At 64.1% G+C, this 56367-nt stretch carries 52 protein-coding genes (2 of these 52 only partly in view); 32 read left to right on the top strand and 20 right to left on the bottom strand.

What is annotated here, in order from left to right; genetic code table 11:
- Positions 1-10, top strand: the final stretch of a protein-coding gene (gene tilS / locus ACB033_RS06915; protein ID WP_139725385.1) for a tRNA lysidine(34) synthetase TilS. It extends 1331 nt beyond the left edge of the window; the window shows 10 of its 1341 coding nt (coding positions 1332-1341); its start codon lies beyond the left edge, outside the window; the stop codon is at positions 8-10.
- Positions 11-76: 66 nt separating this feature from the next.
- On the opposite strand, the gene ACB033_RS06910 is transcribed toward tilS, so the two are convergent.
- Complete coding sequence (locus ACB033_RS06910; protein WP_095593212.1) at positions 77-997, bottom strand: GGDEF domain-containing protein; 921 nt, start codon at positions 995-997, stop codon at positions 77-79.
- 100 nt (positions 998-1097) lie between these two features.
- Here ACB033_RS06910 and ACB033_RS06905 point away from each other — a divergent pair, with 100 nt between their 5' ends.
- Complete coding sequence (locus ACB033_RS06905) at positions 1098-3050, top strand: cation:proton antiporter (RefSeq protein ID WP_139725386.1); 1953 nt, start codon at positions 1098-1100, stop codon at positions 3048-3050.
- Between the two features lie 66 nt (positions 3051-3116).
- Here ACB033_RS06905 and ACB033_RS06900 read toward each other — a convergent pair whose 3' ends face one another.
- The 4 genes from ACB033_RS06900 to ACB033_RS06885 form a co-directional block, all read right to left on the bottom strand.
- Positions 3117-4262, bottom strand: coding sequence for a patatin-like phospholipase family protein (locus ACB033_RS06900; protein WP_024941010.1), 1146 nt, complete (start codon positions 4260-4262; stop codon positions 3117-3119).
- Between the two features lie 120 nt (positions 4263-4382).
- Positions 4383-5252: an alpha/beta hydrolase gene (locus ACB033_RS06895; RefSeq protein ID WP_162519871.1), complete on the bottom strand. Its 870-nt coding sequence runs from the start codon at positions 5250-5252 to the stop codon at positions 4383-4385.
- Positions 5253-5323: 71 nt separating this feature from the next.
- Complete coding sequence (locus ACB033_RS06890) at positions 5324-5905, bottom strand: TetR/AcrR family transcriptional regulator (protein WP_371140420.1); 582 nt, start codon at positions 5903-5905, stop codon at positions 5324-5326.
- A 200-nt stretch (positions 5906-6105) separates the two neighbouring features.
- Complete coding sequence (locus tag ACB033_RS06885) at positions 6106-6750, bottom strand: response regulator transcription factor (protein WP_005303387.1); 645 nt, start codon at positions 6748-6750, stop codon at positions 6106-6108.
- 158 nt (positions 6751-6908) lie between these two features.
- Here ACB033_RS06885 and ACB033_RS06880 point away from each other — a divergent pair, with 158 nt between their 5' ends.
- Entirely contained in the window at positions 6909-7535 is a 627-nt protein-coding gene (locus tag ACB033_RS06880) for a glutathione S-transferase (protein ID WP_139725387.1), read from the top strand.
- Positions 7536-7631: 96 nt separating this feature from the next.
- Here ACB033_RS06880 and ACB033_RS06875 read toward each other — a convergent pair whose 3' ends face one another.
- The 5 genes from ACB033_RS06875 to ACB033_RS06855 form a co-directional block, all read right to left on the bottom strand.
- Positions 7632-9740, bottom strand: coding sequence for an alpha-amylase (locus tag ACB033_RS06875; RefSeq protein WP_139725388.1), 2109 nt, complete (start codon positions 9738-9740; stop codon positions 7632-7634).
- Between the two features lie 208 nt (positions 9741-9948).
- Complete coding sequence (locus ACB033_RS06870) at positions 9949-11112, bottom strand: membrane protein (RefSeq protein WP_017784006.1); 1164 nt, start codon at positions 11110-11112, stop codon at positions 9949-9951.
- Positions 11112-11483, bottom strand: a complete 372-nt coding sequence (locus ACB033_RS06865) for a GtrA family protein (protein WP_005303379.1) — start codon at positions 11481-11483, stop codon at positions 11112-11114. Before ACB033_RS06865 ends, ACB033_RS06870 begins: the two co-directional genes overlap by 1 nt.
- On the bottom strand, positions 11480-12523 hold the full coding sequence (locus tag ACB033_RS06860; RefSeq protein WP_139725389.1) for a glycosyltransferase family 2 protein: 1044 nt from the start codon (positions 12521-12523) through the stop codon (positions 11480-11482). Before ACB033_RS06860 ends, ACB033_RS06865 begins: the two co-directional genes overlap by 4 nt.
- Before the next feature lie 56 nt (positions 12524-12579).
- The gene (locus tag ACB033_RS06855; RefSeq protein ID WP_139725390.1) at positions 12580-13125 is read right to left on the bottom strand and encodes a hypothetical protein; all 546 of its coding nucleotides are present in this window, start codon (positions 13123-13125) and stop codon (positions 12580-12582) included.
- A gap of 314 nt (positions 13126-13439) precedes the next feature.
- Between ACB033_RS06855 and ACB033_RS06850 the strand changes: the two genes are divergently transcribed.
- The 4 genes from ACB033_RS06850 (at position 13440) to ACB033_RS06835 (ending at position 16816) form a co-directional block, all read left to right on the top strand.
- On the top strand, positions 13440-14210 hold the full coding sequence (locus ACB033_RS06850) for an ABC transporter substrate-binding protein (RefSeq protein ID WP_139725391.1): 771 nt from the start codon (positions 13440-13442) through the stop codon (positions 14208-14210).
- An 81-nt stretch (positions 14211-14291) separates the two neighbouring features.
- The gene (locus tag ACB033_RS06845; protein WP_139725392.1) at positions 14292-15776 is read left to right on the top strand and encodes a murein L,D-transpeptidase; all 1485 of its coding nucleotides are present in this window, start codon (positions 14292-14294) and stop codon (positions 15774-15776) included.
- Positions 15777-15926: 150 nt separating this feature from the next.
- Entirely contained in the window at positions 15927-16472 is a 546-nt protein-coding gene (locus tag ACB033_RS06840) for a DUF882 domain-containing protein (RefSeq protein WP_005303369.1), read from the top strand.
- 92 nt (positions 16473-16564) lie between these two features.
- Positions 16565-16816, top strand: coding sequence for a hypothetical protein (locus ACB033_RS06835; RefSeq protein WP_005303367.1), 252 nt, complete (start codon positions 16565-16567; stop codon positions 16814-16816).
- A 93-nt stretch (positions 16817-16909) separates the two neighbouring features.
- On the opposite strand, the gene ACB033_RS06830 is transcribed toward ACB033_RS06835, so the two are convergent.
- Positions 16910-17524 carry a trimeric intracellular cation channel family protein gene (locus ACB033_RS06830; protein WP_005303366.1) on the bottom strand — a complete coding sequence of 205 codons (615 nt, stop codon included), beginning with the start codon at positions 17522-17524 and terminating at the stop codon, positions 16910-16912.
- A gap of 134 nt (positions 17525-17658) precedes the next feature.
- Complete coding sequence (gene cysZ, locus ACB033_RS06825) at positions 17659-18423, bottom strand: sulfate transporter CysZ (protein ID WP_017779872.1); 765 nt, start codon at positions 18421-18423, stop codon at positions 17659-17661.
- Positions 18424-18532: 109 nt separating this feature from the next.
- Here cysZ and ACB033_RS06820 point away from each other — a divergent pair, with 109 nt between their 5' ends.
- The 3 genes from ACB033_RS06820 to ligA all read left to right on the top strand — a co-directional run bounded on the left by ACB033_RS06820 (position 18533) and on the right by ligA (position 25150).
- Positions 18533-21907, top strand: coding sequence for an AAA family ATPase (locus ACB033_RS06820; protein ID WP_139725393.1), 3375 nt, complete (start codon positions 18533-18535; stop codon positions 21905-21907).
- 15 nt (positions 21908-21922) lie between these two features.
- Positions 21923-23044 carry a cell division protein ZipA gene (zipA, locus tag ACB033_RS06815; RefSeq protein ID WP_019839074.1) on the top strand — a complete coding sequence of 374 codons (1122 nt, stop codon included), beginning with the start codon at positions 21923-21925 and terminating at the stop codon, positions 23042-23044.
- Between the two features lie 99 nt (positions 23045-23143).
- Positions 23144-25150 carry an NAD-dependent DNA ligase LigA gene (gene ligA, locus ACB033_RS06810; RefSeq protein WP_139725394.1) on the top strand — a complete coding sequence of 669 codons (2007 nt, stop codon included), beginning with the start codon at positions 23144-23146 and terminating at the stop codon, positions 25148-25150.
- Positions 25151-25223: 73 nt separating this feature from the next.
- Here the strand turns inward: ligA and ACB033_RS06805 are convergent, their stop codons facing one another.
- On the bottom strand, positions 25224-26201 hold the full coding sequence (locus ACB033_RS06805; protein ID WP_139725425.1) for an ABC transporter substrate-binding protein: 978 nt from the start codon (positions 26199-26201) through the stop codon (positions 25224-25226).
- A 442-nt stretch (positions 26202-26643) separates the two neighbouring features.
- On the opposite strand from ACB033_RS06805, the gene nrdD reads away from it, so the two are divergent.
- From nrdD to ACB033_RS06785, 4 genes are all read left to right on the top strand, one after another.
- The gene (gene nrdD, locus ACB033_RS06800; protein ID WP_124249167.1) at positions 26644-28761 is read left to right on the top strand and encodes an anaerobic ribonucleoside-triphosphate reductase; all 2118 of its coding nucleotides are present in this window, start codon (positions 26644-26646) and stop codon (positions 28759-28761) included.
- A 169-nt stretch (positions 28762-28930) separates the two neighbouring features.
- The gene (gene nrdG, locus ACB033_RS06795) at positions 28931-29440 is read left to right on the top strand and encodes an anaerobic ribonucleoside-triphosphate reductase-activating protein (RefSeq protein WP_139725395.1); all 510 of its coding nucleotides are present in this window, start codon (positions 28931-28933) and stop codon (positions 29438-29440) included.
- A gap of 64 nt (positions 29441-29504) precedes the next feature.
- Entirely contained in the window at positions 29505-29675 is a 171-nt protein-coding gene (locus ACB033_RS06790; RefSeq protein ID WP_005343870.1) for a YqaE/Pmp3 family membrane protein, read from the top strand.
- Between the two features lie 144 nt (positions 29676-29819).
- Entirely contained in the window at positions 29820-30212 is a 393-nt protein-coding gene (locus tag ACB033_RS06785; protein ID WP_139725396.1) for an energy transducer TonB, read from the top strand.
- 31 nt (positions 30213-30243) lie between these two features.
- Here ACB033_RS06785 and ACB033_RS06780 read toward each other — a convergent pair whose 3' ends face one another.
- The 5 genes from ACB033_RS06780 to slyA form a co-directional block, all read right to left on the bottom strand.
- Positions 30244-30603, bottom strand: coding sequence for an MliC family protein (locus ACB033_RS06780; protein WP_005303350.1), 360 nt, complete (start codon positions 30601-30603; stop codon positions 30244-30246).
- 127 nt (positions 30604-30730) lie between these two features.
- Positions 30731-31492: an ABC transporter substrate-binding protein gene (locus tag ACB033_RS06775; protein ID WP_017783996.1), complete on the bottom strand. Its 762-nt coding sequence runs from the start codon at positions 31490-31492 to the stop codon at positions 30731-30733.
- A 141-nt stretch (positions 31493-31633) separates the two neighbouring features.
- Positions 31634-32662 (bottom strand): DUF2955 domain-containing protein, encoded by a 1029-nt coding sequence (locus ACB033_RS06770; protein WP_005303346.1) that lies wholly within the window; start codon positions 32660-32662, stop codon positions 31634-31636.
- 10 nt (positions 32663-32672) lie between these two features.
- On the bottom strand, positions 32673-33728 hold the full coding sequence (locus tag ACB033_RS06765; RefSeq protein ID WP_005303344.1) for an HlyD family secretion protein: 1056 nt from the start codon (positions 33726-33728) through the stop codon (positions 32673-32675).
- Position 33729: 1 nt separating this feature from the next.
- Positions 33730-34203: a transcriptional regulator SlyA gene (gene slyA / locus ACB033_RS06760; protein ID WP_010634735.1), complete on the bottom strand. Its 474-nt coding sequence runs from the start codon at positions 34201-34203 to the stop codon at positions 33730-33732.
- Between the two features lie 320 nt (positions 34204-34523).
- Here slyA and ACB033_RS06755 point away from each other — a divergent pair, with 320 nt between their 5' ends.
- From ACB033_RS06755 to ACB033_RS06735, 5 genes are all read left to right on the top strand, one after another.
- Positions 34524-34715, top strand: coding sequence for a hypothetical protein (locus tag ACB033_RS06755; protein WP_017764158.1), 192 nt, complete (start codon positions 34524-34526; stop codon positions 34713-34715).
- 528 nt (positions 34716-35243) lie between these two features.
- The gene (locus ACB033_RS06750) at positions 35244-36551 is read left to right on the top strand and encodes a 2-hydroxycarboxylate transporter family protein (RefSeq protein ID WP_139725397.1); all 1308 of its coding nucleotides are present in this window, start codon (positions 35244-35246) and stop codon (positions 36549-36551) included.
- 11 nt (positions 36552-36562) lie between these two features.
- Entirely contained in the window at positions 36563-38113 is a 1551-nt protein-coding gene (locus ACB033_RS06745; RefSeq protein ID WP_139725398.1) for an NAD-dependent malic enzyme, read from the top strand.
- A 17-nt stretch (positions 38114-38130) separates the two neighbouring features.
- The gene (locus ACB033_RS06740; RefSeq protein ID WP_126881330.1) at positions 38131-39699 is read left to right on the top strand and encodes a sensor histidine kinase; all 1569 of its coding nucleotides are present in this window, start codon (positions 38131-38133) and stop codon (positions 39697-39699) included.
- A gap of 3 nt (positions 39700-39702) precedes the next feature.
- Positions 39703-40395, top strand: a complete 693-nt coding sequence (locus ACB033_RS06735; protein ID WP_005303332.1) for a response regulator — start codon at positions 39703-39705, stop codon at positions 40393-40395.
- A gap of 97 nt (positions 40396-40492) precedes the next feature.
- On the opposite strand, the gene ACB033_RS06730 is transcribed toward ACB033_RS06735, so the two are convergent.
- Positions 40493-41380, bottom strand: coding sequence for a DMT family transporter (locus ACB033_RS06730; RefSeq protein ID WP_017788552.1), 888 nt, complete (start codon positions 41378-41380; stop codon positions 40493-40495).
- Between the two features lie 96 nt (positions 41381-41476).
- Between ACB033_RS06730 and ACB033_RS06725 the strand changes: the two genes are divergently transcribed.
- On the top strand, positions 41477-42283 hold the full coding sequence (locus tag ACB033_RS06725; RefSeq protein ID WP_005298514.1) for a helix-turn-helix transcriptional regulator: 807 nt from the start codon (positions 41477-41479) through the stop codon (positions 42281-42283).
- A gap of 62 nt (positions 42284-42345) precedes the next feature.
- Here the strand turns inward: ACB033_RS06725 and ACB033_RS06720 are convergent, their stop codons facing one another.
- Positions 42346-43863: an aldehyde dehydrogenase family protein gene (locus tag ACB033_RS06720; protein ID WP_139725399.1), complete on the bottom strand. Its 1518-nt coding sequence runs from the start codon at positions 43861-43863 to the stop codon at positions 42346-42348.
- A 235-nt stretch (positions 43864-44098) separates the two neighbouring features.
- On the opposite strand from ACB033_RS06720, the gene ACB033_RS06715 reads away from it, so the two are divergent.
- The 12 genes from ACB033_RS06715 to ACB033_RS06660 all read left to right on the top strand — a co-directional run.
- Positions 44099-45775, top strand: coding sequence for a sigma-54-dependent Fis family transcriptional regulator (locus ACB033_RS06715; protein WP_371140419.1), 1677 nt, complete (start codon positions 44099-44101; stop codon positions 45773-45775).
- An 85-nt stretch (positions 45776-45860) separates the two neighbouring features.
- Positions 45861-47036 carry an acyl-CoA dehydrogenase gene (locus tag ACB033_RS06710; RefSeq protein ID WP_371140418.1) on the top strand — a complete coding sequence of 392 codons (1176 nt, stop codon included), beginning with the start codon at positions 45861-45863 and terminating at the stop codon, positions 47034-47036.
- Positions 47036-48190, top strand: a complete 1155-nt coding sequence (locus tag ACB033_RS06705) for a CaiB/BaiF CoA transferase family protein (protein WP_371140417.1) — start codon at positions 47036-47038, stop codon at positions 48188-48190. The genes ACB033_RS06710 and ACB033_RS06705 overlap by 1 nt, the downstream gene beginning before the upstream one ends.
- A 148-nt stretch (positions 48191-48338) precedes the next feature.
- Complete coding sequence (locus ACB033_RS06700; protein ID WP_010634726.1) at positions 48339-48749, top strand: VOC family protein; 411 nt, start codon at positions 48339-48341, stop codon at positions 48747-48749.
- A 102-nt stretch (positions 48750-48851) separates the two neighbouring features.
- A complete protein-coding gene (gene phoB, locus ACB033_RS06695; protein WP_005298527.1) occupies positions 48852-49541 on the top strand; it encodes a phosphate regulon transcriptional regulator PhoB in 690 nt (229 codons plus the stop codon).
- A gap of 9 nt (positions 49542-49550) precedes the next feature.
- The gene (phoR, locus tag ACB033_RS06690; RefSeq protein WP_005298529.1) at positions 49551-50846 is read left to right on the top strand and encodes a phosphate regulon sensor histidine kinase PhoR; all 1296 of its coding nucleotides are present in this window, start codon (positions 49551-49553) and stop codon (positions 50844-50846) included.
- 377 nt (positions 50847-51223) lie between these two features.
- Positions 51224-52198: a PstS family phosphate ABC transporter substrate-binding protein gene (locus tag ACB033_RS06685; RefSeq protein ID WP_005298532.1), complete on the top strand. Its 975-nt coding sequence runs from the start codon at positions 51224-51226 to the stop codon at positions 52196-52198.
- Between the two features lie 150 nt (positions 52199-52348).
- Positions 52349-53155 (top strand): M48 family metallopeptidase, encoded by an 807-nt coding sequence (locus tag ACB033_RS06680; protein ID WP_017785985.1) that lies wholly within the window; start codon positions 52349-52351, stop codon positions 53153-53155.
- Positions 53143-53649, top strand: a complete 507-nt coding sequence (locus ACB033_RS06675) for an N-acetyltransferase family protein (RefSeq protein ID WP_371140416.1) — start codon at positions 53143-53145, stop codon at positions 53647-53649. The genes ACB033_RS06680 and ACB033_RS06675 overlap by 13 nt, the downstream gene beginning before the upstream one ends.
- A gap of 109 nt (positions 53650-53758) precedes the next feature.
- Positions 53759-54661 (top strand): ROK family protein, encoded by a 903-nt coding sequence (locus tag ACB033_RS06670; protein WP_005298538.1) that lies wholly within the window; start codon positions 53759-53761, stop codon positions 54659-54661.
- A 42-nt stretch (positions 54662-54703) separates the two neighbouring features.
- Positions 54704-55429 carry a copper homeostasis protein CutC gene (locus tag ACB033_RS06665; RefSeq protein WP_139725405.1) on the top strand — a complete coding sequence of 242 codons (726 nt, stop codon included), beginning with the start codon at positions 54704-54706 and terminating at the stop codon, positions 55427-55429.
- A 327-nt stretch (positions 55430-55756) separates the two neighbouring features.
- Positions 55757-56367, top strand: the 5' portion of a protein-coding gene (locus tag ACB033_RS06660; RefSeq protein WP_005298548.1) for an FKBP-type peptidyl-prolyl cis-trans isomerase. It continues 1 nt past the right edge of the window; 611 of the gene's 612 nt are visible here — the first part of the coding sequence; its start codon is at positions 55757-55759; its stop codon straddles the right edge of the window (only 2 of its three bases are visible, at positions 56366-56367).

The raw sequence follows: 56367 nt of genomic DNA, 5'->3' as shown, positions 1-56367 counted from the left end.
CCCGCTGTAATCCTCTCTGCAGCAAACGGACAAGGCCGGCATATGCCGGCCTTGTCGTATTCAGCGGCTTGCCGCTTCAGTCCAGCAGGCCGGCCTTGCCCGCCTTCTTGCGGGCGTAGAGGTGGGCATCGGCCGCTTCGTACAGGCTGTGCACGTCCACCCCGGACTGCCAGCTGGCGGCCCCCAGGCTGCAGCCGACCGAGAAGGTACTTAGCTCCTTGTGAGTCAGCAACATGTGCTGCAAACGCAGCCAGACCGGGCGCCAGGCCTCGGGCTCGGCGGGTTGCAGCAGCAGGGCGAACTCGTCGCCGCCGAGGCGAAACGCCTGATCCGTGCTGCGGATGCAGTGGGTCAGCAGCTGGGCGAAGCGGCTCAGCACCAGATCGCCCACCGGGTGACCCCAGGTGTCGTTGATCTGCTTGAAGCGGTCGAGATCCAGCAGTACCAGCACCAGCCCGTGGGATTCCCGGCTGTGCTGCTCTACCGCGCGGCCGATAGCTTCGTCGAAGTAGGAGCGGTTGCCGAGTCCGGTCAGGTGATCGAGCCGCACCTGCAGCTCCAGCTGTGACAGGCGCAGATAGAGGGGCAGCGGCAGGCTGAGCAGCTGATGATACTGCTGCAGCACCCGTTGCTGACTGCCGCTCAGGGCGTGTTCGAGGGTGTAGTGCAGCTGGCCCAGCAACTGGCCGTGTTGACCGCGCAGCTCGAACGGATAGCTGTGCAGGGTCAGGCTGGCCTGGGGCGGATGCTGGATCAGGGTGTGCGGTTGGCCACAGTCGAAGTGCAGGCTGTGGATCCGGACAATTCTTGCCGCACGATCGGCAAAAGTTGCCAGCAGGCTGCCCAGATCGGTCTGCACCAGCAACTGCTCGAGCAGCTGGTTGCGATCCTGGCTTGCCAGCGGCGTGAGCCGCTCCATCTGGCGAACCCACTGCTCGATGCCATGTCCCAAACCGCTCAATGATGATGTGTTTTCCACGGTACAGCCCTCAAACAACCTACTTCCTGCTGCTTACCTGCAATACCTGTGCCCAAAATATGTTCGATGCGAACAAGGGTGGCTGGCTAGGCTTAAGTAGATAAAAAAGGAGGAAATATTGTACGCAGACGTATTGATCCTGCTGCTTGCCGCCGTCCTGCTGGTGGCGATTTTCCGGCGCCTTGGCCAGCCGGTGATCCTCGCCTACCTGCTCGCCGGGGTCGTGCTCGGCCCCCATGGCGCTGCCGTGATCACCGGCCAGTCGATCATGCAGACCATCGCCGAGCTCGGCATCGTCTTTCTGATGTTTTCGCTGGGGCTCGAGTTCTCGCTGCCCCGGCTCATCGCCATGCGCCGACTGGTGATCGGGGTCGGTGGCCTGCAGGTGTTGCTCACCTCCCTGTTGTTCTTTGCCATCGCCTGGTGGTGGGGCTTGAGTCTGGCCCAGGCGCTGGTAGTGTCGGGCACTCTGGCGCTCTCCTCTACCGCCGTGGTGATCAAGCAGCTGGGGGAGCAGAAGCAGCTGCACACCCGCCGTGCCCAGCTCGGGGTGAGCGTGCTGCTGTTTCAGGATCTGGCGGTGGTGCCGCTGTTGGTGATGATCCCCATCCTGGCCCGGCCGGAGATCCAGGGCAGCGCCCTGCTGGCGGAGATCGCCTGGGCCACCCTCAAGGGGCTGTTTGCCTTGCTGAGCCTGCTGGCGGTGGGCAAGTGGCTGCTGCCGCTGCTGTTTCACGAGGTGGCACGGGCTCGCTCCGACGAACTGTTCGTGCTGAGCACCCTGCTGGTGGCGCTGCTGGCCGCCTCGCTCACCCAGTGGATGGGGCTTTCCATGGCGCTGGGGGCCTTTCTGGCAGGCATGATGCTGGGGGAATCCCACTACCGTCACCAGCTGGAGGTGGACATCCGGCCGTTTCGAGACGTGCTGATGGGGCTCTTCTTCATCACCATCGGCATGACCATGGACTGGCAGCGGGTGGCGCTGGACTGGTGGCTGGTGGCGCTCAGCGTACCGGCCCTCATCCTGTTCAAGTCCCTGCTGGTGCTGCTGGCCGGCCGGCTGATGGGGGAGCGCAAGCGCGACGCCATGGCGGCGGGGATCATGCTGAGCCAGGTGGGGGAGTTCGGCTTCGTGCTGCTGGCACTGGCCAATCACCACGGTCTGCTCGACCACCGGCTGGTCTCTTTGCTCATCGGTATCGGGGTCACCTCCATCGCCATGACCCCCTGGCTGGTGCAACAGGCTCACCAGCTGGCCCGCTCCCTCACCGATCCGGCCCTGCTCACCCGCTCCGAAGTGGCCCAGTCGGGCCTGAGCAAGAGCCAGCACGTGATCATCGCGGGCTTTGGCCGGGCCGGCCAGACCTGCGCCCGCTTTCTCAAGCAGGAGGAGATCCCCTTCCTAGCTCTGGATCTCGACCCCGAGCGGGTGAGCGAGGCCAAGTCGGCGGGGGAGCAGGTGGCATTTGGCGATGCCAGCCGGCGCGACATCCTGCTGGCAGCCGGCCTGCTGCGGGCCAGGCTGGTGATCATCACCTTTGACGATCCCAAGCGGGTGGAGGCCATGCTGGCGCTCATCAGGGAGCTGGCGGGGGAGGTGAAGGTGCTGGTGCGCACCCGCGATGACAGCTTCCTGGAGGCGTTCAAGCGGGCGGGGGCCTTCGAGGTGATCCCCGAATCCCAGGAGGGTGCCCTGATGCTGGTTTCCCACCTGCTGCTCAACTGCGACATCCCCATCGGCCGGGTGATCCGGCGCATGGAGCATGAGCGCAGCAACCAGTATCGCTTCCTGCACGGCTTCTACTGGGGAGATCAAAGCGCCGCCAACCTGGAGACGGATCAACTGCTGGAGCGGCTGCACCCCGTGCTGCTGCACGAGCAGGCCTGGGCAGTGGGGCGTTGCGTGCAGGCGCTGGGGCTCGATGCGGTGCGGATCAGGGAGGTGCAGCGGGGCACACAGCGGCTGGAGCCCAGACCCGAACTGGTGCTGGCGACGGGGGATAAGCTGGTGCTGTTTGGCAATGCGGTGGCGGTGGAGCAGGCGGAGCAGCGCCTGCTGGAGGGGCGCTGATCCCTGAGCCCATGTTGCACCAGCCCTGCTGCCAATGCCGTCCCCGCTTCCCTTGAATGCTCCGGCTCAGGCCTCGACCCGTACCGCCTCCTCTAGCCCCAGAAACTGTTCGACCCGCTGGCGCTCGTTCAGGGTATCCAGGTAGCCCAGCTTGATCAGCTGCTGGCAGTAGCCGGGATAGAACATCAGGAAACTGGCCAGGCTGCTGGTCTCGTCCCCCGTCACCCCCAGCACCCGCAGCAGGCGGCGCAGATGCACCGGCAGCTTGCGCAGATAGGCCAGCGCCAGCAGGTCGAGATCCTGGCTTGGCTTGAGCACGCAGGTCTCCACCCGTTTGAGTTTCAACCGGTTGCGCTCCCGCTCCGGGATGAGATCCAGGGTCTGGTTGATGCGCCACAGCCGCTCCAGATCCGAGTTGAGGGTATCGGTGAAGACGGTGTCCAGCAGGTGGCTGGCGATGTTGGAGCTGGTCAGGTGGCCATGGTGAAAGGTGGGGGCCGTGTGCGCCGGTGGATCCAGGGTGATCAGCAGGATCCGCTCTGCCCCCAGGTGGATGGCGGGACTGAGCGGGCTCAGCTGATGGATGGAGCCGTCGCCGTAGAACTTCTCGCCGATGTGGGTGGCCGGGAAGACGAACGGCAGCGCCGAGGAGGCGAGCAGGTGATCCGAGGTGAGCAGGGTGCGCAGCCCGCGCCGTCTGGCCCGCTCCCACGGCAGGTGTTCCGCTCGCCCCTGAAAGAAGGTAGTGGAGAGGCCGTCGTCGTAGTCGGAGGCGGTGATGGCCAGCGCCTCCAGGCTGCCGTAGAGGATGTTGTCGTCGATGCGGTGATAGTCGATGAGCTGATCCAGCAGGCGGCGCAGCGGCGCGTTGTCGAACAGGTGAAAGGCGTGGTTGGTATGGGGATTGACGAGCCCCGCCGAGCCCTCGTACATCAGTCGCCACAACAGGCGCCCCGGGTGAAAGTCGAAGATGTGGTGGGTCTCGAAACGGCGCCAGACCCACTCCAGCTTGCGCACTCCCAGATGAAAGCAGGAGGCGTAGCAGGCCAGTGCGGTGACATTGATGGCGCCGGCCGAGGTACCGCACAGGATGGGAAACGGAATGCCGAGATTGCGGGGATAGAACTCGGCGATCGCCTTGAGGGCGCCGACCTGGTAGGCGGCGCGGGCACCACCACCGGTCAATAGAAGAGCTGTGTTGGGTCTGGCCATGATACTGCGCCTTATGCATGCCACTGGGGGTGTTGCCACCGAGCAATTTAACTATAAGACGCTGTATCAAATATAAAAACAGGCCTGCCAACCATTTTTGCAGCCCCTTTTTGAGGCTGTTCAGTGGTTGCTCTGGGCGGCACTCAGCTGATCGAAGGCGGCGAAGGCCGGGGCACTGGCGAGGATGCGGCCGTGGCCGAGGCCGCGGGTGCTCACCAGCCGGGTGCGACCATCCTGGGTGGCGCGCAGGGAATCGCCGTGCGGGGCGAAGCGATCCTCCTCGTCGTGCACTATGATGGCAGGCCCGCTGCGGCCGGCGAGCCGCCCCAGCGGGTCGACCGTGCTCAAGGGGTGCTGGTACTCCTGCTCAATCTCCTTGACCACCGCATCGAACAGCCGGATGGAGTAGCCGGAGCGCGCCACCATGCCGTAGAGCTGGGGCACGTAGTCGAGCACCGGCGAGATGAGCAGCAGCGGCAGGGCATCCAGCTCGCGTCGACGGCTGGAGAGGGTGACGGCGCCCCCCATGCTGTGGGCGATGACGCCCTGCAGCGGGCCGCACTCCGCCGCCATCTTCTCCACCAGTTCGTCGAAGGCGCGCACGAAGCGGGGCAGGTGGCCGGTATGGCCGGCGCTGTGGCCGTGGGCCGGGTGATCGTAGGCAATGGCCGTGAAGCCCTGGGCGGCGATGTGGCTCATCAGCGGGTAGAACTGGCTGGCGCTGCCTGACCAGCCGTGCATCAGCAGCCAGACCGGCCCCTGGCCGAGCCGGTAGCTCATCAGGGTGCCTTCGCTGGTGTGTACGGCCTGCTTGGCCAGTCCGGCCGGTGCCGAGTCATCCCGCTGGTTGCGCTGGGGGGTGAGCAGCAGCTTGCTGGCGGTACGCTTGGCATGAGCGGGGGCCAAGGTGTGATGCAAGCGGGTGCCAAGGCCGAGCAGCCATTTGCTCGGGCTGAAGCGGCGGGTGTTGAAGTAGATCTTGCTGCTCATGGTCATCCTGTGGTTTTTATGTGCGAACGGTCGTGCTTTTTTGTCGGTTTTAAAAAAGAGAGGTCAATCCATCAGCGCCAGCCATCCAGCAGCGTCTCTACTTCGGGCCAGAAGTGGCGGGCCGGATCCTGACACAGGTCGAGGGCATTGAACACCTGATCCGCCAGATAGAGGCCATAGAGGCGGTAGACGGCGCGCCAGGGATCCATGTTGCTGCGCCACTCGCCCTCGCTCTGTCCCTGCACCACCTGGCGGGCCAGGTAGTCGAGCCAGAAGCGCACCAGCTGGCGGGCGGCCTGCTGCACCTCACCCTCCTGGGCCGAGGTCCAGGCGTCGAGGAACATGCAGCGACCGGCGAAACACTGGTTCCAGGCCAGCCAGGCCTGCAGCAGGGAAATTAGCTTCTCTCGCTGGCTGCCGTGCTGTTGCTGGCGCACCGGCTGGATCACCCGCTCCCGGAACACCTCGGCGGCGTACTCCAGCACGGCGATCTGCAGGTTGTCGCGGGACTGGAAGTGGGCAAACAGGCCGCTTTTCGACATCTCGCAGGCGCTGGCAAGGGAGCCTATGGTGAGGCTCTCCAGCCCCTGCTGGCTCGCCTGCTCGAACGCAGTCTGCAAAATGTTGTCGCGGGTCAGCCGGCCCTTGCTCATCGCACTCTCCTTCATTGACCGGGGCAGCATAAAGTACGACCGTGCTATTTGTCGAGTGGCAGATGATGTGCAGGCTTGCTGGGAGGGTTCAGCTCTCCTTGATATCCATCTGCTGCAGGGCGATGACCGCCTGGGTGCGGTTCTTGACGCCGAGTTTTCTGAAGATGGCGGTGATGTGGGCCTTGATGGGGGCAAGAGGCTCAGTCGTCCTTGATATCCATCTGCTGCAGGGCGATGACCGCCTGGGTGCGGTTCTTGACACCGAGTTTTCTGAAGATGGCGGTGATGTGGGCCTTGATGGTGGCCTCGGAGACGTTGAGCTCCCAGGCGATCTGCTTGTTGAGGCTGCCGTCGCGCAGCATCACCAGCACCTTGTACTGCTGGGGGGTGAGGCTGGCCAGCTTGCTGGCAAAATCGGCGCCCTCACAGGGCTCGGGATGGAGCGAGATCCCGGCCGGCACCCAGTTGTCACCCCCGATCACCGTATTGAGGGCGTTGACCAGCTCCTTCATCGGCGCCGATTTTGGGATGAAGCCGAGCGCGCCGAGCCGCAGCACCTGCTGGATGATGGCGGGCTCTTCCGAAGCCGACACCACCACGATGGGCAGGTCGGGATACTGGCCGCGCAGGTGGGCGAGACCGGAGAAGCCGTTGGCCCCCGGCATCTTGAGATCGAGCAGCAGCAGGTCGACTTCCGGGTGTTCCCCCAGCAGGTGGGCCAGGCTGTCGATGGAGTCCGCTTCCAGCAGCTGGGCATCGTCGATGGCCATGTGCACCGCTTGATAGAGGGCGCCCCGAAACAGGGGGTGGTCATCTGCGATGACGATGGTAAATTGGCTGTCCATTGCTCACATTGTTGCTAACTGATTGTTTTGGAAAATCAAACTAGCACCGCTCCCGGAGAGGGTCAAACCTGCCGGCGCGCAAATGTGAAGCGACCGTCGGATGTCGTGCCATTGGGGCAGATGGGATGGTCATGAACAACCCATGCAGGAGGCAATAGATGGGATCTCTGGTATTGACGGTGGGCACTGGCTCCACCTGGGCAATGCGGGCGGCGCTGGTGCTGGCCATGAGCGGGCTGGAGTGGCAGGAGCAGGTGTTCGATCTGGAAGATGCCAAGGATCTGCAGCGGCTCAAGCGGCTGGCCCCCGCCGGCCTGGTGCCCTGGCTCGATCACGACGGTGTGCGGGTGCACGACTCGCTGGCCATCGCCGAATATATCCACGAGCTCTGCCCCGATCGCCAGCTCTATCCCGCATCACAGGCCGAGCGGGCGCTGGCCCGCAGCCTCTGTGCCGAGCTGCACGCCGGTTTTCGCCAAATCCGCACCCTGCTGCCCTTCTTCCTCGGCGCCCCGACCCGCAGTGAACCGCCGGTGGAGGCCATCGGCGAGCTGGCCCGGCTGCAGACCATCTGGTCCCAGGCGCGGGGGCCCTTCTATTTTGGCGAGGCGGGGATCCTCGATGCCTTCTATGCGGTGATGGCCTACCGGCTGGCGAGCTACGGCATCCAGCTGCCCGGCCAGGCGGGTGTCTATCAGCAGGCGCTGCTGGCCTGGCCGCTGTGGCAGCAGACCCTGGTCAAGGCGCGTCTGCAGTGGCCGGCGGCCGCTCGTCAGCCGCAGTGAACCTGCGGGCGAAACAGCCGGTCTGAACGGCTGGTGTAAACAGAGAGGGGAGCCACTGGCTCCCCTCTCTGTTTGGGGTTGATTCCTTGGGCCGGATTACGGCTGGCGGCCGGCGAACACCACCACCACCTTGTCATCCCCCTTCTCCCGCACGAAGGCATAGGGGCTGTCGGCCAGTTTCTTGTGGCTGCCCGCCGCCACCGCCGGGTGGGCGGCGCGGAACTGGCCGAGCCGCTGCCAGTGCTTGACCAGCTCGGCTTTCTCGCCGCTGGCCAGCTCCTGCCAGTTCATGTCCGAGCGCAGTGCCTGATCGAACACGCCGCCATCCTTGGCGAGCCCGCGGCCGGACTCATCGCCGTAGTAGATCTGGATGCCGCCCGGCAGCAGCATGAAGCTGCTGGCGACCCGGCGCTGCAACGTCACGTCCTGATAGTCGCCGAAGAACAGCTTGGTGTCGTGGGAGCTGATGTAGCTCAGCACGTTGAACTCGGGATCCTGATTGATGCGGCTGGCGTAGCCGGCATAGGTGGGCTCGGCGCTGGCCAGACACTGGGCCTGGGGCAGGGCGAACTCGCGCTGATAGTCGAAGTTGATCAGGGAATCGAAGCCGTTCTGATACCAGAAATCCTTGGCCACCCCGTGATCCCACACCTCGCCCACCATGTAGAAGGGCAGATCGTCGAGCTTCTTGGTCGGGTTGGCGGCTTTCCACTCCTTGAGGGCGGTGGTGCCAGCCTGCTTGAGGCGGGCCCAGACGGCGGGCTCCAGGTGTTTGACCGTGTCGGCTCTGAAGCCGTCGATGCCGAAGCGGCGCACCCAGTCGGTGTGCCAGGCAATGAGATAGTCGCTCACTGTGGCGTTGGGCAGCGCCTTGGCCCTGGTGTCTTTTTTCTCCGCCAGCAGCGGCGGCAGCCCCACCGGCTTGGTGGATTCGGTGAGGAAGTCCGGCAGTCCCGCCACCGAGCCGGTGACGTCGTCGGTGCCGGGTTGCGGGTAGCCGGGCAGGCCGGCCCGCACCCAGTCACCGCTCCACCACTGGTCCCACTTCGGCGACTGGTAGTCGATGAACTGGTTGTAGCCATGCCAGTTGAGGCCGCCGCTCGGGCGCCACTGGTTCCAGCGGGCCGGCAGTTTGCCGGTGTTCTGGGTGAGGTCGGTGAGCCCGAGATCTTGCAGGTCGGCGAGGGTGGCGTAGCCGGCGTGGTTCATCACCACGTCGAGGATGATGCGCATGCCGCGCTTGTGCGCCTCGTCCACCAGGGTCTTGAGGCTCTCCTCGTCGCCGTAGTTGGGGTCGATTTTGGTGAAGTCGAGCGCCCAGTAGCCGTGGTAGGCGTAGAAGGGAAAGTTGCCCTGCTCGCCACCGCCGATGAAGCCGTGGACCTGCTCCACCATGGGAGTGATCCAGATGGCGTTGATGCCGAGCTGCTTGATGTAGTCGAGCTTTGCGGTCAGCCCCTTGAAGTCGCCGCCATGCCAGGTAGCCACCTCATCCTGCCCGTCTTTCTGGCGCCCGAAGTTGTGGTCGTTGGCGGGATCGCCGTTGTTGAAGCGGTCGGTCAACAGGAAATAGACGCTCGCCTGATCCCAGCTGAAGGGGGCCGTTGTGGCCGCCTTGACCGGCTCGAGCAGCAGCAGGCCGCCGCTCTCTTTACTGGGCGTCAGGGTCAGCTTGCCGCCCTTGACCACCCCTTGCTGGCCGGAGTAGGCGTCCCGCAGTTGGGTGCCGTCGGGCCAGACTCCTTTCAGGGATACGGTAACCGGGCCGCCATCCCAGCTGATGCAGGGTTCCGCTGGCGGTTGGCGTTTGAACTCGCTCTTCCTGGTGGCTCGCAGCACCTTGAGGCTGGGGGTATCCGGGTTGAAGGTGAACTCATAGTCCCCCGCCAGCATCACCCGCAGGTTGAAGTGCTGCCCCTTGCTGCACTTGTCCATGGGCTGGGCGGTGCCGAAGGGGAGCGGTTTGGCCTCGCTCGGACCGAAGCTGGTGCCGCAGCTGTTGCCCGCGTCGCTGATGCGGATCTGGTGGCTCCCCTTGGTGAGCGGATGGGTCAGCTGCAGCGCCCCCTTGTCCAGCGCCAGCGGCGTGCCGACCGGCTGGTCATCCACGTAGAGGCGCACCTCGGCGGCCATGGCCTGATGGAGAAAGAGGGGGCAGGCCAGCAGGGCGAGCCAGAGGGAAGAAACCGAGGGGGTGCGACGCATAAGCCATTCCTTGCTGGGGTTAAGCGGACCAGATTGCCGTCAATGGGGCTCATTCTAGGAGGCATGAGGGCGCGCTTGGACAGGCAAACCGCCGATTTGTGACATCAGTTCAAATGGTTACGTTTTCAAGAGTGGAAAAGTGTGAGCGGGGTGTCGTGCCCATAAAAAAAGCCGGTCGATAGACCGGCTTGTTGCATTGCCACCTTCGTCACACGGTGAAGAACTTGAAGTTGACGAAGGCCACCGCGATGAAGGAGGCCACCATGCCGCTCAGGCAGAGCACGGCCGGGCGAATGGCCGGCCAGCGATGGGTCAGCAGGATGATCGCCAGCATGGTGGGATAGAGGCCGAACATGTAGCGCGGCATGGCATTGAGCCCTGTCATCAGCGGAATGGTGCAGCAGATGAACATCAGGGTCGCCTCGGCCCAGCGCTTCTGGCTGAACAGATAGAGGTTCAGCGCCCAGCCGAACATCACCATGATGGAGAGGTAGGATTTGCGTCCGCCCAGCTCGAAGCCGCTCAGCCACCAGTCCAGCGGGCTGTCCATGTAACGGCCCCAGGCCACCTGGATGTGCTTGAAGGCCAGCGCATCACCGGTGAGGTGATAGAGGTAGAACATGTAGGCGAACAGGCCGAGCGGGATCATCCAGAGGGTGAACACCACCTTGAAGGCGCGCTCGGTGAAGCGGAAGAACTCGCGCCAGCCGTAGGCCTGCAGCGCCAGGATCAGCACCGGGAACACCATCATCACCCCCAGGTTGCGGGTGGCGGAGATGAAGACGCCGAGCAGGGCCACCATCAGCCACTGCTGGCGATAGGCGAACAGGAACATGCCCAGCATCAGCGCCATGAACATCGACTCGGTATAGCCGGAGACGAAGTAGGCGGAGAAGGGGGAGAAGGCGAGCAACCAGACGCCGAAGCGGGCGGTATCGTCACCCAGCTTGAGCTGGCGCAGCACCAGCAGCATCAGCGGCAGGCTGATGAAGAACGCCAGGTTGGCCACCAGCATCAGGCCGATCAGGCTCTCGACGTTGAGCAGGTTGGAGAGGGTGCCGGAGATCATCGGGTAGAGCGGCATGAAGGCCCAGTTGGCCGCATTACCCTTGCTCAGCCAGCGCGGGTAGAGGTCGTAGCCGTTCTCGATGATGCGCTGGAACCAGACACAGTCAAACTGGCAATAGGCCTGCAGCGGGCCTATGTCGGTGGCGCCGTAGAGCTGGACGCCGAAGTAACCCATGCCGTAGAGGGCGACCCGGCTCAGCACGAAGGCGGCGATGATCATCAGCCAGTCGCGGCCGCTGATGCGAAGTGACGGGCGATAGGGCGCCGCCTGGTCGGGGGCTGTGGTGGTAGTCATGTCATTCATCAGGCAAATACCCAGATCCTGGAGAGGAGGTAGGTGAGCACGGTGACCGTCAGGGTGGCGATCACCACCGGCAACAGACCGGAAAGACCCGCAAACAGCAGACCGCTCAATATCAGGTTACGCACCGCCAGCGAGAAGAGGGCGACCAGCAGGAACTTGCTGGCGGCACCCTGCTTCTGGAAGGTGATGTAACGGTGACCGAAGAAGGAGAACCAGAACGCGATGGCAAAGGCCAGCGTCGTCACCAGGTGCTCCGAGATGGTGGGCCAGGTGTGAAACAGGGCGATGGAGGTGCCCAGATCGACGAGGGTGGCCCCCCCGCCGACAAACCCGAAACGTACCAGCCGCCAGAATTCCTCGCGGGAGATCATTGAGAAGCCTGCTCCTGCTGGTCATCAGCGGCTTTCGCGGCAGCTGCCTTCTTGCCGGCGCTCTTCTTGCTGCCGGTGGTGGCGTCCTGCTTGGCATACTGGCCGTACACCCCTTCGATGAGGTAGACGGGGCGCTGCTTCACTTCGACGAACATACGGCCGATGTACTCGCCGATGATGCCGAGCGACAGCAGCTGGATGCCGCCGAGGAACAGCACCACCGACATCAGGGAGGCGTAACCCGGTACGTCGATGCCGAAGAAGACCACCTGGGTGACGATCTTGAGGATGTAGAGGAAGGCAACGAAGGAGACGCCGACGCCGACGTAGCTCCATACCCGCAGCGGCCAGCTGGAGAAGCTCATCAGACCGTCGAGGGCGAAGTTCCACAGCTTCCAGTAGTTGAACTTGGTCTCGCCAGCATGGCGGGCGGGGCGCTCGTAGGGCACACCGACGGCGCGGAAACCTGCCCAGGCGAACAGCCCCTTCATGAAGCGGTTGCGCTCCGGCAGCTGCTTGATCGCCTCGACCACCTTGCGGTCGATCAGGCGGAAGTCGCCGGCGTTCTCCGGCAGCTTGGTGCTGGTGGAGAGGGCGTTGAAGAAGCGGTAGAAGCCGCCGGCGGTGAGGCGCTTCATCGGAGTGTCGGCGCTGCGATCCACCCGGATGCCGTAGACGGTGTCGTAGTCGCCGGTCTGCCACAGCTTGACGAATTCGAGAATGAGTGAGGGCGGATCCTGCAGATCCACGTCCATCGGCACCACGGCATCACCCTTGGCGTGATGCAGGCCGGCGGTCATGGCCGCTTCCTTGCCGAAGTTGCGGGCCAGGTTGACCAGGGTGACGCGCGGGTCGCGGGCGATGGCCTGCTCGACCACCTCACGGGTGCGGTCGCGGCTGCCGTCGTTGACGAATACAATTTCCAGCTGATCCTTGAGCGGCGCCAGTTCGTTATCTATCGCGTTGATGAAGGCATCTATGTTCTCTTCCTCGTTGTAAACGGGAACGATCAGAGAGAGTCGAAAATCGGCATGCGACATGAAAACTTCCTTATTTGGAAAATTATTTTATAAAACAGCGTATTGGAGAATACGTCTTACTGGGCGACGGTCAAGCGCACCGACTGGACATTGAGCGGTGTCGGGGCGGAGAGCGCCAGAAAGTTGGGACGCTTGGGATCCGAGGTCAGCGACTCGCCCGGCAGGCTGAGACGGATCTCGTTGATGCCGGCCTTGGCCAGCTTGACGGTGGTGGTGAAATCGTGACCCAGTGCCACCTTCAGCAGAGCGCCGGCCTGCGGGCTGTTGACCCGGGCCTGGATGGTCAGCTGTTCCGGCTGTGCCTGCTGTTTGGGCAGTACGAAATAGAGGCCACCCTGGCCGCTCAGTTCGGTGCCATCCTCGCTCGGTTTCTTGGCCCAGCCTTCGCTGGAGAGGAAGCGGCTCGGCTTGGTCAGATTGAGCTCGTTGCCGGGCTGGTAGGTCATGCTGGAGTTGTGCTCCCAGAAGCGGGTCTTGCCTTCCAGGTAATAGAGCTTGTAGGCCAGGCTCACGTTGGGGTGGGCGGCCAGATAGAGGGTGTAGAGATAGAAACCACTCAGCGCCACGATGGCGGTCAGAAAACCAAACTTTTTGTACGTCATATCACTCTCTGCGCCTCACGGTTTGTAGGCTGATTTCGCGCATATGCTAATCCAATTGCAAAAAAAGCATAGTGGATCACAAAAATATATTTGGTCACATATTAACCCCTTTCTGATTGGTGTTCCAAATGTCGCTTCTCCCTCTTTTTAGCTAGCCCCCAGGCCCTGTTGTGGCGGGCCGGCCGGGCCCCTTTTCTGCTCGGGCGGTGCCGCTTTTTCGGCGCCCGATCATGGTCTGCATCCCTGTGGCAGGATCTGTCGCCATTTTGCCGAGGCCGATTTATGATGAGCTGATACGCCGTCAAGGATGACCCATGAAGCTGAAACTCTGCTGCTGGATGCTCTGGTTGCTGACACCGCTGGTATCGGCAAATGCGCTGTGTCCTGCTCCCTTGCGGATCGGTTATGACAACTGGCCGCCCTATCACTATTACCTCGAGTCCGCGGCCGGCAAGAAAGAGCTGCAGGGCTTTGCCATCGAAGCGCTCAACGCCATGCTCAAACGGCTGGATTGCAAGGCCAGCTACGTGGAGATGCCCTGGAAACGGGTGTTGCACGGCCTGGAGTTGGGGGTAGTTGACATTGCCATGGAGGCCTACTTCAACGAGGATCGTGCCCGTTATGCCTGGTTTTCCGATGCCTACAATCCGGGCCGCAGCGTGCTCTGGATCCGCAAGTCAGACGCCTATGCCGACACCGATCTGGCGAGCTGGCTGGCTGACGGGCATACCCTGGGGATCACCAAGGACTACTACTACGGCGCCGAAATCAGCGAGCTGCTGCGTCGTTATGCCGCTCAGGTGAGCGTGGTGAACGACGAGCAGAACTACGGCAAGCTGGTGTTGGGACGCATCGACGGTTTTCTCGGCGATGTGCTGGCCACCCCCTGGGGCTTGAAGAAGGAGGGGTTGAGCGATCTGATCGTGCCCCATGCCATGGCCGTATATGAAGCACCGACCTTTTTCATGTTCAGCAAGAAACGGCTGTCCCCCGAATTCGTGCGGGAGTTCAATCGAGAGCTGGCCAAGTTTAAAGCAACAAATGAGTATGACATTATCTGGCGGCGCTATGCGCCCGCCGGCTAGCAAAGTCGCGGGCATTCACGCATGATGAGCGCCTTGACCGCCGGGTCTGACGGATTGAAGTGAACCTATCTTGAGGTAAGCATGGGGAAGAAGTATTGGCTGGCATTGGCAAACCTGATCTGGCTGGGCTGCTGGCCAGCGGCCATGGCACAGGCCAGCGAAGGCCAGGTGGTGGTGAGCAATGCGGCGGAGCAGCACGACTGGTATCAGAACCGGATGGCGGAGCAGGCCAGGCAAGAGCTGGAGCAGCAACTGCAGGAGGCCGTGCTGGCCCAGTTGCACCCGGATTTCTATACGCTCTGGAAGAAGCTGCAGGCCAAGCCGGCAGATCAGCGCGGCGCCCTCTATGACGAGGCGTTTGGCAAGCTGGCCCGGTTCCAGCAGGCCTGGCGCGCCATGGATCTGGTCTCCCGCGAGCAGATGCAGACCCTCAAACTCAATCTGAACAAGCCGCTGGCTCACGAGCCGGCCGGCGACAACCTGCTGGAACAGGTCAAGCAGCTCAGACCCCAGGTCGCGGAATACGAGGCGGTGCGCGAGGAAGTGCGCAAGCTGCTGGCGCTGCCCATGGCCAAGAAGTGGCCGACCCTGACCATGCCAACCCTGCGGGCCGGCGAGGTTTCTCCGGAGCTGGGCCAGATCCGCTCCATCCTCAACGAGCTGGGCGACACGGCCCCGCGCCATGACGACGCCACCTACGACGACGACACCCTGCAGGCGGTCAAGCAGTTCCAGCGCCGCCACGGTCTGACCGCCGACGGCATCATAGGCCGGCAGACCCGCAGCTGGCTCAACACCGGGCCCGAGGTGCGCGCCAGCTTGCTGCTGCGCAACCTGTGGCGACGTGATCTGGTGGATCAGCTCTCCGGGGCCCGCTACGTGCTGGTCAACATCCCCGACTATCGGCTGAGCGTGGTGGAGTCCGGCAACGAGGTGTTCACCAGCCGGGTGATCGTCGGCAAAGAGCAGCGGGCCACCCCGATCCTCGCCAGCGAGATCCGCTCCATCGTGCTCAACCCGGCCTGGCACGTGCCGCGCTCCATCCTGAGCAAGGACATTCTGCCCAAGCTGGGGCGTGACCCCGCCTACCTCAATCGCGAGCAGTTCGAGGTGATCGACGGCGAAGGCAATCCGGTGCAGTTCACCGAAGAGGGCTGGCAGCAGGCATTGGCGTCCGGTTTCCCCTATCGTCTGCGGCAAAAGCCGGGCGATCACAATGCACTGGGTCGCTACAAGTTCTATCTGCCCAACAACGAGGCGATCTACCTGCACTCAACCCCGCGCAAGGCACTGTTCGAGCAGGGCGCGCGCGCCTTCAGTTCGGGTTGCATCCGGGTGGAACACGCCGACGATCTGGCCGAGTTGCTGCTGGCGGACTCCCGCTACCAGCCCGACAAGGTGGCCAGCATCCTGAAAGAGAGCCAGACCAAGTGGCTGCCGCTGACCACTCCGATCCCGGTGTTCACCGTCTACTGGAGCAGCTGGATCGACGAGGAGGGGCGTCAGCAACTGCGCAACGACATCTATGGATTTGATCGAGTCAGCTACCAGAGTCGCCTGCTGTGATCCTCGCCACAGAGTGAAAAGCCCGGCCTGCGCCGGGCTTTTTCATGGCACCTCGCGGTTTGACAGCGGCCGGCTCGGCGGGTAGTTTCAAGCGCCTGTATCAAATTCATTCAACGGTTTCACCTCAACATTGCGATGGACGGACAAGGGATGCTTGATCAAGAGATAAGCCGACGTCGCCTGCTGCTGGGTGCCGGTTGCCTGCTGGGGGGCTCGCTGTTGTCCTTCCCCGCCATGGCGAGTCGCAGTACGGCGGGACGTGAACTCAGCTTCTTCAATCTCAATACCGGTGAGCGGGTGCGCACCAGCTACTGGGAAGATGGCCGCTATCTGAAAGACGGGCTGGCCGAGCTCAACCACATCTTTCGCGACTACCGTCGCAACGAAGTGTTCAACATCGACAGGAAGCTGTTCGACCAGCTCTACCTGCTGCAGCACAAGCTGGGTCGCCACGGCGAAATCCAGCTCATCTCGGGCTATCGCTCCCCTGTGACCAATCGCCAGAAGCGCAGTCGCAGCCGCGGGGTGGCCAAGCACAGCTACCACACCCTGGGGCAGGCGGTGGACGTGCGGATCCCCGGGGTACAGCTGGCGCACCTGCGCAAGGCGGCGCTCCATCTCAAGGTGGGCGGCGTCGGTTACTACCCGAGCGACAACTTCGTGCACCTCGACACCGGGCCCGTGCGCAGCTGGTAACGGCGGTTTGCTGGCCGCATCGGCCCGGCGGGTGACTGGTCAGCGGGGTGGTCGAGCTGGTAGGCTCTGGACACCATGCAGAGGAGAACCAGATGAAACATATTTTGCTTGGCGGGCTGATTGCCCTGCTGCTGACCGGCTGTGGCAAGCTCAACCGCGAAAACTACGACAAGCTCAAGATGGGGATCAGCTACGCCGAGGCGAGCAGCATCCTCGGCAAGGCCGAGCGTTGTGACGATGCGCTGGGCACTACCAGCTGCATCTGGGGCGACGAGGGCAAGAACATCAAGATCCGTTTCATCGCCGACAAGGCGACCTTCTTCAGCTCGGAAGGGATCAACTGAGGTAGTTGCAGCCCCCCTGCCCAACAAAAAAGCGCCTGACCGGCGCTTTTTTGTTGGCTGTGATCCGTACCGGCTCGCCAGAAGCTGGCGCGCTCAGTGCGCGGCGTACTGATAGTGAAAGGTGGGCAGCCCCCACTTGAAGCGCACCGCCAGCAGGCGCAGCACGAAGCCGATGCCGATGGCACCGAAGGCGGCCCAGTCGTTGGGCAGGCCCTGATCCAGCGCCAGGCAGTAGAGGGCGGCGGTCACCAGCGAGATGGCGGCATAGAGCTCGCGGCGAAACACCAGCGGAATGCGCTGGCAGAGCAGATCCCTGAGCACGCCGCCGAAGGCCCCCGTCACCACCGCCATGATGCAGGCGATGCCGGCGCCGTGACCCATTTCCAGCGCCCTGGCCGCACCGAAGATGGAGAAGACCACCAGCCCCAGGGCATCGAGCGCCATGAACAGCTTGCCGAGATAGCGCATCAGCGGTGCCGAGATGACGCCGGCCATGGCCGCGCCGGCGACCAGCAGCACATACTCCGGGTGTTCGACCCAGAGCAGGGGGTAATGGCCCAGCAGCACATCGCGGATGGTGCCGCCTCCGATGGCCGTCGCCGAGGCGATGATCACCACGCCGAACAAATCCATCCGTCGCCGGCCCGCGGCCAGCGCGCCTGTCATCCCTTCGGCCACCAGGCCCAGCAAGAAGAGTGCATGTAACATGAGATATCCCAGGGTGCGAGAAAGGCCCGCATCCTAACAATCTAGCGCTGGCGGGACAAGCAAACTCATATATGCATTAGATTAAGTAATGAAAAGGGGGCTTTCGCCCCCATTTTTCATCATGCTTGTCCGGGTCAGCGCTTGAGCTGTTCGCTGCGGTAGTGATCGACCCACATGGCGGTGGCGCCGCAGATGGCGACCGGCATCACGAACAGGTTCACCACCGGGATGGCGGAGAAGAGGGTGACCAGGGCGCCGAAGCTCAGGCACTTGCCGCGGCGCTGCTTGAGGGCATCGCGCATGGTGATGAAGTCGATCTTGTGATTGTCGAACGGATAGTCGACATACTGGATTGCCATCATCCAGGCGCTGAACAGGAACCAGAGCACAGGCGCCAGGGTCTGGCCCACCACCGGAATGAGGAACAGGATCAGGCAGCCGATGGCCTTGGGCAGGTAGTATTTGAGCTTGATCCACTCGCGGCCGAAGGTGCGTGGCACATCCTTGACGATGTCCAGCATGCCGGTGTCGTTGGCGGCCTCGCCAGTGAGCGCCTGCTCCACCTTCTCCGCCAGCAGGCCGTTGAAGGGGGCGGCTATCCAGTTGGCCACCGAGCTGAACAGGAAGGAGAAGACCACCAGTATGGTAATGAGGGCGATGGGCCAGAGCAGGTAGTCCAGCCAGTCGAGCCAGCTCGGGATCTGCTGGTGCAGCCAGGCGAACAGGCCATCCAGCTGCAGCAGCAGGGCGTAGAAGGCCCCGGCAAACAGCACGAAGTTGACCAGCAGGGGGATCAGCACGAAGGTGCGGATGCCGGGCTGGCGAATGAGGGAGAAGCCGCGCAGAAAGTAGTCTGCACCGCTGATCGAGTCTTTTACCATACGGGGGGAGTGGCTCATCGGAGCTCCATCTGTTCATGGGAAACTGCCAGCATATTACAAACAAGCTTTTGATTTGGTAAAGTCGCCTGCCCGCCTCCTCTTTATTTCGTTACCGACATAGGCCGCCATGCGTCTGAAATTGATCAAACTCGCCGGCTTCAAGTCGTTTGTCGAGCCGACCCGCATCGAACTCAACGCCGACATGACTGCCGTGGTGGGGCCCAATGGCTGCGGCAAATCCAACGTCATCGACGCTGTGCGCTGGGTGCTGGGGGAGAGCTCCGCCCGCCATCTGCGTGGCGAGAACATGACCGACGTCATCTTCAACGGCTCCATCAACCGCAGCGCCCACGGCCGCGCCTCGGTGGAGCTGGTGTTCGACAACCCCCACAACCGGGTACCCGGTGAGTTCGGCCGCTTTACCGAGATCTCGGTGCGCCGCGAAGTGCTGCGCGACGGCTCCAACCACTACCAGATCAACGGCCAGAAGTGCCGCCGCAAGGACGTGACCGACCTCTTCCTCGGCACCGGCCTCGGGCCGCGCAGCTACGCCATCATAGAGCAGGGCACCGTCAGCCGGCTGGTGGAGTCCCGCCCCGCCGATCTCAAGCTGTTCATGGAGGAGGCCGCCGGGGTCTCCCGCTACAAGGAGCGGCGCCGGGAGACCGAACAGCGCATCCGCCATACCCAGGAGAACCTGGAGCGCCTCGGCGACATCCGCGGCGAACTGGGGTCGCGCCTCGACCACCTTAAGGCCCAGGCCGAGACCGCCGAGCGCTACAAGCAGCTCAAGAGCCGCAGTCGCGCTGCTCGCGCCGAGCTGATCGGCTCGGAATTGTGGGCGCTGGAGACGCGTCTGGGCGAGGCCAAGACCGAACTGGCCCAGACCGAGCAGGCGCTGGTGGCCCTCGATGCCAAACGCACCGCCGATGAGGGGCGTCACGTCACCCTGTCGGTCGCCCGCCAGGAGGCGCAGGCCGAACAGGCAAGCCGTCAGCAACAGATTTTTCTCGGCGGCCAGGCCATCGCCCGCCTCGAGCAGCAGCAACTGCACCAAACCGAACTCGGTCGTGACTGGCAGGCAAGGCGGCAGGCCCTTGGCGAACGCATCGAAGGGCTCAAGACCCAGCTGGCCGGCCAGCTGGAACAACTGGGCGAAAGCACTCTGCAGGGGGAGGTGGCGTCGGCGCGCCTCGAGCAGTGTGAGCAGTTGCTTACCGACCAGCAGAGCGTGCGCGCGGCGGCGGGCGAGCGGCTCGAGCAGGCGCGCCAGCGCCAGCAGCAGTGGCAGCAGCAGCTTGGCCAGTTGCAGGGGCGGCTCAACCAGACCCGCGCCGAGGTGAACGGCCTGCAGGAGCTGCAGGCCAAGACCCGGCTCGCCCGTCTCAAGCTGGAAGATGAACAGGCCGGCCCCCTCGGCGGGGAGGAGGAGAACCTGCAACCGGCGCTCGATGCGCTGGCGGCGACGCTCTCGCTCTCCCGCGCTCGTCATGAAGAAGCCGAAGCGGCGTGGCAGGCCGGCGTGGCCCGCCACGAAGAGCTCAAGGCAGCGCAGGGGCGCCAGCAGGGCTTGCTGCGCGAGCTGGAGGCGCGCCTCGCCACCCTGGATCAGATCCTGGGGGAGCAGATGGCGGGCGCCACCCTGGCGGATCGGCTGCAGGTCCCCCCCGAGTGGGCCCGGGGGTTGGACAAGGTGCTCGGTCGCTGGCTCACCGCCACCCCGGCGGACGAGTGCAATCTGGCGCAATCCGGGCTCTGGATTGGTCCGGCCCGACCTGCGGTCGCCGGCACCCTGGCGGCGCAACTGGGCGGTGAACACATTCCCGCCTTCCTCAACGCCATCTGGCTGGCAGAGAGCCGGGAGGAGGCGCAGGCCCGCCTGCACAGCCTCTCTGCCGGTGAGTCGCTGCTCACTCCTGCCGGTGACTGGTTCGGCCCCAACTGGGCGGATCTGGGGGAGGGCATGGCCCTCGGCACCCTGGCGCTGCTCGGCGAACGTGAGCGGTTGCACAGCGAGCTGGTCGCGGGCCGGGAGGCGCTGAGCCGGCTCGATGAACAGTTGGCCGCCGCCGATGCGGCGCGGGCCCAGCGGCACAGCGCCCATGAACTGGCCCAGCGCACCCTGCGCGAGCAGGAGCAGCAGTGGCAGCAACTGCGTGAGGCCTGGAGCCTGCGTGAAGGGCAGCGCCAGGCGCGGTTGCAGCGCCTCGGCCAGCTGGGAGAGGAGTTGATCCGGCTGGATAAGGAGCAGGCTGAGGAGGCGCAGCGGCTGGCGTCGGCCGGGGAGCGGCTTGAGCAGGGTGAGGCGGCCCTTGGCGAACTGCAGGAGCAGGGGGAGCTGCTTGCCGAGGCGCTGCTGCTCGCCCAGGAGCAGGCGAGCACGGCGGATCGCGCTGTGGAAGAGGCCCGCCTGCGTCGTGAACAGCAGCAGGCCGCCTGCCAGCGGCTGCAACTGGAGCAGCAGAACCAGCGCCAGCTCATCACCCTGCGCGAGCAGGAGCTGGCCCGCCTCGGGCTGGAGCTGGCCGAGCTCAAGGAGCCGGGGGCCACTTCGAGTCAGGATCTGTCGCCCCTGCTGGCCGAGCAGCGTAGCCTCGAGGAACAGCAACTTGCCTGTCATCAGCGGCTTGCAGAATTGGAGCGCCAGTTGACCGAGCTGGAGCAGGCCAGAAGCGCCGATCACAAGCAGCTGGTGCAGATACAGGAGAAGCTGGCGACCCTGCGGCTCGAGCGCGAACGCAACCTCACCCGCCGGCAGGGGCTGCATGAGCAGTTCGAAGAGCTGGGGGTACGGCTGGTGGATCTCGATCAGGCGGTGCTGATAGCGGCTGATCGCGGCAAGCTGCGCCAGGAGATCCAGACCCTGGAGGCGCAAGTGGAGGCGCTTGGCGCCATCAACCTGGCGGCGCTGGAGGAGTATGAAGAGGCGAAAACCCGCGCAAGCTACCTGGAAAACCAGTGCCAGGATCTGGAGCAGGCGCTGGAAACCTTGAGCCAAGCCATTAAAAGAATTGATAAAGAGACACAAATACGCTTCCGTGACACTTTCGATAAGGTCAACGAAGATTTAAAATCCCTGTTTCCAAAAGTGTTCGGTGGGGGCAGTGCCTGGCTTGAGCTCACCTCCGATGATCTTTTGGAGGCCGGAGTGAGCATCATGGCGAGACCTCCGGGTAAGAAGAATGCTACCATTGCCCTGCTTTCCGGGGGGGAGAAGGCGTTAACCGCTCTTGCGCTGGTTTTCGCCATCTTCAGACTCAATCCGGCACCTTTCTGTCTGCTGGATGAGGTGGATGCACCGCTCGATGAAGTGAACGTCGGTCGCTTCTGTTCTCTTGTCAAAGAGATGTCGAGCACAGTACAGTTCGTTTACATCAGTCATAATAAGGTCTCCATGGAGATGGCTGAGCAGCTGGTTGGCGTCACGATGCAAGAGCCCGGGGTTTCGCGCATAGTGTCGGTCGATATCGGTGAAGCCGTCGCTTTGGCTGAGCAAAACTAGAAAGAGAAGCAGCTAATGCAGGAATTGCGTTACATCTTGGTTGCCCTGGGCGGTATTGCCATCGCGGCATTGCTCATTCACGGGTTGTGGAGCAACAGAAAGAATCGTCAGGCACCGATCAAAGAGAAACCTCTGGGCCGGATGGAATCCAAATCACGGGATCGTGACAACGACGCCTTCGACAGCGATGGCATCGGTCAGGTGCGAGTGGTCAGCGGTGGCCGTCGTGCCGAGCCCAAACTCCACCATGATGAGCCTCGCCAGCCGGAAGTGAGCCGTCGCGCCCCCGCGCCCGCCTTCGATGATGAAGAGGATGACGCCGATCTGCCGCCGCCCGTGGTACGCAAGCCTGCCGCTCGCCCCGTGCCCCCGCCTCCCGTCTATGAAGAGGAAGAGTATGAGGAGCCGGCCGCCGAGCCTGTGGAGGAGGCGCCCGCCGCGCCGGTACGCAAGCCTGCCCAGGTGATCCGTCGTACCCCGGTTCACCGTTCCCGTCCCCAGCGCGAGCCGCTGCTGCAGCCGCTGGACGAAGAGCCGCTGGTGGAGCCAGCCTACGCCACCGCGCCCACCTTCGGTGCCCGTGAACAGGCCCAGGCCGCTGCGCCCGAATACAAGGCGCAGCCCCGTTACGCAGCCCCCGAGCCTGCCTACGAGGAGCCCGCCTATGAAGAGCCGGTGCAGGAGCCGCAGATTGAACGTCAGCCGGTCGAGAAGATCTGGCAGGATGTCTATGTCATCAACCTGATGGCGCGCCCCGGCCACGACCTGCAGGGGGCGACCCTGATCTCTTCCCTGCTGGCGCTGGGCTTCAAGTTTGGCGAGATGGACATCTTCCATCGCCACGAGGATCTCAACGGCAAGGGCGAAGTGCTCTTCTCCATGATCAACATGGTCAAGCCGGGTACCTTCAACCCGTACCGGATGGAGCAGTTCACCACTCCGGGCGTGTCGCTCTTCATGCAGCTGCCGCTGCGCAGCAACGCCGCCTTTGCCTTCGAGCACATGCTGCAGTCTGCCGACCAGCTGGCCAGCGATCTCGATGCCATGCTGACTGACGTGGATCGCAGCCCGCTGAGTGACGAGACCATCGCCCGTTACCGGCACGAGCTGGCCGCCTACGAGGCCAGTCGCGACTAATACGCCAGGCGGGTCGAATGAATCAAAAGTGCGGTACCCAGGTGCCGCATTTTTATTGCTCCGCTGGCCGGTTTTTTCATCACACTTCGAGACTTTTTCATGAGCGATATCCTCTCCCGCCACCGTCAACTGTGTGAGCTGCTTACCGAATATGGGCATCAGTACTATGTGCTGGACAACCCCACAGTGCCGGATGCCGAATACGACCGCCTGATGCGCGAGCTGATCGCGCTGGAGGCCGACCATCCCGAGCTGAAAACCCCGGCCTCGCCGAGCGTGCGGGTGGGCGGTCAGCCGCTCACCGCCTTCAAGCAGGTGCGCCACGAGATCCCCATGCTGAGCCTGGACAATGTGTTCAGCAGTGAAGAGCTGCAGGCGTTCGAACAGCGCATGAGCGATCGCCTCAAGCGGGAGGTCAATTTCACCTTCTGCTGCGAGCCCAAGCTGGATGGCCTGGCGGTGAGCCTGCTCTATGTGGACGGCCAACTGGTGCAGGCCGCCACCCGGGGCGATGGCACTACGGGTGAGGAGATCACCGAGAACGTGCGCACCATCAAGGCCATTCCCCTGACCCTGCGTGGCGAGGGGTGGCCGGCAAGGCTGGAGGTGCGCGGCGAGGTATTTATGCCCAAGGCGGGGTTCGAGGCAATGAACGCCAGAGCGCTGGCCGCCGGCGAGAAGGTGTTCGTCAATCCGCGCAATGCCGCCGCCGGCAGCCTGCGCCAGCTCGACTCGCGCATCACCGCCAGCCGCCCGCTCAGCTTCTACGCCTATGGGGTAGGGATCGGTGGCGAGCTGCTGGGGGATTCCCACTACGGCCGCCTCACCCGGCTCAACACCTGGGGGCTGCCGCTCAGCCCCGAAGTGAAGCTCAAGGAGGGGGCTGCCGGTTGTCAGGCGTTCCATGACGACATCCTGACCCGCCGTGGCGAGCTCCCCTACGAGATCGACGGCGTGGTCTACAAGGTGGATGCCATTCCCCTGCAAGAGGAGCTCGGCTTCGTGGCCCGTGCGCCGCGCTGGGCCACCGCCCACAAGTTCCCGGCCCAGGAGGAGATGACCCTGCTCGAAAACGTCGAGTTCCAGGTCGGTCGCACCGGCGCCGTGACCCCGGTGGCCAAGCTCAAACCTGTGTTCGTCGGCGGCGTCACCGTCTCCAACGCCACCCTGCACAATGCCGACGAGATTGAGCGCCTTGGCGTCATGATCGGCGACACCGTGATCGTGCGCCGGGCCGGGGATGTGATCCCACAGATCGTGGCGGTGGTGGAGGCCCAGCGTCCAAGCGATGCCCGTGAAATTCTGTTCCCGACCGAGTGCCCGGTGTGCGGCTCGGCGGTAGAGCGGCTGGAAGGAGAGGCGGTGACCCGCTGCTCCGGCGGTCTGTTCTGCGAGGCGCAGCGCAAGGAGGCGATCAAGCACTTCGCCGCCCGCCGTGCCATGGATGTGGACGGCCTCGGCGACAAGATAGTCGAGCAGCTGGTGGACAAGGGGCTGGTGAAGACCCCGGCCGATCTGTTCGGCCTCAATGCCATCCAGCTGGCCGGACTCGAGCGGATGGGGCAAAAGTCCGCCCTCAATCTGGTGGCGGCCATCGATGCGGCCCGCAGCACCACGCTGCCGCGCTTCCTGTTTGCGCTGGGGATCCGCGAAGTGGGGGAGGCGACCGCGCTGAACCTCGCCAATCACTTCCTCACCCTGGACGCCCTGCGTGCCGCCTCGGTGGAGCAGTTGCTGGAAGTGGCCGACGTGGGGGACGTGGTGGCCAAGCATGTCTACTACTTCCTGCGCCAGCCCCACAACATCGAGGTGCTGGAGGCGTTGCTGGCCGCCGGTATCCACTGGCCGGCCATCGAGAAGAAAGAGGCAAGCGATCAGCCCTTTGCCGGCAAGACCTTCGTGCTGACCGGCACCCTCACCACCTTGTCGCGCAACGACGCCAAGGCGGCGCTGCAGGCGCTCGGCGCCAAGGTGGCGGGCTCGGTGTCGGCCAAGACCGATGTGCTGGTGGCGGGGGAGGCGGCGGGCTCCAAACTGGCCAAGGCCCAGGAGCTCGGCATCACCGTCTGGACCGAAGAGGAGTTGCAGCAGGCGCTGCAGGGCTGAGTTGCTGCTACATCCAGATAAACGAAGAACCCGGCCATGCCGGGTTCTTCGTTATGGGGACAATGCTCCGCGCTCAATCACGCCAGAGGATCTTGTAGCGCCACTTGTCGGGCAGGGTGAGCCGCCAGCGGGCCAGCTCGCTCTTGCTGAACACATACTCGCCGCGCAGGGCAGCCCGCGGCGCCAGAGTCTTGGGCTGGGCTCCCTCCAAAATGGCATTGACCAGCTCGGCCGCCTTGGCCCCCTGATCGTGCCCATCCAGCACCAGGCCGCCGATGGCCTTGCCCTTGCCCACCGTAAACTCCCAGAAGCAGAACAGCGGTACCGGGCTGTGGGCACTGGTCCACTCCAGCACCTGGCGTTCATCCACGTGGCGACCCTGCTCATCGATGAGGGTGTGGTAGAGGCCGATGAAGATGGCCTGATAGCCGTTTTGCCTGGCGTTGAGCACGGCCTCCTGCCACAGGTCGTAGTCGCCGAGCAGCTGGCTGTTGACCCGGGTCTGGCCGACCCGCAACTCGGTCTGGGTCTTGAACTCGTCCTCGATGGCGGTCAGGGCCACGTTGCTCGAATCGAACAGCACCAGTGCCTTCTTGATCCCCCCCATCAGCTGGCTCATCTCGCTGATGTTGCGCTTGAGCAGGGGGCGCTCCAGCACGCCGGTGATCTTGGGGTGGCCGACGAATCCCTTGTGGCGCGGGTTCTCGTTCATGCCGAGGAACACGACCGGGGTGCCGAGGGAGGCGATGCTGGTGGCCAGGTAGTTGATGGCGTTGTCATCGCCAAGCACCACCAGATCCGGTTTCACCTGGTGGTAGTAGGCGAGCGCCCGTTCGGCGATCTGGTCGAACTCTTCGGCGGGGCGGCGCTTGGTATCCATGTAGAAGTGGCTGATGTGGTGCTCGCCCTTGAGGTTGGCCACCAGGCTGGCGTTGTAGCTCTGATCCCACAGGTATTCGGGATGGTAGCTGCTGATCACCAGGATCTCGGCAGCCCACAGCCGCAGCGACAGGGGGCACAGCAACAGTAGCAGCAACAAAGGCTTGGTCATATGGCTTCCCATCGGCACAGAGGTGTTGTCATTCATTATGTTCACTCCTGGGCCAGCCGGTGCCGGTCAATTACTGTCGGAGGGGAAATCTTTTTCTCGCTGGCCGGCATCGGGCGCCAGCCCGCACCAGGCTTGAGCGTGGTCTCGTGTGGTACCTTTTATGGCTGGTCGGGAACTGCGCCACTCGCCTCAAAACCTGTTCTGGATCAAGAAATACGCCCCCGCTTTGGTGCCTAATAGACACCACATATAGGGCTGCATTCGTTTTTAATCCCTATATGTTGTGTTATTAAGCTGTGTAAAAGCTGTTCCCTTCTCATCGTCAGCCCAGGCTTGTCAAGCCTCGGCTGAATTTATTTGCGCCGAGGACGAGGCGTGGAGAAGGGGGCCAAACAAGGGTAAGCCGAGGGCGAGAGCCTGGCCTTTTTAACGGGGAAATTCCATGAAACCGGTTGTGATCAAACGTGATGGATGTCGCGCACCATTCAATGCCCAGCTGATTGCCGAGGCGGTGGGCCGAGCGGCGGAGGCGGTCAACCAGGCCAGTCCGGCGCTGGCAGAGCGCATTGCCGCCGCCGTCAGCCAGGAGCTGGAAGGGCGGGGAGAAGTGGACATCCACGAGATCCAGAACCGGGTCGAGAACCACCTGATGGCCTCCGACGACAAGGCCATCGCCCGTGCCTACATCGAATACCGTCACGACCGGGATCAGGCTCGCGAGGCCCGCGGCCGGCTGGCCCAGGAGATCCGCGGCCTGGTGGAGCAGACCAACGCGGCCCTGCTCAACGAGAACGCCAACAAGGATTCCAAGGTGATCCCGACCCAGCGTGACCTGCTGGCGGGCATCGTCGCCAAGCATTACGCCACCAGCCACATGCTGCCCCGCGACGTGGTGCAGGCTCACGAGAGCGGTGATCTGCACTTCCACGATCTCGACTACTCCCCCTTCTTCCCCATGTTTAACTGCATGTTGATCGACCTGAAGGGGATGCTGACTCACGGCTTCAAGATGGGTAACGCGGAGATCGACACCCCCAAATCCATCAGCACCGCCACCGCGGTCACCGCCCAGATCATCGCCCAAGTGGCGAGCCACATCTATGGCGGCACCACCATCAATCGTATCGACGAAGTGTTGGCTCCCTACGTGACCATCAGCTGGGAGAAGCACCGGGAAGTGGCGGTGGAGTGGGGCATCGGCGATGTGGATGCCTACGCCATGGCCCGCACCGAGAAGGAGTGCTACGACGCCTTCCAGTCGCTGGAGTACGAGGTGAACACCCTGCACACCGCCAACGGTCAGACCCCGTTCGTCACCTTCGGCTTTGGCCTTGGCGACAGCTGGCAGTCACGCCTGATCCAGCGGGCTATCCTGAGCAACCGCATCGCCGGCCTTGGCAAGAACAAGAAGACCGCCGTGTTCCCGAAACTGGTGTTCGCCATCAAGGATGGCCTTAACCACAAACAGGGCGATCCCAACTACGACATCAAGCAGCTGGCGCTGGAGTGTGCCTCCAAGCGGATGTACCCGGACATCCTCAACTACGACCAAGTGGTCAAGGTGACCGGTTCCTTCAAGACCCCCATGGGCTGCCGCTCCTTCCTCGGTGCCTATGAGGAGCACGGCGAGCTGGTCCACGAGGGGCGTAACAACCTGGGGGTCGTGAGCCTCAACCTGCCGCGCATCGCTCTCAAATCCCGCGATGAAGCGGACTTCTGGGACAAGCTGGACGCAGCCCTGCGGGTAGCCAAGACCGCACTGATGTACCGCATCAAGCGCCTGGACGGGGTCAAGGCCCGGGTCGCCCCCATCCTCTACATGGAAGGGGCCTGCGGGGTGCGCCTGAAGGCGGACGACAATGTCAGCGAGATCTTCAAGCACGGTCGCGCCTCCATCTCCCTTGGCTACATCGGGGTACACGAGACCATCAACGCCCTGTTTGGCGATCAGGTGCACCTGTTTGATAGTGCCGAACTGCAGCAGAAGGCCATCGCCATCGTCGAGCGCCTCAAGGCCGCCACCGACGAGTGGAAGGAGGAGACCGGCTACGGCTTCAGCCTCTACTCCACCCCGAGCGAGAACCTCTGCTCCCGCTTCTGCCGCATCGACGCCAAGGAGTTTGGCGTGGTGGCAGGGGTGACCGACAAGGGTTACTACACCAACAGCTTCCACCTCGACGTGGAGAAGCAGGTCAATCCGTACGACAAGCTGGACTTCGAGGCGCCCTATCCGCCCATCGCCAGCGGCGGCTTCATCTGCTACGGCGAGTACCCCAACATCCAGCACAACCTGGAAGCGCTGGAGAACGTCTGGGACTACAGCTATGACAAGGTGCCCTACTACGGCACCAACACCCCCATCGACGAGTGCTACGAGTGCGGCTTTACCGGCGAGTTCGAGTGCACCTCCAAGGGCTTCACCTGCCCGCGCTGCGGCAACCACGACCCGGCCAAGGTGTCGGTGACCCGCCGCGTCTGCGGCTACCTCGGCAGTCCAGATGCGCGCCCCTTCAACGCGGGCAAGCAGGAAGAGGTCAAGCGCCGCGTCAAACACATGTGAGCCGAGCCCTCACCCTAGCCCTCTCCCAGAGGGAGAGGGTACCGGTCGAGGTGCTGTTTGTACTGCCTTGCTCCCTTCTCCCGCTCAGGTTGAAAAGAGTGGGAGAAGGGCTGGGGATGAGGGGGCATCCATCATCACCTGCCTGCCAAACCGTGAATCGAGAGACAAGATGCACTACCACCAGTACTACCCGGTCGATGTGATCAACGGCCCAGGCACCCGTGCCACCCTGTTCGTGTCGGGCTGCGAGCACCAGTGCCCCGGCTGCTACAACCAGAGCACCTGGCGCCTCGATGGTGGCAAGCCGTTCGATCTGGCGATGAGCGATCGCGTCATCGCGGATCTCAACGACACGCGCATCAAACGGCGGGGACTGTCGCTCTCCGGCGGCGATCCGCTCCACCCCGCCAATGTGCCGCATGTGCTGGCGCTGGTGCAGCGGGTGCGAGCCGAGTGCCCCGGCAAGGACATCTGGTGCTGGACCGGCTATCTGCTTGGCGAGCTCAGCCCGGCTCAGCGCGAGCTGGTGGCCTTGCTGGACGTGCTGGTGGATGGCAAGTTCGAGCAGGGGCTGGCGGATCCCGGCCTGCTCTGGCGCGGCAGTAGCAATCAGCAGATCCACGACCTCAACGCCTGGCGGGAGGGAGGGGAACGGATCCCCTGTCTGGTTTGCAGTTGAGGTCAGGGATGTTTATGGTTAGCCCATTCCAATCCCTGTGACATCGTTGACGAGGAAATCCGAGATGAACAATCTGCTCAAGATCCTGCTGGCCATCTTCCTGCCGCCGGTCTGCGCCTTTATCCAGGTGGGCTTCAGCCTGCATTTTCTGATCAACATAGTGCTGACCCTGCTCGGCGGTCTGCCCGGCATGGTCCATGCGCTCTGGCTGGTGGTCAGCGACAAGCGCGGCTGACGTTGAGCCTCTTTGCTAAAAGCCAACCCGATGGGGTTGGCTTTTTTTATGCTGCTCAAACGGGTTCCGATTGTTACAGTAATGGGCCGGCAACCCTGCCGGGGAGGGGTGACCCCTCTGATCTGACTCAACAAGGAGTGTTGAATGGGTTTGAAGGTCTTGCTGCTGGGCACTGTGCTCGGCCTGCTGGGGGGCTGTGCCAGCCCCAGTCCCACCGTGAAACTGAACCAGCCGCCGCTGGAGGTGACCATGGCGGAGCTTGGCAAATACTGGGTGCAGGATGGCGAAGTGCCCCCGTTTGAACCGGTGGGCGGCGCGCCAGCCAAGCGGCCCGTCAAGGGCTATGTGGAGATCCGTTATCTCATCGACTCCAACGGCAATCTGTTCAGCCCAGAGATCCTGACCTCGGAGCCGCCCGGCGTGCTGGACCTGATCGCCCTGTCGGGGCTGGCCAAGACCCGTTATCGAGTGTCGGAGCAGAACCCGCAGGCCATTCCGGTGCGAGTGGTGGGTCGCTACGAGATTGAAGTGGAGTAATGAGAAACCCCGGCCTGGCCGGGGTTGTTGTTTACTGCTGCTTGCAGTCGTTGTAGACGCTCTGCCACTCGCCGTCCTTGTCGCGCATCTCGACAAAGCCCTCATCTCCCTTGTTCCACCAGACGGCCTCGTGATCGTCGGTGTAGCGGGCGCCGGAGGCAGAGACGCTCTGCGGCAGGGTGTAGTCCTTGCCGTCCGGCAGTGCCAGCTTGACGAAGTTCAGGCTCTGATCGGAGAGGGCGAAGTAGCGCACCTGTACCCGTTGGCCCTGTTCGCACAGATAGGTGACGGGGTCGCCGCCGGTCACGCTCAGGGGGTCGGCGCCGCGTTCGCAGCCGCTCAGCAGGGTCAGGGTCGTGATGCCCAGCAGCAGAAGGTTGGCGTGCTTCATGTTGATTCTCCATCGGTGTCATCCGGGCGTGATCCTAACAGCTTGCCCAAGGGGGGCAATGCCGCTCGACCCGACTTGCGTCGATATGCGTCCATGGGCGTCAAAAGAAGCACTAATGAGTATGGGCTCAATGCAGGCCGAGTCTGGCCTCGAAGGCGCGCACCAGCGCCTCGTAGGTGCCGTTGTTCTTGATCTTCTGCAGCCCCTCTTCGAAGCGACTGGCCATCTCCTCACCCCGGGGATGGGCGCGGGAGAAGGCGAGCCAGAAACCGTCGGTGGAGATCTTGCCCACCTTGACCACCTTCCCGCTCAGCTGTTTCTGCTGGATCTTGAGGTAGCCCGGCATCTCGTTCATCAGTATGTAGTCAACCCGGCCACGCACCAGCATCTCGATGATCTGGGTGTCTGACTTGGCCTGAAAGCGGGTGATCCTGGGGTTTTCCATGAAATCGGTGGGGTAGGTGTAGCCGAGGGTGATGCCCACTGTCTTCTGTTCCAGCGAGGTGAGCTTGAGATCCCGGCGCGGTTCGCTGGCCAGGGCGAAGATGGCGAGATCCTCCTCGAACATGGGGGTCTCGTGCCAGAAGTACTGGTAACGGTTCTCCTCGGTAATGGTGGCATCGAAGCAGCCGAGCACCTTGTCGCTGCGCGCCTCGTACATGCAGCGGGCGAAGGGGATGGTGCGAAACTCCACCTCGATTCCCTCGGCGGCAAAGGCTGCCTTCACCAGCTCGGGCGCCAGCCCCTGCGGCTGGCCGCTCTCTTTGTCGAGAACGCAGTAGGGGGCCCAGTCATCTTCCGCGGCGATCAGTACAGACTCGGCCCGGGCGCTTCCCACCATCAGCAGAAGACAGATAACCAGCCAGTGAATGTGGGTTGCGTGTGTCATGGTCTCTCTCCCGTTGCCAACTGCCCTAGCAAGCATAGTTGCTGGGGCTGGCCGCAGGCACCGCCAGATACAGGGCAAAAAAAACGCCCCGGTAGGCATAGCGGGGCGAAAGGCGCACATCCTTGAGCTAACAACAGGGGGTCAATAACCGAACCGGGTGGCCTCGAAACGGTTAAGCAGTCGGTGGATGAGGTAACAGGCCAGCAGGGTGGCGACGATGGCAAACAAGATGCTGCTGACCCGGTAGAGGGCGCTGAACACCAGATCGTTGCCGGGCGTCAGGTACTGGCCGAACAGGATGCCGAGGGTGGTGAGGGCGCCGAAGCCGACCCCGGAACCGCTCGCCTCCTTCACGTGGGCATGACTGAACAGCATGGCGCCGAGCCAGAGCAAGGGGGCAACCAGGATCAGCAGCCCGGACCAGTCGTAGAGCACCAGCTGGCCGACCAGGCCGAAGCTCACCCCGAGCAGGGTGCCCATGGCCCGCTTGCGGGCATAGCTCAGGGCGCCGTCCCAGTGCATGGGGAAGAGCACCAGCAGAGTCGTGGCCTGGGCCGACATGGAGTCCCGCAGATCGAAGAGCTGGAACACCATGAAGGAGAGGGTGGCGATGCTGGCGCCAAGCAGCGCCTCGTGCCGCATCCGGTGCGGTGCCTTGGGGGAGGGGGCTGGCTTGGGGCGCTCCTCCACGTCGGGGATGAGTGCCGTCATCAGGTAGGCGATGAGCACTGACAGCACGCTGGCCCACAGGTTGCTGAAGATGAGGTCGTTGAGATCGGTCTGCGGGTAGCTGGCAAAGTGCAGCATGATGCTGAGACTCAGCACCCCGTTGGCACCGAACAGGAACAGGCTGCCCCGTGACATGGCGGCGAAACGGTAGAGAAACAGCAGGAAGGCGATGGGGATCATCAGGCCGGGATGGCCGCCGAACAGCCCCCCCAGCAGCCCCACTTCCAGCCCGCAGACCACGGCGGCGGCGATCAGCTGGCGGGCAGCATGACCGTTCATCACCGGCACCATGCCCAGCAGCAGCACAGGCGTCACCGTGTAGAAGACGCCGTAGTTCCAGCCGAACAGCTTGCAGAGCAGAAAGCCGCTGGTGCTGCCAAAGGCGATGCGCAGGCATTGGCGCAGTTCATTGGCGGTGAGGGGTCTGTGCCACAGGTTCATTGCCGTCACCTCAGTAGATGTAGTGCAGCAGGCTGAGCAGGCGGATCTGGGCGCGGGCCAGCAGCCCGGTCAGGGCGTTGTCGGGCAGCAGCTGCACGGTGGCGCGGGCACCGGCCGGCAGATGGGCGGGCAGCTGTTCCAGCGCCAGGTGCAGGCGCAGACGCTGAGCGTCGCGCACCCAGCGATCCGACTCGGTGGGGCTGGCCAGCTGGCCGTTGGCATCGAACTGGCCGGCGCTGACCCCGGCATCCAGGCTGGTGACCCGGGCCGGATAGAGGCGGCCCGGCTCGCCGTCGAAGGCGACCAGGGCCAGGCTGTCCTGGTCTACGTGGCGCAGGCTTTTCTCGCGAAAATCGGCGATCACGTCCACCTGCTCGGAGACCAGCGCGAGCAGCGGGGCGCCCGCCGCGGCGAAGCTGCCGGGTTTGAGCTGCAGGTTGGTGATGATGCCATCCTGGCTGGCGTGGACCCGACTGTAGGCGAGGTTGAGCTCGGCCTGGGCGAGGCGGTTGCGAGCCTGGCGCAGCAGCAGGTTGTCGTCGCCGGGCAGGCCGCGGTTGACCCTGGCCTGGGTCATGCGCGCCTTGCTGGCCAGCAGGTTGGCCTGGGCGGTGCGAAATGCGCTGTCGGCGTCATCCTTCTGCTGCTCGGAGACCATGTGGCGGCGATAGAGGGCGTCGATACGCTCCGCTTCCCGCAACTTGAGGGCAGCCTGGGTCTGCAACGAGCTGAAATCGGCGCTGGCGGCGTTGAGGGTGGCATCGAGCTGGCGATTCTGCTGCTCGGCCTGGGCCAGGGCGAGGCGAGCCTGCTCTACCGCCAGTTCGAAGGGGGCCGGGTCGAGGGCAAACAGCAGGTCGCCCTGCTTGACGTGCTGGTTGTTGGCGACAGCCACCTCCATCACCTTGCCGCTGACCTGGGGCGCCATCTTGGTGACGACGCGGGTTGCCATGGCTTGCGGGGTGAGCGGCATCTTGAGGTCGGCCAGCAGGAAATAGGCAAAGACCAGCACGAAGGCGCCCATGGCCCATTTGATCCAGCGTTGGAATTGTTGATCCGGGGTCATCTCATTCTCTCTCTTCACTCTGCGCACCTATCTTGCCGAGGGCATTGGCACAGATGCGGTGCACGATATCTTCAAACTGTTCCAGCTCCCGCTGGCTGATGCCGGCGAGCAGCTCCCGGCGTATCTCCATGATGCGATCTTCAATCTGGTCGAGCAGTGCCTTGCCGGCCGGGGTCAGGGTGACGATGCGGGCCCGCTTGTCCTGGCTGCAGCAGTGGCGTTCCACCAGACCCTGCTCTTCCAGCTGGCCCAGGGTGCGCATCAGGGAGGGAAGTTCGATCTCCAGCGCCTCGGCCAGGGTCTTCTGGCTGAGGTGGCCGCCGAGCCGGCTCAGCTTCCACAGCGCCGTCCAGCGGGGATGAGTCAGGCCGAGGGGGGCCAGCTCGAGATCGGCCACGGTGCGCCACAGCCGATGCAGCCGGCCGACCCGCTCGGCGAGGGAGAGCTCGCGCAGCATTTCCAGGTCCTTCATCATGAGATTCTCCTTTTACTTAGCTTGCTAAGCATTGTAGTTATTTAGCAGGCTAAGTAAATAGTGTGATCGCGATCTTGTTTATGAAATTTGGAGGTAGGTCTCTGGTGGAGCTCAAACAGCATGGGTGAAGGGGTGAGTTAGGATCAGCGGCGTCTTTGAGTGAATCAGAAGGCTGGATATGGTCGGCAGGGCCCGACGAAATAAAGAGAGTCGTTTATTGGGATGGCATGAAAATAGTCACAGATTTTTATGTGCGCCCTAATTAGACGATGCAAAAAAATATTATATAAATGCGGCACTCTGTTTTTTATTAACTAATATTGATGAGTCAGCTAAACAGGGAGATGATAGCTGTGGAACGATATGAATCGGGTGACGCCCATCTCGCCATCGAGAGTCTGCTGGTGGACGTGGAATATGTGGTCGACGGCCATTATGGACTCAGCCTGGAAAATGCCGAAACCTGTCATGAATTTGACCCTGCCAATATTCCATTGTTATTAGCCGAATAGACTTTCGGCTGGTGATATCCGCACGTCATATTGAGAAGGCAGCCTGTCACAGGGCCTGCCCGCACCGTTTATCCTCTTGCTGCAAGCCGCCATTACCTGCGGGAGCGCCATGCTTGTAACAAGCTCAGCGATCGCTGTTGAGCTGTCATCATCCTCCTTTTTATCACCCGGCAGATCCTGGCCGGAGCCTTTTTGTTGATCAGGGGATCACCCTTGCCTTGTACCGGGTGATCATTCACCACTGCCAAACCTGACAGGCCATTATTGTTGGTTACAGCGCTGGTTATTTGATCGCTATTTGATAGCGACCGCTTCAAGCGCCGCTTTAAAGTGCAAAAGAGTGCGTGTCGGGGGGATTTAATGACGATGACAGGAACGGAAATACCCCCTGTAAAATGGGTGCCAACCTTGCCCGCAGGCCATAGCGTTTAAGAATTTAATGTTTTTATATGCCTTTGTTGGCGGGCTAACCGACAGGAGGAGCGGAGATCTCTAGAGTGGCGCCACACCACACGCTGGAGCATAACAATGAAAAACCTCTCTACCCCACACACCAGAACCGCCCTGTTCGGCGGTCGACAGATTGCCGGCATGCCCATGATGATCTTTCTGGGCCTCGCTACCTGCGTCCTCTTCTCGGGCTGGAACGGCTCGCTACCGCTCGGCATGGTCGGCGCGCTGGCGCTGATGTTCGTGCTCGGCACCCTGCTGACCGAGCTCGGCGAGCGCATCACCCCCATCCGCGAATACCTGGGTGGTGGCACCATACTCGCCATCTTCGGCGGCGCCGCCCTGTTTGAATACCGGATCCTGCCCGTCGAGGCGGGTCAGGTGATCATCGGCTTCATGAAGGAGGGGGGCTTTCTCAACTTCTTCATCGCCAGCCTGGTGACCGGCTCGGTGTTCGGCATGAGCGGCGCCCTGCTGAAGAACGCCGCCATGCGCTACCTGCCGGTGATCCTGGGGGGCGTCGCACTGGCGCTGCTCAGCGTCGGTCTGGTGGGCGCCCTGATGGGGTATGGCTTCAAGAATGCGGTGCTGCTCATCGGTCTGCCCATCATGGGCGGCGGCATGGGGGCCGGCGCCGTGCCGCTGGTGGAGATCCTCTCCGGGCCGCTGCAGATGTCGAGCGCCGATCTGCTGTCGCGCATGGTGCCTGCGGTAGTGATCGCCAACACCCTGGCCATTCTGGTGGGTACCCTGCTGGCCCGTCTCGGTCGCCGCTACCCCTCCCTGACCGGCAACGGCAAGCTGATGATCAAAGATAGTGCCGATGGCGTGGCCGAGGAGAAGGCGCAAGCACCGACCCTGGAGAGTCTGGGCCTGGGGCTCTTCATCAGCTCCAGCATGTTCGTGCTGGGCTCATTGCTCGGCAACTTCATCCCCATGCACCCCTTTGCCCTGATGATCCTGGCTGTGGCCGTCATCAAGGTGAGCGGCCTGCTGCCCCGTCGCTACGAGCAGGCGGCGGCCGACTGGTACCAGTTTGTGGTCACCAACCTGACCCCCTCCCTGCTGGTGGGGATCGGAGTCGCCTACACCAGCATCCCCGAGCTCATCAGCGCCTTCTCCGTCAGTTATTTCGTGCTGGTGCTGGTGACCGTGCTTGGTGGCGCCCTGGGGGCGGCGCTGGTAGGGCGGATGATCGGTTTCTACCCCATAGAGGCGGCCATCACCGGCGGCCTGTGCATGGCCAACATGGGGGGCACGGGTGACGTGGCCGTGCTCTCGGCGGCCCAGCGCATGACGCTGATGCCGTTTGCCCAGATATCCTCTCGTCTCGGGGGCGCCGTCATGCTGATCCTGGCGACCCTGCTCATCTCGCTGCTGGCATAAGGAACAAGATAATGAACGACATCATGATGGGCACCAGCCTGCCCTATGCCGAACGCAAGCGTCAGGGATTGATGGGGCGCATGCCCCACAAGGAGGAGTCGCTGGCCCAGCAGCGGCGCCGCATCTACCGGCTGGTTTCGGCCATGCAGAGCCCGTTTGATCAGCACCTGCTGCTGCGCCAGCTGCAGGAAGACAACCCGGTACTGTTCTACGAGCTGGTGCGCCACCACCTGCCGGAGCTGTTGCCCATCATCTACACCCCTGTGGTGGGAGAGGCCTGCCAGCGCCACAGCGACCTCTATCTGCGCAGCCACGGCCTCTACCTCTCCTGGCACGACCGGGACGAGCTCGACCACATCTTCGCGGCGGTGGAGCAGGAGGTGGACGTCATCGTCATCTCCGACGGCGAGCGGGTGCTGGGGCTCGGCGATCTCGGCATCGGCGGCATGGGGATCTGCATCGGCAAGCTGGCGCTCTACTCCGCCGCCGGTGGCATCAACCCGGCGCGCACCCTGCCGCTGTGCGTGGACGTGGGCACCAACAACCCCGAGCTGCTGGAAGATGACTCCTACCTGGGCTGGCAGGCCCGGCGGGTGGATGGTGAGCCCTATTACCAGTTCATGGACAAGGTGGTGGCGGCCATTCGCAAACGCTGGCCCCAGGTCGTGCTGCAGTTCGAGGACTTCGCCAGCAAGCATGCTGCGAACCTCCTGGCCCGCTACCGCGACGAGCTGTGCATGTTCAACGACGACATCCAGGGCACGGCGGCGGTGGCGTCGGCCTGCGTGCTGGCGGGCTTGCAGCAGGCGGGCAGCGCGCTGGCGGATACCCCGGTGCTGATCGTCGGCGCGGGCTCGGCCGGCTGCGGTATCGCCGCCATGCTGGCCCAGCTGGCGGGCAGCCCGGAGCGAGTGCAGCTGTTCGATCAGGACGGTCTGGTCTGCCTGGACCGGGCCGGGCTCACCCCGGCCCAGCAGCCGTTTGCCCGCCCGGCGGGGGAGGCGTGCAATTCCCTGCCAGCGCTTATCGAGCGGCTGCGCCCCGGGGTGCTGATCGGGGTGAGCGGTCAGGGCGGCCTGTTCGACGAGGCGGTGCTGACGGCCATGGGGGAGGTGTGCGAGCGGCCGGTGATCCTGCCGCTCTCCAATCCCACCCGCAGTGCCGAGGCGACCCCGGCCCAGGTGTGGCAGGCTACCGGCGGGCGGGCCCTGCTCGCGACCGGCAGCCCCTTCCCGCCGGTGGAGGTGGACGGCGCGGCGCGGGTGGTCTCCCAGTGCAACAACGTCTATGTGTTCCCGGGCATTGGTCTGGGGGCCTGCGCGGTCAAGGCGCGGCGCATCAGCGACGGCATGCTGCGGGCTGCGGTGCAGGCGGTGGGCGCCTATCCGCTGGCCGAGGGGCGGCTGCTGCCCCCCATCGAGCAGGTGGGGGAGGTGGCCCGCGCCGTGGCGAGGGCGGTGGCACTCTGTGCCCGTGCCGAGGGGCTGGCCGATTTTGCCGGTGATCCCGCACCTTTGATTGACCAGACCTGGTGGCGCCCGCACTATTGGTCCGCGTCCTGATGTTGCAAGGCTAATCGATGAAACTGCGTCACCAACTGGTCACCCTCTCCCTGGGCCTGTCACTGCTCCTGATCGTCATCCTGGGCAGCCTGCTGGCGCTCTTCATCCGCCATTTGCTGGAGAGCAACCTGGAGGAGAAGGGGGGAGATCTGGCGCGGGTATTGGCGGGAGACAGCCGGGTGGTGCAGGCGCTGCAGTGGGGGAGCGATCCGGGCCTGCGCGACTATGTGCAGGGGATCTGCAGCCGCACCGATGCCGCCTACATGGTGGTGACCGACGAGCACGCCCGCCGGCTGAGCCACCCCTCCCCGGAGCTGGTGGGTGGCCTGTTTCGCGGCGAGGATATCTGGCCCTCCCTCAACGAGCGCAGCAGCTACTGCTCCAAGGACGTGGGTACCCTGGGGCCGGCCATCCGCTGCTTCGCCCCGGTGATCGGGCCTGACGGGCGCGCCATCGGCGCCGTGGTGGTGGGGTATCTGATGCAGACGGTGGAGAGCATCTACCTGGATCGGATCGCCCTGCTCATCAGCGCCATCGGCGCCGTGCTGGGCTGCGGTCTGCTGCTGGCGCTCTGGGTCCAGCATCGACTGCGGCGTACCCTGCTGGATCTGGAGCCGGAGACCATAGTCAATCGCTTCGTGCTGCAGGAGCTGGTGCTGGAGCACATCTCGGAGGGGGTGATCGCCCTCGACTCCCGCGGCCACATCCGCATGCTCAACAGCGCCGCGTTTTACCAGCTGCGCCTGCCCGGCACCGGCCGCCACGCCCTGCTCGGCCAGCCGCTCTCGGAACTGTCGCCGCCGCTCGCCCCCGCCCTGACCCAGGTCGAGACCGAGCTCGGTTTCACCGTGCACGGCGAGTCGTTCGTCGGGCGCTGGCAGGCGGTGGAGGGCAAGATCCCCGGTCGGCTGCTGATCTTCAGCCGCCCCGAGGTGACCGGCAGTCTCGGCATGCAGGTGACCCACCTGCGTCAGTATGCCGAGATGCTGCGGATGCAGACCCACGAGTTCGCCAACAAGCTCAGCAGCCTCTCTGGCCTGCTGCAGTTGGGCCACGTGGATCAGGCGGTGGAGCTCATCCAGCAGGAGAGCGAGGCGTGCCAGACCATGCTGCACGATCTGCTGCGGGCCATCGAGGACAAGCCGGTGGCCGGGCTCATCCTCGGCAAGTTCAGCCGGGCCCGCGAGCTTGGGGTGGAGCTGGTGCTGGATCCCGATTCGGCGCTGGGGGAGTACCCGGCGGCGGTGTCGGCGGATCTCATCACCCTCATCGGCAACCTGCTGGACAACGGCATTCGCGCCGCCTGGGCCCGGCGCAAGCAGTGCCCGCCGCGGGTGCTCATCTCCCTCAACGACTTCGGGCGCCGGCTGGTGATCGAGGTGGAGGACAGCGGCGAGGGGGTGGACGAGGCGCTGGCGGACCATCTGTTTGATTACGGCATCAGTCGCCAGACTGGCGATCACGGTGTCGGTCTGTTCCTGGTCAAGGAGACGGTGGCCAGGCGAGGGGGTGTGATAGAATGGCGCCGCACCGCCGAACAGACGACTCTGTTCGGTATCTACTTGAATAAAAACCAATTGGTGTGATCTATGGAGCCCATTTTCACGCTGGTGATCGAGGATGACGAACGGATAGGATCCATTCTGGCCGAGCTGGTCTCCTCCACCCCCGGATTTTCCCTGCTGGGTCGGGCCGAAAGCCTGACCCAGGCCGATCTCATGATGCGTGCGGCCCAGCCGCAGCTGCTGCTGGTGGACATCTCGCTGCCCGACGGCTCCGGCCTGGAGTGGGTGAACCGGCTGCGCAGCCACAACCGCGAAGCCTACGTCATCATGGTGACCGCCTCCTGCGACGTGGAGACCATCCAGCAGGCCCTCAATCAGGGGGTGCAGGATTACATCATCAAGCCGCTGCGGCTGTTTCGCATCCAGCAGAGCCTGGACGAGATCCTCACCCTGCATCGGCGCATCTGCGAGCGCGGCTCCCTCGAGCAGAGCGATCTGGACCGGCTGATGGGCAAGGTGAGGCCCCAGGGGCGCGACGTGCGCGACACCCCCAAGGGGATCGACGCCATCACCCTGCGCCAGGTGCTGGAGCTGCTGGCGGGTGAGCCGGACAGCGCCTTCTCCACCGATACGGTGGCGCTGCGCTTGTCCCTGAGCCGCACCACGGCGCGCCGCTATCTGGAGTATCTGGAGTCGGAGGACAGGGTGGACGTGGATCTCAACTACGGCCAGCGCGGCCGGCCCGAGCGCCGCTACCACTGGCGGCGGGGCAGCTGAGCCGCTTGCCGCACGCAGATCCATACCAGCAAAAAGGGAGCCGAAGCTCCCTTTTTTAGGTCTATACGTCGGCACGAAAACCGGTACGACGGGCCGCTCAGGCCTCTTCCAGCAGGACGCGGCGGGCTCTTGGTTTGAACTGGGAGAGCATGACCCCGCTCAGGATGAGGCCGCCCCCCAGCAGGTGATAGCCGTGGATGGGCTCCCCCAGGCTGATGACGGCGATGAGGGCCGTGCACAGGGGCATCAGGTTCATGAAGACCGAGGTGCGCTCCGCCCCCAGACTGGCGAGGCCGCGCATCCAGCAGTAGGCGGCGAAGATGGAGGAGGCGAGCCCGGCAAACAGCACCATGCTCCAGCCCTGGGCGGGAATGGCCAGGGAGTCGGCGGAGAGGGCCAGCGGAATGAGCAGCAGCACCGCCAGCAGGATCTGCAGGTAGAGGTTGAGCCAGGGGCCGAACGGCAGTTGCCAGCGGCGGATCAAGAGGCCATAGAGGGCATAGCTGGCCGCCCCCAGCAGCATCATGCCGTCGCCTGGGTTGATGCCGCTGTGCAGCAGTGCCTGAGGGTTGCCCTGACCCAGCAGCCAGAGCACCCCGAACAGGGAGAGGCTCATGCCGAGCAGCGCCTGCTTGCCCGGTTTCTGGCCAAAACAGCAGGCCCCGATCAGCAGGGTGAGCAGCGGCAGCAGGGAGCCGATGACCCCCATGTTGGTGGCCGAGGTGCTGTGGGCGGCGTAGTAGGCGAGGCACTGGTAGAGCACCATGCCAAGCAGGGAGAGCACCAGCAGCTTGCCGAGCCAGGGGCGGAGATCGCGCCGGCGGCGCCACAGCTGCGGCAGGCAGAAGGGGGTCAGCGCCAGGGCGGCGATCACCCAGCGGTAAAACGAGATGGCGGCAGGATCCAGCACGCCGGCGGCGGCCTTGGAGACCACGGTGTTGGCGGCCCAGATCAGGATGGCGAGCAGGGGAAAGAGAAAGGGCATAGGCACTCCTTGGTATGATGGAGAGAGTCTAGCCTTGTCTTGAACGATGTAAGTAGCGTAAATAAGACATGTCATAACCGCTTTGGGACAATCTGCATGGGCACCCTCACCCTGGCCGAGCAGGATCGCCTGCTGGCCGCCCCCAACCCCCTCTATTTTCGCTACAGCCAGATCCAGGGGGGCAACGCCTGCGCCGAGCACGCCCACCCCTGGGGCCAGCTCAGCCTCATCAGTCTCGGGGTCATGGTGGTGGAGGTCGGGGGGCAGCGGCTGGTGGCGCCGCCAGACTACCTCATCTGGGTGCCGGCGGATCAGCCCCACACCGCCTTCAACGAGCAGACCCTGGACTACACCTCCATCTACGTGAGCCACGCGCTGGCGCCGCGCCTGCCACGGGAACCCCAGCTGCTGGCGCTTACCCCCTTGCTGCGGGCCCTGCTGGAGGATTTCACCCAGCGCCGGGTCGGCCACATGGAGGACGAGTGGGATGCCCGTCAGGGTGAACTCTTCATCGAGAAGCTGGCTCGCACCCGTTGCCAGCCAAGCTACCTGCCCCAGAGCCGGGATCGCCTGCTCGCCCCCCTGCTGGCGGCGCTGCAGGCGGCGCCGGAGGACAACCGCACCCTGGCCCAGTGGGCCAAGGTGCTGCACACCACCGAGCGCACCCTGGCGCGGCGCTGCCAGAAGGAGCTTGGCATGAGCCTCGGCCAGTGGCGCACCCGGCTGCGGCTGGTGAAGGCGCTGGACTGGCTGCGGGGCGAGATGCCGGTGCAGGAGATCGCCTGGCGGCTCGGTTACACCTCCACCTCGGCCTTTATCGCCATGTTCCAGCGCGAACAGGGCTGTGCCCCCCAGCGCTATCGTCAACAGCTGGGGATCGGCGCCGGGCAGGCACAGCTCTGACCGCGACCGCACCAGCAATGAAAAGGGCGCCCGCAGGCGCCCTTGTCGATCACGGGATGGGCTTAGAAGAAGCCGAGCGGGTTGATGTCGTGGCTCACCAGCAGGTTCTTGGTGTTCTGGTAGTGGTCCAGCATCATCTTGTGGGTCTCGCGACCGATCCCTGACTTCTTGTAGCCGCCAAAGGCCGCATGGGCAGGGTAGGCGTGGTAGCAGTTGACCCAGACCCGACCGGCCTGGATGCCGCGTCCCATGCGCCAGGCCAGGTTGCTGTCGCGGGTCCACAGGCCCGCCCCCAGGCCGTATTGGGTGTCATTGGCAATGGCCAGCGCATCCGCCTCGTCCTTGAAGGTGGTGACCCCGAGCGCCGGCCCGAAGATCTCCTCCTGGAACACCCGCATCTTGTTCTGGCCGTGGAAGATGGTGGGCTGGATGTAGAAGCCCCCCTCCAGTCCGCTCACCTTGGCCGGGCCGCCGCCGATCAGCATTTTTGCCCCTTCGCCGCGGCCGATCTCCATGTAGCTCAGGATCTTGTCGAACTGCTCGCGGGACGCCTGGGCACCGACCTGGGTGGTGGTGTCGAGGGGGTTGCCCTGCACTATGGTGCGGGCGCGGGCCAGCACTCTGTCCATGAAGTCGTCATAGATGCTCTCCTGTACCAGGGCGCGGGAGGGGCAGGTGCACACCTCGCCCTGGTTGAAGAAGGTCATCAGCATCCCTTCCACCGCCTTGTCGATGTAGCTGCTCTCGTGCTGCATCACGTCGGCGAAGTAGATGTTGGGGGACTTGCCACCCAGCTCCACGGTGGAGGGAATGAGCTTGTCGGCGGCGCAGCGCAGGATGTGGGCCCCCACCTCGGTGGAACCGGTGAAGGCGAGCTTCTGGATCCGGTCGCTGGTGGCGAGCGCCTGGCCCGCCTCGGCGCCAAAGCCGTTGACCACGTTGACCACGCCGGCGGGCAGTATGTCCTTGATGAGATCCATCATCAGCATGATGGTGACCGGGGTCTGCTCGGCGGGCTTGAGCACGCTGCAGCAGCCGGCCGCCAGCACGGGGGCCAGCTTCCAGGCCGCCATCAGCAGCGGGAAGTTCCACGGGATGATCTGGCCGACCACCCCGATGGGCTCCTTGAAGTGGTAGCTGACGGTGTTCTGATCCAGCTCGGCGGCCGAACCCTCCTGGGCGCGGATGCAGCCGGCGAAGTAGCGGAAGTGATCCACCACCAGCGGCAGGTCGGCGGCCAGGGTCTCGCGCACCGCCTTGCCGTTCTCCCAAGTCTCGGCGATGGCGAGCACTTCTATGTTCTGCTCGATGCGATCGGCGATGCGCAGCAGCAGGTTGCTGCGTTCGGTGACGCTGGTCTTGCTCCAGCTGGCGAACGCCTTGTGAGCCGCGTCCAGGGCGAGCTCGATGTCGGCGGCGTCGGAGCGGGCCACCTCGCAGAACACGCGGCCATCCACCGGCGAGATGTTTTCAAAGTAGCGGCCAGCGCGCGGCGCCACCCAGTCGCCACCGATGAAGTTGTCGTAACGGGACTTGAAGCTGACCAGGGCACCTGCCTGACCGGGAGCGGTATAAATCATCTCATCATCCTTATGTGTGTGGTCCTGACCGGGCTGGCGAGCAGCCCGGCTGCTGCTGTGTATCGCAAGGGACGTGCCAGAGGGTCTGACCAGCGCTTCAAAAGTTACAAAAACGTTATCAAACGGGGTGCGGCAGCGTATCTTGGTTAACCAATGACCGCGGCGGTGGCGATACAACTGTGCCGTTTCTGGACAGTGGTCGCGACAGTCGTGCCGTTTGTGAACAGGAGGTGTGATGAGCGAGTTCCCTCAATCTGGTGCCAGCCCAATCCAGCGCTCCTGGCAGCGCTGCCTGCACCAGGGGTTGAGCCGTCAGCAGAGCGCCGAGCTGGACTTGCTGCCCCAGGGGGAGCTGTCGGCCCGCCAGGAGCAGCACAGGGTGCTGATCGCCAGCTTCCGGCGCTTCGTGCTGCCGCTGTTTGACCAGCTGCTGGCGGGGCGCCCCTGTCGGTTGCTGCTGTGCGATGGCGAGGGCGCCATCCTGGCCGCCAGCGGTGACGACGGCTTCGCCCGCCATGCCGAGCGGGTCTTTTTGCGCAGCGGCGCCCGCTGGGGAGAGGCGAGCAAGGGCACCAATGCCATCGGCACCGCGCTGGCCGAGCAGCGCGAGGTACAGGTGCTCGGCAATCAGCACTTCTTCGCCCAGCACAGCTTTCTCAGCTGCAGCGCCTGCCCGCTGCTCGGGCTGGACGGGCAAGTGATCGGGGTGCTCGACATCTCCACCGATGCGGCCCACCACGGCGGCGACATGCTGGGCACGGTGCGGCTGCTGGCCATGACCCTGGAAAACGCGCTGCTGGCGCGGCAGCCAGGCTGGCTGGTGGATCTCGAGCCTCAGAGTCTCTGGTCCGCCCGCCTGCTGCTGGGGGAGGAGGGCGAGCTGCTCGGGGCCAACCGGGCCGGCCGGCTCTGGCTCGGCCAGCACCCTTTCGACGGCAAGCAGCTGCTGCGGGAGCGGCGCGGCTTGCGGCTGGTGCCGGAGGTTCATCCCGTTGCGGCCCAGCCCGGCCTGCCGGCCGCTGCCGGTGGCTCGCACGGCCGGCAGGTGCCGCTCAAGATGCTGGAGCGCGGCATCTCGCTGCTCATCGAGGGGGAGACCGGCAGCGGCAAGGAGCATCTGGTGCGCGAACTGCACGGGCAGTCGAGCCGGCGTGCGCAACCGCTGGTGTGCGTCAACTGCGGCGCCCTGCCGGCGGAACTGGTGGAAGCCGAGCTGTTTGGCTATGTCGGCGGGGCCTTCAGCGGTGCCCGCAACCAGGGCAGCCAGGGGTATCTGCGCGCCGCCCACGGCGGCATCCTGATGCTGGACGAGATCGGCGAGCTGCCGCTCTTGGCCCAGACCCGACTGCTGCGGGTATTGCAGGAGCGCGTCGTCACCCCGGTCGGTAGCCACAGACCTGAGGCGGTGGATTTCTGGCTGGTCAGCGCCAGCCATCGGGATCTGGCGGCCATGGTGGCGGCCGGCACCTTTCGCGAGGATCTCTACTACCGCATCTGCGGCTGGCGCCAGCAGCTGGCACCGCTGCGCGACTGGCCGGCCTGCGAGCGGCAGGCACTGGTCCAACGGTTGCTGGCCGAGATGGATCCTGCCCTGCACCTGACCGATGAGGCCGAGCGCCACTTGCTGGCCCACCCGCTACCCGGCAACGTGCGCCAGCTCAAGCAGGCGCTGGAGGTAGCCTGCGTGCTGGCGGAGGGGCAGGGCTGGATTGAACCCGCCCACCTGCATCTGCCGACCGTGGTTGTGGCGCCGATCGCCCCCCCGGCGCTGGCGGGCAGCACATTGCGCCAGCAGAACCGGCAACGGGTGCAGCAGACCCTGACAGAGTGCGATGGCAACGTGAGCGAGGCGGCGCGCCGGCTCGGCATCAGCCGCACCACCCTCTATCGGGCGTTGCGGGAGGCCGGCTGAGGCGTTTGTGACCTAAGTTTTTCGTGGTTAAGATGGGTCCACAAGAGACCCTTTGATGATTCTTTTGCATGGCATGGAGTGCTTTATGACGCGTACCCGATTTGATTGGCAAGACCCCTTCTTTCTCGATGGCCAGCTTGGCGAAGAGGAGCGGCTCATCCGCGACGCCGCCCGCGACTACTGCCAGGCGCGGCTGATGCCCAGGGTGCTTGAGGCCAACCGGCGCGAGCAGTTTGACCGCACCATCATGAACGAGCTGGGGGAGCTGGGGCTGCTCGGTGCCACCCTGCCGGAGCAGTATGGCTGCGCCGGGGTCAATCACGTGGCCTACGGTCTCATCGCCCGGGAGGTGGAGCGGGTCGACAGCGGCTACCGCTCGGCCATGAGCGTGCAGTCGTCGCTGGTGATGCACCCGATCCACGCCTATGGCGACGAAGCCCAGCGCCAGCGCTGGTTGCCGGGGTTGGCCCGGGGCGAACTGGTGGGCTGCTTCGGCCTCACCGAGCCGGATGCGGGTTCCGACCCTGGCTCCATGAAGAGCCGCGCCGAGCGGGTTGACGGCGGCTATCTGCTCACCGGCAACAAGATGTGGATCACCAACTCCCCCATCGCCGATCTGTTCGTGGTGTGGGCCAAGCTGGATGGCGAGATCACCGGCTTCGTGCTGGAGAAGGGGATGGCCGGGCTCTCTGCCCCCAAGATCGAGGGCAAGTTCTCCCTGCGCGCCTCCATCACCGGCGAGATCGTGATGGAGCGAGTCTTCGTGCCGGAGGCCAACCTGCTGGCCGGGGTGAGCGGCCTCAAGGGGCCGTTTGGTTGCCTCAACAAGGCGCGCTACGGCATCGCCTGGGGGGCGCTTGGCGCCGCCGAGTTCTGCTGGCACGCCGCCCGCCAGTACGGGCTGGATCGTCAGCAGTTCGGCCGCCCGCTGGCCGCCACCCAGCTGTTTCAGCTCAAGCTGGCCAACATGCAGACCGAGATTGCCCTCGGCCTGCAGGGCTGCCTGCAGGCCGGGCGCCTGATGAACGAGGGGCGCTGCCCGGTGGAGCTGGTGTCGCTCATCAAGCGCAACAGCTGTGGCAAGGCGCTGGAGATAGCCCGCGTCGCCCGCGACATGCACGGCGGCAACGGCATCAGCGACGAGTTTCACGTCATTCGCCACGTGATGAACCTGGAGGCGGTCAACACCTACGAGGGGACCCACGACATCCACGCCCTGATCCTGGGGCGGGCCCAGACCGACCTGCAGGCGTTTGAGTGATGGGGCCCCTTGCCGGTGTGCGCGTGCTGGATCTCAGCCGCGTGCTGGCCGGCCCCTGGGCCAGCCAGCTGCTTGCCGATCTCGGCGCCGACGTGGTCAAGGTGGAGGCCCCCGGGCGCGGTGACGACACCCGCCATTGGGGCCCGCCCGAGCTGGTGGCGGGGGAGGCGGCCTACTTTCATGCCGCCAACCGGGGCAAACGCTCCATCGCCCTGGATCTAGCTCGCGACAGAGACACCCTGCTGGCCCTGGTGGACTGTGCCGACGTGGTGATCGAGAACTTCAAGGTGGGGGGACTGGCGCGCTTTGGTCTCGATTACCCGAGCCTCAAGGCCCGCCGTCCAGAGCTTATCTACTGCTCCATCACCGGCTTTGGCCAGGACGGCCCCTGGGCCCAGCGACCCGGTTACGATCTGCTGATCCAGGGGCTGGGCGGGTTGATGAGCATCACGGGTCAGCCCGACGAAGCCCCCGGCGGCGGGCCGGTCAAGGTGGGGGTGGCGCTCGTCGACATCCTCACCGGCCTCTACGCCACCATCGGCATCCAGGCGGCCCTGCGCCATCGGGAGCGAACCGGGGAGGGGCAGCAGATCGATCTCGCCCTGCTCGACGTGTCGGTGGCAGTGCTGGCCAACCAGGCGATGAACTATCTCGCCACCGGCCAGGCGCCCGGACGCCTTGGCAACGGCCACCCCAATATCGTCCCCTACGACGTCTATCCCACCAGCGATGGCCACCTCATCCTGGCGGTGGGCAACGATGGCCAGTTTGCCGCCCTGGCGGCCCTGCTGGGGGAACCCGGGTGGGCGCAGAACCCCGACTTTGCCACCAACGCCGCCCGGGTACGCCAGCGTCACCGGCTCAATGCCCTGATCGCCGAGCGGCTGCTGGCGCGCAGCAGCGCCGAGTGGAGTGCCATGCTGGAGGCGGCCGGGGTGCCGGGCGGCCCCATCCTCGCTCTGGATGCGCTGTTTGCCCTCGAGCAGGGGGCGGTGCGCGGCTGGGTGCAACAGGTGCAGCGTGGCGAACAATCCTTGCCCACCCTGGCCAACCCGCTCCATCTGTCGGCCACCCCGGTGCGCTATGGGCGCGCCTCGCCGGCGCTGGATGGCGACCGGGATAGCGTGCTGCGCGACTGGCTCGGGCAGGGCTGAACCTGCCTTATCAGGCGGGGAGGTCGCGCCTGCCCGGCGCCATGCTCCCCTCTTCCATCCTCTGCCACCTCATCAGCCTAGGTGCTGGAGCCCGGGGCCGTCCCCCGTTATGATGCGCCCCGTCCATTCATCTGTTGAGGAACTTCCCATGGCACAACACATTGGCGCCCTGGCCCTGCTGGTGGCCGATTACGACCAGGCCATCACCTTCTTTACCCAGGGACTGGGGTTCGAGCTGCTGGAAGACACCCCCCTCGACGAGCCGGGCAAACCGGGCAAGCGCTGGGTGCGGGTTGCCCCCAAGGGAGCCCCCGGTTCCGCCCTGTTGCTGGCGCGGGCTGCCACCCCGGAGCAGCGGGCCGCCATCGGCCAGCAGGGGGGCGGCCGGGTCTTCCTGTTCCTCGAGACTGACGACTTCTGGGGCGATTACCAGCGCATGCAGGCGTACGGTGTCCATTTTTGTGAACAGCCGCGCACCGAGCCTTACGGCACAGTGGTGGTGTTCGAGGACATCAGTGGCAATCGCTGGGATCTGCTGCAACTCACTGCTGCCAACTGAATCTGAAAACGTTTATCATCCCGCCTGTCATAAAGTCATAAAAGTGTCACAGAAAGTTCTAATAATTGGCGCACCCATCTTCACAGAGGAGAGAGAAGGGATATGGCTAAGCGAATTCTGGTGGTCGAGGACGAAGCACCGATCCGCGAAATGCTCTGCTTCGTGCTCGAGCAGAAGGGATATGAAACAGTAGAAGCTGAAGATTTTGCCGACGGATTGGCGAAGGTGCGCGAACCCTACCCCGAACTCATCGTGCTGGACTGGATGATGCCAGGCGGCAGCGGCATCCAGTTCATCAAGCAGCTCAAGCAGGATGAGGTGACCCGCCAGATCCCGGTGGTGATGCTGACCGCTCGCGGCGAGGAAGAGGACAAGGTGCGCGGGCTGGAAGCGGGGGCCGATGACTACATCACCAAGCCGTTCTCCCCCAAGGAGCTGACCGCCCGCCTGCATGCGGTGATGCGCCGCGTCTCTCCCACCTCGGTGGACGAGGTGATCGAGGTGCAGGGGCTCAAGCTGGATCCTGTCTCCCACCGGGTCAGCGCCGAGGAGAAGGCCCTCGACATGGGGCCGACCGAATTCAAGCTGCTGCACTTCTTCATGACCCACCCGGAGCGGGTCTACAGCCGCGAGCAGCTGCTCAATAACGTCTGGGGTACCAATGTGTACGTCGAGGACAGAACCGTGGATGTGCACATCCGTCGCCTGCGCAAGGCCATTGAAGAGACGGGGCATGATCGCTTGATCCAGACGGTGCGCGGCGCGGGCTATCGCTTCTCAACCCGTCTCTAAGAGGCACTTATGTTGCAACCATACGCCTGGCGGCGCCAGTTGTGGCGAATGGCATTCTTCTATGCGCCCTTCGTCTTGGTCGGCTGGCTGACGGAGAGTCTGGCCCTGTGTCTGTTGCTGGCTACCGTCATGCACCTGGGCTGGCACTACCGTTTCCAGAAGCGGCTGTCGGACTGGCTGTGGCACGATCGCAGCCTGGTGCCTCCCAACGGCAGCGGCAGCTGGGAGTACATTTTCAACGGCATCTACAAGCTGCAGCAGCGCCACCGGGCCCGCCGTCGCGAGCTGGCGGGTCTCATTCGCCGCTTTCGGGAAGGGGCCGAGGCACTGCCCGATGCGGCTGTGGTATTTCGCACCGACGGCAGCATCCTCTGGTGCAACCGGCTGGCGGAGCAGCTGCTCGGCTTTCGCTGGCCGGAAGACGCCGGTCAGCACATCGGCAACCTGATTCGCAATCCCGCCTTCGGCGCCTACCTCGGCAAGGGAGAGTATGACGAACCGTTCGAGATGACCTCGCCCATCAACGAGGAGAAGTTTCTCGAGTTTCGCATCATGCCCTATGCCGAGGATCAGGCCATGCTGGTGGTGCGGGACGTGACCCGGCTGCGCAGCCTGGAGAAGACCCGCAAGCACTTCGTCTCCAACGTCTCCCACGAGCTGCGCACCCCGCTCACCGTGCTCAAGGGCTATCTGGAGATGACCGAGGAGCCGCCGCCGCCCGCCATGTGGGCCAAGGCGCACAGGGTGATGATGGAGCAGACCATCCGCATGGACAACCTGGTCAATCAGCTGCTCACCCTGTCGCGCATCGAGGCGGCGCCCACCGTGGATCTCTCCCATCTGGTGGACATGCCCGCCATGCTGGGGCTGCTGGAGCAGGAGGCGCGGGCGCTCTCCGGCGAGCGGGCCCACCAGATCGAGTTCATGGTGCAGCCCAATCTGCTGGTGCGCGGCGATCAGGATCAACTGCGCAGTGCCGTCTCCAACCTGGTCTACAACGCCATCCACTACACCCCGGCGGGGCGCAAGATCACGGTGGAGTGGCGCAAGCAGGGGACGATGGCGCTGTTTGCGGTGCAGGACGAGGGGGAAGGGATCCCGCCCGAGCACCTGGCGCGGCTCACCGAGCGGTTCTACCGGGTCGACAAGGCGCGCTCGCGCCACACTGGCGGCTCCGGGCTCGGCCTTGCCATCGTCAAGCATGCCCTGAGTCACCACGACTGCCAGCTCGACATCGAGAGCCGGGTCGGCCTTGGCAGCCGTTTCAGCTTCCTCATCCCCGCTCGCATGGTGGTGTTGAAATAAGCTTTTCAAGCAATGGGTTAGCAATGAAAAGAGGGCGGCGATGGCGGCCCTTTTTTCATTTGGTCAAAAGCCTCGCCATGTCATTAAAGTGTCACATTAAATCCATAAATTTGTCACTGCCAGGTCAGATACTGGCGCCGTCTTGAGAACGGACCTGTGCCAGTGCGGCGCAGGGAGAGAATGAAACGCGACCGGCCGATCGCCCCACTCGGGATGCCATCACGTTTCGGCCTCAGATTGATGACTGCCTTCCACCGCCCCGGAGTCGGGCCAAAGAGGGCAGGGAATGACACTCAGCGCCCCGGTCGGATGACCAGCACTGAGCCAAGTTAACCCGTGTTTTGATGGACTGCGTTCTGCAACCTTGGAGAGATTGGATGAAACTCAACAAACTGGCTGGTGTAATCGGATTCACCGCAGCAACCCTGTTTTCCGTCAGCGCCCTGGCTGCCGGTGTGGATAAAAATCTGCCGGATTACACTCCGACCAGCGGCATCTCGGGCAACCTGTCCTCTGTCGGCTCGGATACCCTGGCCAACATGATGACCCTGTGGGCCGAAGAATTTAAGCGTATGTACCCCAACGTCAACGTGCAGATCCAGGCCGCCGGTTCCTCTACCGCGCCGACCGCGCTGACCGAAGGTGTCGCCCAGTTTGGCCCCATGAGCCGCGCCATGAAGTCCGGCGAGGAAGAGGCGTTCGAGAAGCGCTACGGCTACAAGCCGACCGCCATCCGCGTCGCGGTCGATGCCCTGGCGGTGTTCGTCAACAAGGACAACCCCATCAAGGGCCTGTCCATGCAACAACTGGATGCCATCTTCTCCAGCACCCTCAAGTGCGGTGAAGCCAAGGCGGCCACCAAGTGGGCCGACCTGGGTCTGGACGGCTCCTGGTCTGGCAAGGATCTGCAACTGTTCGGTCGCAACTCCGTCTCCGGTACTTACGGCTACTTCAAAGAGCACGCCCTGTGCAACGGTGACTTCAAGAGCGGCGTGAACGAGCAGCCGGGCTCCGCCTCCGTGGTGCAGTCGGTCTCCTCCTCCCTGAACGGCATCGGCTACTCCGGCATCGGTTACGTCACCTCCGGCGTGCGCGCCGTACCGCTCTCCAAGGATGGCAAGACCTTCATCGAAGCGACCTCCGACAACGCCATCACCGGCAAGTATCCGCTGTCGCGCTTCCTGTACGTCTACGTGAACAAGCACCCGAACAAGCCGCTCTCCCCGATGGAGCAAGAGTTCCTGAAGATGGTGCTCTCCAAGGCGGGTCAGAACATCGTCGCCAAAGATGGCTACGTACCGGTACCGGCCAAGGTGGTCGAAGCCGACCTGAAGAAACTGGGCATCATGTAAGCCGGTTTTCTCTGCCAGACGGGCCCCGCGGGGCCCGTTTTCTTTTTGGGGCCGGCTGTGACCGCTTTCGCCGGACCGGGTGATTTGTCGACTTGCACCGGACGCCCGCATTTCCGAAAATAGGGCATCTTTATGGTGAAGGACACCTCCATGACATCTCCCTTGTTCAAGCTTGGCCTGGCGGCACTCTGTACGACCCTGCTCGCCAGCTGTGCCCAGTCTCCCACCGGTCGCAGCCAGATGCTGCTCTTCTCGCCCCAGCAGATGAGCAAGCTGGGGGCTGACTCCTTCGAGCAGATGAAGAAGCAGGAGAAGGTGAGCAAGGACGCCAGAGTGAACGCCTATGTCTCCTGCGTCGCCAAGGCGGTGACCGCCCAGGTGCCCGCCAGCTACGGCATCACCAACTGGGAAGTGGTGGTGTTTGACTCCAAGCAGGTGAACGCCTTCGCCCTGCCCGGTGGCAAGATCGGGGTCTACAGCGGTCTGCTCAAGGTGGCCAAGAATCAGGATCAGCTCGCCACCGTCATCGGCCACGAGTTGACCCACGTGCTGGCCCAGCACTCCAACGAGCGGCTCTCCCGCAGCCAGCTGACCGGCCTTGGGCTGGCGGCGGCCGACATCGCCATGGGCAGCAGCGAATACCGCGGTGCCACCATGGCGGCGCTGGGACTCGGGGTCGAGGTCGGCGTCATGCTGCCCTATGGTCGCGAGCAGGAGAGCGAGGCGGACCGGCTGGGCCTGGATCTGATGGCCCGCGCCGGTTTCAATCCGGCCGAAGCCATTCCTCTCTGGCAGAACATGAGCGCGGCCGCGGGCGGTAATGCGCCGCCCCAGCTGCTCTCCACCCACCCCAGCAACGAGAGCCGGATCGCCGAGCTGCAGGCCCAGCAGGCTGAGGCCGTGCCGCTCTATCAGCAGGCCCGCGCCTCCGGACTGGTGCCCCAATGCAAGGCATAAGCCTGCGCATGGCGCGGCCCGATGATGCCGCCGCCATGACGGTGATGCAGCGGGCCAGCTGGCTCGCCGCATATGGCGACGTGCTCGGTACCGACATGCTGGCCCAGCTGGCGGTCACCGAGCACCTGCAGATCTGGCAGCGCCGGCTGGCGGAGGCGGGCCCAAGGCCCATGCTGCTGTGTCAGGACGAGGTAGTCATCGGTTTGCTCTACTGGCAGCCGGAGCTGGCGGGGGAATACCCCACCGCCTGGATCCGTGCTTTTTACCTGCATCCAGACCACTGGCGCCAAGGCCACGGCAAGCGGCTGTGGCAGGCGGTGGCGATGCAAATGCGGCGGGCCGGCTGTGAAGGCGTCAGATTGTGGCTGCTCGATGGCAACCACATAGGTGAGGGGTTTTATCTGCGCCGCGGCTTCGTCTTCGATGGTAAGGAGCGCACCCTGATGAGCCTCGGCCAGCCCTGCCTGCAGCGACAAATGTTTCGTTTGCTTTGATCTCTCTCCCGTTTTTCGCCTCCGGTCACTTTATTTTTTTTGCGAATTAATACAATGTCCCCCTCTGGACAGGCTGAGGTGAGGCGGCTCACCGACAAGGGAGTGTGGCATGTATTACGGCTTTGATATTGGTGGCACCAAGATAGCGTTTGCCGTCTATGACGGCGCTTTGAATCTCTGCCACGAGGAGCGCGTGAGCACTCCCGGCAATGACTATCAGGGGCTGCAGCAACTCATTCGCGAGCGGGTCGAGCAGGCGGATGCCCGTTTTGGCGCGCGCGGTGCGGTGGGCATCGGCTTTCCCGGCATTCTCAACCGGCACGACCACAGCATAGTGGCGGCCAATCTGCCCTCCATCAATGGTCGCCACCTGGGCGCCGATCTGGCCGAGCTGCTGGGCAGACCGGTCAAGGTGGACAACGATGCCAACTGCTTCCTCTGGTCCGAGGTACATCAGGGGGCGGCGGCGGGGGCCGACAGCGCCCTCGGCGTCACCATAGGTACCGGCATCGGCGGCGCCGTCTATCTGGCGGGCAAGCTGATCCAGGGCCGCAACTGGCTGGCGGGGGAGATAGGCCACTACCCGCTGCCGGCCACCATGCTGATGAAGTACCCCGACCTGCCTCGTCCCCGTTGCGGCTGCGGTCGCCTGGTCTGTTTTGAAACCTATGCCTCCGGCACCGGGCTGGAGCGGCTCTACCATCACTTTCACGGCCAGCGTGCCAGCGGCCACCAGATAGTGGGGCGCTTCGAGGCGCACGAGCCCCATGCGGTGGCCACGGTCGACTGCTGGCTCGAGATCATGGCCGCCGGACTGGCCACCGCCATCTCGGTGGTCGACCCCGATGTGGTGGTGCTGGGAGGCGGCCTGAGCGGCCTGCCCGCGCTCTATGAGCAGTTGCCGCTGCGCCTGCCCGGTCACCTGCTGCCCGGGGTCGCCCTGCCCGAGATCCGCGAGGCCCGCTTCGGCGGCGCCGGCGGGGTGCGCGGGGCCGCCTTGCTCAATTTATGAGATCAGATCCGGGGTCTGATCTCCCCAATAAAGGAGTCCATCATGACCTTTCTTGAAATCTGTATCGACAACCTGGAATCCCTGTTTACCGCCCAGGCGGCCGGCGCCGATCGCATCGAACTTTGCTCTGCGCTGGGGCTGGGCGGTCTGACCCCCTCCTATGGCTTCATGCAGCTGGCGGCGCGCCATGCCACCGTTCCCGTCTACGCCATGATCCGGCCCCGGGCCGGCGATTTCTGCTTTGGCGAAGGGGAGTTCGAGATGATGCTGCAGGATATCGCGGCGGCCCGTGCCGCCGGCCTGCAAGGGGTGGTGGTCGGTCTGCTGGACGAGGAGGGACGGGTGCCTGCCGCCAGACTCGGCCAGCTGGTGGAGGCGGCGGGGCCCCTTGGCGTCACCTTCCACCGCGCCATCGACCTCTCCTCCGACTGGCGCCTCGACTTGGAGACCATAGTCGCCGCCGGCTGCGAGCGCATTCTGAGCTCGGGCCACGCGCCGACCGCGCTGGCGGGGCTCGAGACCCTGCAGGCGATGCAGCAGGCGCTGGCGGGGCGCGCCAGTCTGATGCCGGGTGCCGGGGTCAATGCCGACAACGTGCGTACCATCATCGAGTTTACCGGGGTGAACGAGGTGCACATGTCCGGCATGGGCTGGCGCGGCGGTATGGTGCCCCATGGCGTCAACATGGGCACCTCGGACGACGGTCGGGTCAATATCACCGACGGCGCCAAAGTTGCTGCGGTGCGAGCTTTGCTGGACAAGGCCTGATACTGGCCGCACGGCGGCATGGTGTCTCGTCATGGGGTGTCAACATGGACACCTCGGACGACGGTCGGGTCAATATCACCGACGGCGCCAAGGTGGCGGCGGTGCGGGCTCTGCTGGACAGGGCCTGATACGGCTTGAATGTGAGCAGGGGTGATGGTGCTCTGTTTTGCTCCCTTCTCCCCTGGCGGGAGAAGGGCCGGGGATGAGGGGGCTGATGTGAGGCACCTCCCACCTGGGGGCAAAACCGGGGACAGGCCGGCAGCACCCGGCGCAAAAGTCTGATATTATCCCGTCTCTTTTACCCTCAGGACCCGGAGCAACTTCTCAATGTCCCAATACGACTCTATCGAACAGAAGGCCAGCTATGGCATCGGCCGCAACATGGGTGATCAACTGGCGCAGCAAGCCTTCGCCGGTCTGGATATCCCGGCCCTGCAGCAAGGTCTGGCAGATGCCCTGAATGGTCTGGAGTTCGCGGTCAGCCGTGACGATATCAACGATGCCTTCCAGGTCATCACCGCCCGCATGCAGGAAGAGCAGGAAGCCGTTGCCAAGGCTGCCGCCGCCGAAGGCGAAGCCTTCCTGGCCGACAACGCCAAGCGCGCCGAAGTGAAGACCACCGAGTCCGGTCTGCAGTACGAAGTGCTGGTGGAAGGCAACGGTGCCGTACCGGTAGCCGGTCAGTCCGTGCGCGTGCACTACCATGGTACCTTCACCCACGGTGGTGTGTTCGACAGCTCCGTCGCCCGCGGCCAGCCTGCTGAATTCCCGGTAACTGGCGTGATCGCCGGCTGGGTAGAAGCGCTGCAACTGATGCCGGTTGGCTCCAAGTGGAAGCTCTACATTCCGCAGGATCTGGCCTACGGCGCACGCGGTGCCGGTTCCATCCCGCCCTACTCCGCCCTGGTATTCGAAGTGGAGCTGCTGGACATCCTGTG

The sequence above is a fragment of the Aeromonas sp. S15(2024) genome, assembly GCF_041402265.1.
Taxonomy (GTDB): domain Bacteria; phylum Pseudomonadota; class Gammaproteobacteria; order Enterobacterales; family Aeromonadaceae; genus Aeromonas; species Aeromonas dhakensis.
The sequence above is the reverse complement of the archived record's forward strand: the minus strand, read 5'-3'. Positions and strand labels throughout refer to the sequence as shown.

Coding starts and splice junctions, on each gene's coding strand:
- ACB033_RS06900 (WP_024941010.1), bottom strand. CDS start 4,262: ATGGCCAGACCCAACACAGCTCTTCTATTGACCGGTGGTGGTGCCCGC.
- ACB033_RS06895 (WP_162519871.1), bottom strand. CDS start 5,252: ATGAGCAGCAAGATCTACTTCAACACCCGCCGCTTCAGCCCGAGCAAA.
- ACB033_RS06890 (WP_371140420.1), bottom strand. CDS start 5,905: ATGAGCAAGGGCCGGCTGACCCGCGACAACATTTTGCAGACTGCGTTC.
- ACB033_RS06885 (WP_005303387.1), bottom strand. CDS start 6,750: ATGGACAGCCAATTTACCATCGTCATCGCAGATGACCACCCCCTGTTT.
- ACB033_RS06880 (WP_139725387.1), top strand. CDS start 6,909: ATGGGATCTCTGGTATTGACGGTGGGCACTGGCTCCACCTGGGCAATG.
- ACB033_RS06875 (WP_139725388.1), bottom strand. CDS start 9,740: ATGCGTCGCACCCCCTCGGTTTCTTCCCTCTGGCTCGCCCTGCTGGCC.
- ACB033_RS06870 (WP_017784006.1), bottom strand. CDS start 11,112: ATGAATGACATGACTACCACCACAGCCCCCGACCAGGCGGCGCCCTAT.
- ACB033_RS06865 (WP_005303379.1), bottom strand. CDS start 11,483: ATGATCTCCCGCGAGGAATTCTGGCGGCTGGTACGTTTCGGGTTTGTC.
- ACB033_RS06860 (WP_139725389.1), bottom strand. CDS start 12,523: ATGTCGCATGCCGATTTTCGACTCTCTCTGATCGTTCCCGTTTACAAC.
- ACB033_RS06855 (WP_139725390.1), bottom strand. CDS start 13,125: ATGACGTACAAAAAGTTTGGTTTTCTGACCGCCATCGTGGCGCTGAGT.
- ACB033_RS06850 (WP_139725391.1), top strand. CDS start 13,440: ATGAAGCTGAAACTCTGCTGCTGGATGCTCTGGTTGCTGACACCGCTG.
- ACB033_RS06845 (WP_139725392.1), top strand. CDS start 14,292: ATGGGGAAGAAGTATTGGCTGGCATTGGCAAACCTGATCTGGCTGGGC.
- ACB033_RS06840 (WP_005303369.1), top strand. CDS start 15,927: ATGCTTGATCAAGAGATAAGCCGACGTCGCCTGCTGCTGGGTGCCGGT.
- ACB033_RS06835 (WP_005303367.1), top strand. CDS start 16,565: ATGAAACATATTTTGCTTGGCGGGCTGATTGCCCTGCTGCTGACCGGC.
- ACB033_RS06830 (WP_005303366.1), bottom strand. CDS start 17,524: ATGTTACATGCACTCTTCTTGCTGGGCCTGGTGGCCGAAGGGATGACA.
- cysZ (WP_017779872.1), bottom strand. CDS start 18,423: ATGAGCCACTCCCCCCGTATGGTAAAAGACTCGATCAGCGGTGCAGAC.
- ACB033_RS06820 (WP_139725393.1), top strand. CDS start 18,533: ATGCGTCTGAAATTGATCAAACTCGCCGGCTTCAAGTCGTTTGTCGAG.
- zipA (WP_019839074.1), top strand. CDS start 21,923: ATGCAGGAATTGCGTTACATCTTGGTTGCCCTGGGCGGTATTGCCATC.
- ligA (WP_139725394.1), top strand. CDS start 23,144: ATGAGCGATATCCTCTCCCGCCACCGTCAACTGTGTGAGCTGCTTACC.
- ACB033_RS06805 (WP_139725425.1), bottom strand. CDS start 26,201: ATGACCAAGCCTTTGTTGCTGCTACTGTTGCTGTGCCCCCTGTCGCTG.
- nrdD (WP_124249167.1), top strand. CDS start 26,644: ATGAAACCGGTTGTGATCAAACGTGATGGATGTCGCGCACCATTCAAT.
- nrdG (WP_139725395.1), top strand. CDS start 28,931: ATGCACTACCACCAGTACTACCCGGTCGATGTGATCAACGGCCCAGGC.
- ACB033_RS06790 (WP_005343870.1), top strand. CDS start 29,505: ATGAACAATCTGCTCAAGATCCTGCTGGCCATCTTCCTGCCGCCGGTC.
- ACB033_RS06785 (WP_139725396.1), top strand. CDS start 29,820: ATGGGTTTGAAGGTCTTGCTGCTGGGCACTGTGCTCGGCCTGCTGGGG.
- ACB033_RS06780 (WP_005303350.1), bottom strand. CDS start 30,603: ATGAAGCACGCCAACCTTCTGCTGCTGGGCATCACGACCCTGACCCTG.
- ACB033_RS06775 (WP_017783996.1), bottom strand. CDS start 31,492: ATGACACACGCAACCCACATTCACTGGCTGGTTATCTGTCTTCTGCTG.
- ACB033_RS06770 (WP_005303346.1), bottom strand. CDS start 32,662: ATGAACCTGTGGCACAGACCCCTCACCGCCAATGAACTGCGCCAATGC.
- ACB033_RS06765 (WP_005303344.1), bottom strand. CDS start 33,728: ATGACCCCGGATCAACAATTCCAACGCTGGATCAAATGGGCCATGGGC.
- slyA (WP_010634735.1), bottom strand. CDS start 34,203: ATGATGAAGGACCTGGAAATGCTGCGCGAGCTCTCCCTCGCCGAGCGG.
- ACB033_RS06750 (WP_139725397.1), top strand. CDS start 35,244: ATGAAAAACCTCTCTACCCCACACACCAGAACCGCCCTGTTCGGCGGT.
- ACB033_RS06745 (WP_139725398.1), top strand. CDS start 36,563: ATGAACGACATCATGATGGGCACCAGCCTGCCCTATGCCGAACGCAAG.
- ACB033_RS06740 (WP_126881330.1), top strand. CDS start 38,131: ATGAAACTGCGTCACCAACTGGTCACCCTCTCCCTGGGCCTGTCACTG.
- ACB033_RS06735 (WP_005303332.1), top strand. CDS start 39,703: ATGGAGCCCATTTTCACGCTGGTGATCGAGGATGACGAACGGATAGGA.
- ACB033_RS06730 (WP_017788552.1), bottom strand. CDS start 41,380: ATGCCCTTTCTCTTTCCCCTGCTCGCCATCCTGATCTGGGCCGCCAAC.
- ACB033_RS06725 (WP_005298514.1), top strand. CDS start 41,477: ATGGGCACCCTCACCCTGGCCGAGCAGGATCGCCTGCTGGCCGCCCCC.
- ACB033_RS06720 (WP_139725399.1), bottom strand. CDS start 43,863: ATGATTTATACCGCTCCCGGTCAGGCAGGTGCCCTGGTCAGCTTCAAG.
- ACB033_RS06715 (WP_371140419.1), top strand. CDS start 44,099: ATGAGCGAGTTCCCTCAATCTGGTGCCAGCCCAATCCAGCGCTCCTGG.
- ACB033_RS06710 (WP_371140418.1), top strand. CDS start 45,861: ATGACGCGTACCCGATTTGATTGGCAAGACCCCTTCTTTCTCGATGGC.
- ACB033_RS06705 (WP_371140417.1), top strand. CDS start 47,036: ATGGGGCCCCTTGCCGGTGTGCGCGTGCTGGATCTCAGCCGCGTGCTG.
- ACB033_RS06700 (WP_010634726.1), top strand. CDS start 48,339: ATGGCACAACACATTGGCGCCCTGGCCCTGCTGGTGGCCGATTACGAC.
- phoB (WP_005298527.1), top strand. CDS start 48,852: ATGGCTAAGCGAATTCTGGTGGTCGAGGACGAAGCACCGATCCGCGAA.
- phoR (WP_005298529.1), top strand. CDS start 49,551: ATGTTGCAACCATACGCCTGGCGGCGCCAGTTGTGGCGAATGGCATTC.
- ACB033_RS06685 (WP_005298532.1), top strand. CDS start 51,224: ATGAAACTCAACAAACTGGCTGGTGTAATCGGATTCACCGCAGCAACC.
- ACB033_RS06680 (WP_017785985.1), top strand. CDS start 52,349: ATGACATCTCCCTTGTTCAAGCTTGGCCTGGCGGCACTCTGTACGACC.
- ACB033_RS06675 (WP_371140416.1), top strand. CDS start 53,143: ATGCAAGGCATAAGCCTGCGCATGGCGCGGCCCGATGATGCCGCCGCC.
- ACB033_RS06670 (WP_005298538.1), top strand. CDS start 53,759: ATGTATTACGGCTTTGATATTGGTGGCACCAAGATAGCGTTTGCCGTC.
- ACB033_RS06665 (WP_139725405.1), top strand. CDS start 54,704: ATGACCTTTCTTGAAATCTGTATCGACAACCTGGAATCCCTGTTTACC.